This is a genomic window from Bacteroidia bacterium (assembly GCA_016218155.1).
Classification (GTDB): Bacteria; Bacteroidota; Bacteroidia; order Bacteroidales; family GWA2-32-17; genus GWA2-32-17.
Genome location: JACREQ010000034.1, coordinates 1 through 57,671 on the forward strand (window position 1 = coordinate 1; position 57,671 = coordinate 57,671).

Here is a 57,671-nt window from a genome sequence, read left to right on the forward strand (position 1 = left end):
AGAAATTAACCTCACAAAAACTGTTGTTGATGCCAGTGATGCACTGGTGAATGGAATGTTAATAGTATTAGCAAATGTGGAGTTGTTTAATGAAACTTCATAATTTGTGGAAGCTGTTATAACAATGTTTGATGGATATCCAGTTAAATAACTTCCGCTGATATTATAAGATTGTGATGTTGATGGACCTGAACCGAAAATGTATGTAAAACCAGATAAAGTTATTGGATTGACATTAAGTATGGGCGTTGGTACTGCCGAGACACTGCCACTTAGCGAAACGTCAATTTGTGGTGCACCACCTCCAGTTATTGAAACAAGTTCTAAGTTATAATTATTAACAGATAAACCAGATTTTAAACGAGTATAAATAGGTGTCGAAGAAATTGTTGTGCCAGAATAAGGTAAACTAATAGTAGGTAAAAATGTAATGTTATCTAATGATACTTCATAATTTGAAGGAGCAGAGATTAAAATATTTCCGGGTGATCCGGTTAAATTACTACCTGTTAAATTAAAGCTTTGGGAAGCAGATGGACCTGATCCAACAATATAATTAAAGCCGGTTAGTTGTGTAGGATTTGCTAATAAAGCTGGACCAACTACGAAGTCAGTAAGTGTTATGTTATCTAATATTAAAAAACCAGTATTATTAATACTCAAAATTTTAATTCTAATATTATTGCTGGCATCATTAACATTTAAAGAATATAAACTATATGTTGTTCCACTGAAAGATTGTGTCCCGATAGTGGTAAAGGCACCACCATTTATTGATTTTTGTATAGTAATTGTTCCACCACCAGAGTTTAGCTCACGATAATAAAAGCTTACTGTTCCGACACTATTTACACTCGGTGTGATAAGAAACGATCCGGCTGTAATTAATTTATTTAATCGAGCTGCGCCACCTATAGCTCCGTATGAATTAGCAGAAATTTCGCCTTTAATATTATCATAATCCCAGCTTCCACTGGTTAATGTAATTGTTCCACTTGTATAGCTGGTTGTATTAAATGTTATATCATTAAATAATTCTGTAAAATGTGTTGCACTTTGTGCATTTAATACCATACAGAATAAACAAGAGAATAGCATTTTCCTTAGGATCATATTAAAAAATAATAAGTTGTTAATGGATAATTTCATATAAAAAATCTTTCAACGCTTTAAAGTCTTGAAAGAATGGCAAAGAAATTTATTAATAAATAATTAATTTTTGTGAGACAGATTCTGAATTATTATACAAATTCAGACTATAAATACCTGAACTAATTTGAGATTTATTTAGTTCCAACATGATATTATCATTTTCAGTATTTATTTTCTGGCTGTAAATTATTTTGCCGGACATATCTGTAATTTTCAAGTACAGTATATCTTTTGTAGGATTATTAAATATTACTGTAGTCCCATATTCATTAGTAAATAAATTAATTATAGCTAAATGTGGAGCTTCATTTATTAAAATATTTTTAATATCACTAAAAGTGTAATCTCCATTATAGTCAATTTGTTTTAATCTATAATATGAAAGACCTTTTATAGGGTTGTTGTCAATAAATGTATAATTCTGTATTGAAGAGGAATTACCGGCACCATTAATCTTTCCGATTTCTTCAAAATCATTGATATTATTAGCTCTTTCTATGCTAAAAAAATCATTATTATTTTCTGATGCTGTTGACCAGTCGAGAATCACAGTTTTATCATGAAGTTTAGCATTAAATGAGATAAGCTCAATTGGTAATGGACTTAATCCTTTAACTATAGCATGTTTGGAAAATGCGATATATCCGGTACGCTGTGCGTAACCATTACCACTGTTATATATTCTTCCTGCTGCACCTGTTCCTGGTATTGTAGTAGAACCTTCAAAATTACTCCATTCTGCATAATCTGTGGAAGCATCAGCTCTTTTTACAGCACAGAATTTATTGTCATCAGCTGCGCTTAGTTCAGCGTTATTTGCAACATATAATTTAACACCATACGAACCACTTGTATATGCCCAACTTGTCGGAACATTAGGATTAACAGTCCAAATTGAAGATGAAGCCAGATTTACCATAGGTGTAGCATTTTGAGTAATTGCTAATCTGGAATCTATATTATTGCCTGATTCTGTTAGAGAAGAAACATTAACATCTAAATTATTGAGACTTGCTAAATTGTTGTTAATGAAGTCAAAGCGTTTGTAATTTGCAGCAGTGTTTCCATTCCCAACCGGGAAGAAATATGTATTAGTATTTGTTGAAATAGCTCTGCGTAAATTACCGTTTATAAAGCTTGCACTGGTACCTCCAGAGATTCCAGTAGTAGAATTATTATTCGAAACAATAAATTTATTAGTTCCTGTTGTAATAATTCCATCTGTTAATGTTAATACATTTGATGAAGAGACATCTGTTGATAATGTAATTCCTCCCGAAGCTGCAGTATTTAAAACAGTTAAATTATAAAAAATTGGAGCAATTGTTCCACTTATTGTTTGTTCAGAATTTCCTTTAAAGCTTACAGTTCCATTAGAATGTGTAAAAGTTGAGTTATTTGTGAAATTACCAAATACATCAAGTTTACTAATAGTTTCATCTGTGCCAGCATTAGAATCGTCAGATCCAATTAAAAAATTAAAACCACTTAGGTTATTTGTTATATTATTACACGAAGCTTTAGTAAAATGTGTTCCTGTTGGATCACCTATTCTACAGTTATTTGTAACTCCAGTGTTTGGCAATAAAACATTTACAGTTGAATCAGGAACAATCATGTTATCCCAATTACTACATGTAAACCAATCATTACTACCACCTGCACCTGTCCATAAACCTGGTATTACACCAATTCCACCGGTTGCCAAAATAGATATAGAAGTGTCTGATGCAGTAAAATCATTAATTGCAGTATTATAATAATCATCACAATCTATAAAACCTTCCCAATTATCAGGATCTTTTATTAGTTCAATCCAGGTTCTTTGAGACATTGCTGCTGCAGTTGATAGATCAATATTGAACTTAATAAAATCTGTTGCTACACCTGGCATCATATTAAAACACTCAAGATCATGATATAATCCGGAATTCTGTGAAGCACCTGTTCCGGTTGAGCCTGATGGGTAGGTTGTGGAACTGCAAACACCAGGAACCCAATCATCGTTAGTGTTAAAACCGAACAATACAACTCCTCCTGTGTATGTTGCATTATTTCCGTTTGTTGTACCATTATTCCATGTTCCACCTGTCATGAAATAAATCTGATCTCCACTGGTATTTAATATTAATGAACCATATCTAATGTCAATTACCCATCCATCATCAGGATAAATACCTTCAAAATAAGGAGAATTATTTTTAAGTCTAAATGTGATTATTGTACCTTTTGGTATATTAGCGCCAGTTCTCCTAATTCTTAAATATCCTTCGGTATTTCCCCATTTACCAGTTGTACAACGCTCCCATCCATTATCTGTCATGTCTATCATACTTCCTGTAGTCAAATCATTAAAACATACTATACTTATTTCGTCATCACCTGCACTATAATTAGGTGGACTAAGGCAAGCATCAACATTAGAACAAACCCCGACGACAGCAATACTTCCAGGAACAAAGACAGATCCACCTGCAATTGGAGTCTGGCATGTTGAAACGCCTGTTGACCAACTAGTGCCAGATCTAATGAATACCTTAAAGCAATATTCAGTACCATTAGTTAAACCTGTAATATTTACAGAATTGGATGTTCCTTTATAAACAAAAAAACCACCATCAAATGCAGTTCCTGAAGAAAAAACAGTGTTTGCTGTATATGCTGTACCATCGCCAGAAGGAGATGCAGTAACTGCAGTTGTTTGCTTTGCGATTACAATAACCTCGTCAAAACAAGCTGAAAGAGGATTTGCCCAACTTACTTGTACTTCGGCATCTAAAGGTGATGAAGACAATGAACTTACATTAGGGATTCCAAGTGAGGTAATAGATGTAGTAGGAGTAGAGGCGGACCAAGTCGTAGAGTTTTTATAAGTATATGCCATAATTTTGTAGGATTGACCTGTGGTTAATCCGGTTACTGTTACTGAAGTTCCAGTACCTTTATATACAACAAAACTATAAGGTGTAGTTAATCCGTATTGGTAACCTGAGCCAAAGTTTGTGTTAGAAGTATATGTGTTTTCGTTGTCAGAAGAGCCAATTGAATGACAATCAAGAGTTGAGTTTCTCATACCAATTACTACTCCATCATAGGTTCCTTCGGGAGCAATCCATGAAATGGTAGCTGTATTACTAGTTTGACAGGATACATTTAATCCTGTTACAGGACTAATATAAGTTGAGGACATTCCGGCTAAAATAGTTCCTCCTGAATAATAATTTTCACTTCCGGTAGCACAACTAAATTCAAAAACCTTGAAGTAATACACTGTTCCAGGTGTTAAACCTGTAATAGTTCCTGTGGATCCTGTTCCAATATAAACTGCCCTGTTTCCGGAATAATCTGTTGATGCATAAAAATCATTTGCAGTATAAGTAGTGCCGTCTATAGGAGTATAATCAACAGCGCTTGCTTCTTTTGCAAAAAGAATACGTTTATTCCCATTACCAACAGTTCCAATTGTAAAGTCTATAGTAGTATTGGTGATATTTGAAAAAGTTAATGTCGTAGGATTTGTAGTAGGTTCTGTACAAGCACCACATGTTACAGTAACATTATCTAATCTCCATGGAGAAGTTGTTGAAGAAGCTTTTCTGAATTTAATGTATACAGTTGAAGAATTATAGGCTGACAAATCAACAGTACAATTTGTTGTACCTCCTGAGGTAGTATTTGTATGGGTATAAGTTGCGATTGTATTATAAGTTCCACCTTGTGTTGTTGTTGAAACCTCAATATACATTGTTTTTGAAGTTGTATTAGTTGTTCTTGTTAAATCAAAAGTGAGAGTAGTTGGATTTGTTACAGCTAGGGTTGCTAATTCTCCATTCATTGCTGCGAATTCAGCATAATTTGAAGTAAATGTTACGCTTGTTTGAATCCATCCTGCAGGAAGTGCATTTGTTGCCCAAGATTCGTCGACACAAGGACCTGCTAAAGTTGTGCAATTTGTTTGAGGTTCAGTAGCAGTTGTTTTATAATTAATATTAGTTCCGGCATTAGTATATGTCCATATTTTAAAATAATAAGTAGTGTTTTGATTTAGATTAGGAACAGTATAAGAGTTTGTTCCATAAGCAATATTTTTAGAACCAGACCCAACAGTTATTATATCATCTGCAATAGCTGTTCCATCAACAGGGTTACTAATAGCTGCATAGCTAGTAGAGCTCCATTTAATCAGATAATAATCAGGAGCCTGTGTTCCTGCAGTTGCAGCTGTCCAGCTTAAAGGAATAGTTGCACTAGTTGTTGTTCCGCACGAAAAGGCAGTAGGGTAATTGGTTGGTTCTGGTTTTACAACATTTGCTTCGATAACAACATTGTCTAAGCTACAATTATCACCAAAACTTGAATGAAATTTGAAAGAAACGTAAATAGTTGGCTGATTTCCTGCTCCAGCAGGTAAGGTAAGGGTTTTTAAATTCCATTGACTTGTTCCTGCAGTTAAAGCACCATCGTGTCTTGCATAAAATGTTCCGGCATCCCAAGTTGAACCATCAGTTGAATATTGAACCAATACACCTTCGTTAAGATAAGCTCCTGTGCTATATGATGCATTATTTTCATTAAGCCAATAAAATTTAACATCAACTAATGAAGCACCTGTTGTTACAATGGCTGGTGATATTAATCTAGTTTCATTACCAGAAGTAAAACTATAAGAATTCCAATAAACATAATCAGCACCTTCTTGAGGAGTTGTGGTTGGATTTGATGAACTGGCAACGTATTGAATGGCTGAAGCACCAACAACAGTTTGAGTTGACCAACATGCTGGAATAGAAGTAGTGTTGAACCCTTGTGAGTAAGGTAAGGCAACGTTTGTACAAGATGTTATACCATTTGCAACAACAGATGAAGAGTATGAATTGGTTGAATTTGAATTACTAGCATCAACAACAACATAAATAAGAATATGATATGTAGTGCTTGCGTTTAATCCTGTAATTGAAACATTTGTGCCGTCTCCATTATAAACACAGTAAGCCGACGCATCTCCCTGATAAGCAGTACCAGCAGAAAATGTGGTATTTGCAGTATATGTGGAAGGGGCATTTGTAGGAACTCCTGCATTTACAGCACTTGTGGCTTTAACAAATACCATTGTGCTATGGTTTGGTGCACTATAGCCAGAAGCCGCTGTCCATGTAATGTTAGCTGTAGTAGGGCCGGTTGCAGTAAAAGAACCTGCTGTAACAGCATTTGGTAAAGTTGCATGATTTAATGCAGGCGGTGAAGTTAGAAGAAAGTTAATATTTGCACCAGAATTTGTATAAGAATAAATCTTATAATTATACATTGTACCGGCAACCATACTTGTAAAACTTGTAGCAGAACTTGCTGAACCCGGAGTAACTTTTTTGTTAGCAACTCCACCGGTAACTGCTGTAATATCTGCAGGATCCGTAGCATCAATAGGATCAACTACAGCACCGGTATTTAATTTTATTAAATAACCGTCCGGAGCCTGAGTACCCGCAACTGCAGCTGTCCAGGTTAAAGGGATTGCAGAGGTAGTTACAGTTCCAACTGCAAAAGCAGTTGGTTGATTTGTTGGTTGGGGTTTAACTGCAGTTGCTGTAACTGTTCCGTTTATAACGATATCATTACCAGTGCCATCACCTATACCGCCCGATCCGGTAGTTGCTTCAGCATAACTATACAAACGATATGTTACAGCACTTGTTGAATTAGCCTGAGCAAATGTGAATGTGAAATTTACAGTTGTTGTTACATCTGCAATTGTTTTAATGGCGTCTATATCAGTTGCATATCCATCTAATGAACTTCTTAAAGCAAAACCATAATTTCCTGTTGCCGATCTTTGGAATTGGAAATATATTGAACTAACACTAAACTGATATCCTGAATTTGGGGTAATTGTGAACTCCATGTAGTTATTACCACTAACAGCATTTGCTATTGATGTTATTGCCCAGTTAGTAGCATTAAAACGTCCACCATTAGCCGAAGCAGTTAAACCGGCTCCACGAGAGATTGTGGAAGGTGATAAATTAGCATCGTTTGTATTTGAAGCTGCAGTTGCTTCACCACCAGCCAATGCAGAAAATTCAAATGTTAAAATTTGCCCCCACCCATTAAAGCACAGGGTTATCAGATAAAGTAGTGAGAGAATTTTAATAAACCGTTTCATCGCAAAATTATTATTCATTAATAACTTATACGAAGCCGGCTTCAGCTATGCTGCAGAGGAGTATGCAACATACATCAAGGTACTCAACTTCAAATTGTCTTTTTATTTGACGAGTAAAATCCTAAAAGGTTGTTTTACCTATGTAAATATACGAAGTATATATAAAAAAAGTTATGTTTTTAAAAGAATTTTTACGAACATAAAAAAACCCTCGGTTTACCAAAGGTTTTTGAGTATAAATGGAATTAATTTTTTCTATAAACTAATACAATTCTGCAACTTGTTTATCGTAACGCACCTGAAGTGTTATTTCGCCTTTTTCGCCATACCATTTCCAGGTTCCGTCGCGCATACCCATATCATAGTAACCCATTGTGCGAAGTTGACCGTTTTTAAACCAATCTTTATATTCGCCATGTTTTATGCCATTTAAATATTGTTGCATAAATTGAGCCTGACCGTTGTCGTAGTAAGAAATCTGCTTGTCGTTCGGTTGAGCTTCGGCTGTTTGTAAATCAGCGGTATCGTTATTTGAGCCATCGGTAGCATTTTCTTGATTATTGCAGGACATTACAAATGCTAAGGGTAAACAAAGTAATAATGAGTATAATTTTCTCATGGCAGACTTGGTTTAAATTGTTTGTCAAATATATCTGAATCGATTAAGTAAACCAAATATTTTTGAAAATATTTTTAAAAACGATTAATAAAACCAAAATGTACCCTGGCTGTTTTAAATTGTATGCTATTTCCTAGTTGATGGCCAATAGCATAGCTCAAAGTAAATATTCCTGCTTTAGTCTGAAATTCTATTCCTGCTCCAAAACCAGAAGGGTTATCGTTGTTAATATCTATACTTTTATAATACCCCTGATCGTAAAAAGCGAAGAAAGCTGAATTTTCTTCAAACAGAAATCTTAATTCCGAGCTTCCAATAAAAAATTCTGATGCGTAAATACTTTCTTCGTCGAATCCACGTAAAGTTGAAAGTCCGCCAATTCGAAAAAGTTCATTTTTAAAAAGTTTTTTTGTGTTGATGTAACCAGATTGCAATCTAAGTTTTATAACCCATTTTTTGTATAAGTTAGTATATTTTGAAATGTCTGCATATAGTTCGTTTCTAAAAGAAGTCATTTGTATATCGTTATATACAATCGGATTGATTTCTGGATGCCTTTCAATTGTTTTTTTTCCATAACCTGCCTGAACTTTTATGTCAAACCCATTTAATGGATTATATTTATTATTAAGTGAAGAGTAGCTAATTAAAATTCCAAAAATATTTGAATAATAGCTTGATAATGTAGGGAGTGTTGTTAAAGTTGATAATCCAGATGACGAAAGTAATGTGGAAGAAGAATTTTCGTAATAAAGTCCGATATTATTTGAACCCGATAGGTAAAATGGAATACCAAGATGGGATGTTACAGTTAAAAACGTACTGTCTTTTTTGAATAATTTTATTGAAGCACTACTACCAACCGGTTTGTTAAACAAATATGGTAATTGAACAGAAGCAAAAAGATTTTGTGAAGATGTTTCCAGTTTTTTCCACGAGAATTCTATTCTGTCACTTCTTCGAAATGTATTTAAAAGATTAAGGGAGATGTCACCAGTTAATAGAAATTTGCCAGCTGTTTTTTGATCGGGCAAAATACCAAGTATTCCATTAAACTGATTTGCTTTTTTTTGTTTTAGATATAATCTAATTTTTGCTTTATTGCCAATAAAATATATTTCTTCAGGTTTATCAATTGAAATAAAGTTCAGTTCTTTTATTAATCTATTTATTTGAGCAACTTTTTTTTCGTTATAATTGTTTCCCGAAATAATTCCCAGATAATGTGTTAAAAAGCTATTTGAAATTTTTGCATTACCAATAATTTCAATGCTGTCAAAACTTATTAATTGACCACTTTTTATTAAATGTTTTATTGAAATTGTACCCGGTTTAATTTCAATACTATCAGATTTAATATTTGCAAATGGATACCCGTTGTTTTCAAAATCAACAATAATTTTATTTTTGATCTTATTGATTGTTTCCATTGAAACAGTGATGCCATTCAGCTTTTTTAATTTATAATTGTTTGTAAAATCGGATTTGTCATTAATAAAAGTAACTTCTCCCCAATAATATTTTATGCCTGTGTAAATATATATCGAAATGGTATCATTTTTAATTATAGCAGAATCTAATGAGGCTGAGCTAAAGCCTTTTGAAATAAGGCAATTAATTATGTCGTTTGAAATCAGATTAATCTGACTTTCTTGTATAGCCTTTGGTAAACGATTAAAGCATTTTTTACAATTTACAGAAGTACCGGTTAATATTATAGAAATAGGCTTTTGTGCAACTGTATATATAATTGCAGAAATTACAAAAGTGAATAATAATAAAATTTTCTTCAGTTATTTTATTTTTTACTGGTTATTTAAGAAACCTTGTTTCTCAAGAACATTCAATAACGATTTTGAGAATGCAATATTGTCTTTTTTTGTATAACGTTTATCTGTAAAAATCTGAGCTAAAGTTTCTTTTTCGTTAATTTTCAAAAGTTCTAAAGTTTGAGCAAGTGCTTCCTTTTCAGAATATGCCTTATTAATATCTTCTTTAGTGTAATCTTTATATGATTCGAAATGAATTACTGATTCTAAAGGAAGTCTGTCAGTTAATTGTGGGTTTTCATCAGGATAACCCAATGTAATCGCCGCTACAGGAACCACAAACTTTGGAAGTTTAAGAATATCAATAAATTTATCAGCCATATATGTTGTTGTTCCTAGGTAACAAATACCTAAACCTTCTTCTTCGGCAGCAATGCAAACATTTTGCGCAACTAAAAGTGCATCAATTGCAGCTGTAAAAAATGAAAGAAAATTATCGTAACCGGGAACAGCGTTTCTTTGTTCGCACCATTTGTTAAATCTATTAAAATCAGCACAAAATGTTAGTATAACAGGAGCCTGTAATATCATATTTTGTTTAAAGTGAGCTTCCCAAAGTTTTTCTTTTGCCTGTTCATCACGACTAACGATAATGCTGTATACTTGCATATTGCCAGTAGTAGATGCCCTTGTACCTGCAGTCAGAATTTTATTAAGTAATTCATCGCTTATTTTATCCGACTTATATTTTCTTATCGATTTATGTTGTAAAAGAGAATCAATCATAATTTAGAAGTTTTTTATACAAAGATGAGCATTTTTAGTAGTCAAAAAAATGATTTTATCGAACTATTTTATAAGTGAATTGTATCTATATCGGTTTAGAAAAAACCAGATTATATATAACTAAAATTTGCTATAACTCATGTATTTAATTACATGCATAAGTATATAATATTTATTGCAAATAAATTGAAAGAAAAATAGTTGTTAGGCATAATGTATTTTTTTTCTCTAAAAAAATAGTTATATATTTGCCAAAGAATTTAAAGAAAATTAAGGACAAATGAAAAAAATTGCAACTGTTTTTATAGCTACTTTAGTGCTTGCGCTTGTATTAAATGCCTGCAAAAGTAGCGAACATTGCCCTGCATACGGTCAGGTAGATCCACCTAAAACAACGCAACACGGTTAATTCCGTTTTATTTTGCGTTATTTATATTGCTTTCACAAGTTTATTTCGATAAATTTGTGAAATTTTTTTTATGTATCGTTATCCTTTTATCTTCATACTTATTATATTTTCATTAACTGCTTTTTCTCAAGGAGAGCTTAATGATGAAGCACGAGTAGTATCAGGAAACGAAAAATCATATGCCGTATTATTAAATTCCAATGGATGGGGAATAAATTACAGAAGAGGTAAGCGACTAGATGGATTCAGAAAACGGTTATTAGATTTTGATTTTGCCTATATTAAACATCCAAAAGAAATAAAAACCCAGAATCCTTATTTTGAAAATCAAAAAAGATTTGTTTTTGGAAAATTAAATTCTTTGGTAACATTAAGAACCGGAATAGGAATTCAAAAAGAAATTTATAGCAAATTTGATAAAGGAGGAATTGCAATAAAATATTTTTATGAAGCTGGAATTTCATTGGCTTTATTAAAACCGGTATATTATCAGGTTGTTGATAGCGAAAAAGTAAGTAACAATAAAAGGGTTTTATATTTAAGCGATCAATTGTTTAATCACAATATTCATCAGGTAAGTGATATATATAGCCGATCTTCATTTTTTAAAGGTATTGATGAAACTAAAATTAAGCCAGGGTTATTTGTTAAATTTGGTTTGTCTTTTGTTTACAGCAATTTATATGAGGCAATAAATGCACTTGAAACAGGTGTAATGTTTGATGTTTATGCATCAAAGATTCCAATAATGGCAACAGATAAAAATGATCCATATATTATTTCATTATTTGTAAGCTACAGATTTGGAAGAGTTGGTATTAAAAACCGTAAAAGTTTTACTCCGGATAATTAATTTTTTTAATGTTCCCAAAACATAAAATTGATTCAAATAAACCTAAGGTAAAACTTCCTTCCGGGAAGTCCTATTTGTCTGTTAAGAAGGTTGTGGAAGAAGGAAAACTTCATACGATCTGCCAGAGTGGAAACTGTCCGAATTTATCGGAATGCTGGGGTGCCGGAACTGCTACGTTTATGATACTTGGAAATATTTGTACCCGATCATGTCGTTTTTGTTCAGTTGAAACCGGAAAGCCACTTGCTCTTGATTTAGATGAGCCAAAACGAATTGCCGACTCTGTTAAGCAAATGAAATTAAAACATTGTGTAATAACAAGTGTTGACAGAGATGATTTAACAGATGGGGGAGCTTTACATTGGGCAAAAACTGTGAACGCTGTTAAAACCGAAACTCCTTTAACCACTATTGAAATTCTTATACCCGATTTTAAGTTTGATAAAAATAGTCTGAACATTGTTATCGCTTCAAAACCAAATATTATTTCACATAATTTAGAAACAGTTGAACGATTAACCAAGCAGATAAGAGTTCAGGCGAAATATAGAAGAAGCTTAGATGTTTTGAAATATTTGCATGAAAATGGTGTTATTACAAAAAGCGGTATAATGCTTGGCTTGGGCGAAACACTGGACGAGGTTTATTCTACAATGGATGATTTATTGGAAGCAGGTTGTAATATTGTTACAATTGGTCAGTATTTACAGCCAACTACAGATAATGTAAAAGTCGAAAAATACTATTCCGAAGAAGAGTTTAACAATTTGAAGATAATAGCAATTCAAAAAGGTTTTAAAGTTGCAGAATGTGGTAGTTTAGTACGCTCATCCTATCATGCCGAAAAGCATCTGATTTAATTTAAAAGGACGATATATTTTTCCATCCCTTTTGATTTCCACACTTTAAGCGTTCCTTTTTCGTCAGAATAAATAAAATAGGCTTCTAAAAATTTATGTTTTTCTACAAATTCTTTACCCTTTTCAAAACCCATTACCATAATTGGGGTGTCATACCCGTCGGCAATTGTAGCACAATCGGCAACAATAGTCACACTTAATAGGTTGTGATGAGTAGGATATCCTGTTTTTGGATTAATAGTATGCGAGTATTTTACACCATTTTCTTCAAAAAATTTACGATAACTTCCGCTTGTTGTTACAGATTTTCCAGATAAGGCAAGTATAGTTTGAAGTCCCCTGTTTTCTTCACTTCCTTCAGGATTATCTATACCAACTTTCCATGGTTCGCCTTTATCGTTAAGACCTTTTGTTCTAACTTCACCGCCAATTTCTACCATATAGTCTGTAATATTTTTTGATTCAAGAAATATAGCCACATAGTCAACAGAAAAACCCTGTGCAATTGAATTTAAGTCTAGTTGAATTCGAGGATCCTCCTTAATTATTTGGTTGTTCACTAATTTAATTTTATTCATTCCAATAAATTCTTTAAGGCTATCAACTTTTGCTTGATCTAACTTTACCTTTGCAGAAGGTAAGAATCCCCATGCTTTAACAAGTGGTGCAACTGTTATGTCAAAATACCCATCAGTTTGCTCAAAAACTTTTATACTTGCTTTATATACGGAATTAAATAAATCATCAGTTTTTACATTAACATCATTTTTGTTTATTCTTGATATAATAGAACTATCAACATATTCTGACATTGAATTGTCTATATTGTTAAATAAAGCGGTGAATTCAGGTAATTTAATGCTATCAGTATTTATTTTATATTTAATACTAAATGTTGTGCCTTGAGTATTTCCTGTAAAATGAACATATTGACCTTTTAATGGGTAAATTGTTATTGTTTCAGTATGGTTATTTGAGCAGGCAAATGAAATGCCTGTTAAAAAAAGAAGAAGTGTTAAGTATTTCATAATGTTATTTTAAAATAAAGAATCAATTAATTTCTCGTCAGCATTATTCGGAATGGTAACTTTTAAATTAGGTTCTTTTTCCATAGCACGTTTAATAGCAAAAACAGCTTCGTTATTTCTTGCCCAGCTTCGTCTGGAAATGCCATTGTTTACATCCCAGAATAACATTCTTTGCAAACGAATGTCAGCTTCAGGACTGCCATCGAGCACCATTCCAAAACCACCGTTAATTACTTCACCCCAGCCAACACCGCCACCATTATGTATAGAAACCCATGTTGCACCGCGAAATGAATCACCTATAACATTATGTATTGCCATGTCAGCAGTGAATTGCGAACCATCATAAATATTTGAAGTTTCGCGGAAAGGAGAATCTGTTCCCGAAACGTCATGATGATCGCGACCCAAAACAATTGGAGCAGAAATTTTACCTTCTTTTACTGCTTTGTTAAATGCTTTTGCGATTTCTATTCTTCCTTCTGCATCAGCATATAAGATTCTTGCCTGTGAGCCAACAACAAGTTTATTTTTCTTTGCTTCATTAATCCATTTTACATTATCAAGCATTTGTTGTTTAATTTCTTTTGGAGCCTCTAAGCTAAGTTTTTCTAAAACATTAGCAGCTAACTGGTCAGTAAAATCCAGATCTTCCGGCTTTGATGAGGTGCAAACCCAACGGAAAGGACCAAACCCATAATCGAAACACATTGGTCCCATTATATCTTGTACATATGAAGGATATTTGAAATTGCCATCTGCTTTCATCATATCTGCCCCTGCGCGACTTGATTCTAAAAGAAAGGCATTCCCATAATCAAAAAAGTACATTCCTTTGGAAGTAAGTGTATTTATTGCTGCTACATGTCTGCGAAGCGATTCGTATACTTTTTCTTTGAATTTTTCAGGCTCTTTTGCCATCATTTCATTTGACTCCTCAAAGCTTATACCTGCAGGATAATAACCACCTGCAAATGGGTTATGAAGTGAAGTCTGATCACTTCCCATTTCTACGTGAATTTTTTCTTTTACAAACTTTTCCCACAAATCAACAATATTTCCCTGATAAGCAATAGATACAGATTCTTTATTTGCTTTAGCATTTTTAACTCTTTCGGCAAGTTTATCCAAATCAGAATAAACTTCATCAACCCAACCCTGAGAGTGACGGGTATGTGTTGCTTTGGGATTTATTTCTGCAATAACACCTATAGCTCCTGCAATTACTGCTGCTTTTGGCTGAGCTCCAGACATGCCGCCTAATCCGCTCGACACAAAAAGTTTACCTGCAAGGCTATCATTATTTTTTGAAATTAACCTTCCTGCATTAAGTATTGTTATGGTAGTTCCGTGTACAATTCCCTGTGGCCCGATATACATAAATGAACCGGCTGTCATCTGTCCGTATTGCGATACTCCCAAAGCATTAAATTTTTCGTAATGGTCTTTTCCGGAATAATTTGGTATTACCATGCCATTTGTTACAACAACACGCGGTGCTTCTTTATGCGATGGAAAAAGTCCCATTGGATGACCCGAATACATGACAAGTGTTTGCTCATCGGTCATTTCGCTCAGGTATTTCATTGTTAAAAGATACTGAGCCCAATTTTGAAATACAGCTCCATTACCGCCATATGTAATTAATTCGTGAGGGTGCTGAGCAACTGCATGATCTAAATTATTGCTTAGCATTAGCATTATAGCTCCAGCCTGAACAGATTTATATGGAAATTCGTTTATACTTCTTGCATAAATTTTATAATCGGGACGGAAACGATGCATGTAAATTCTTCCGTAAGTGTTTAGTTCATGCAGGAATTCTTTTGCAAGAATTGCATGCTGTGATTCAGGAAAATATCTTAGTGCATTTTTTAAAGCCAGCTTTTTTTCTGTTAAATTAAGAATGTCTTTTCTTTTTGGAGCATGATTTACACTCGATTCAAATTCTTTTGGTTTTGGTAATACTTCCGGTATTCCTTGTTTAACTGCATTTTGAAAATCCTGAACTGTCATAGTTAATAATATTATTATTCCGTAAAGTTAAAATTTGGAATTAAAAAGTTAAAAGAAATATGTCATATATTAAGCATTAATATGAACCTGGCATATTTTCAGGAATACAAATTATAAAATCAGCCGATTTAATAGCATCTTTTGATAATTCTGAAAGAGTTTTCTGAGATTCTGTGTTTATTGTAATAACCTTATATTTCTTTTTTTCGGGTTTTAAATATAAAAGAATGCCTTCCTTGTTATTACTATGATAACTTCCATTAAGGTGAAAAAAAATCTGATCTTTTTTGTAATTCTGTAAAATAAAATGTGCCATAGTAGCATCTTTAATTGCCTGTGCTTTTGGCAAGTGTTTGCTATAGTGGGAATCGGTACTATCCATATCTTCAAGCATAGATTTATAGCATTTTATGTTTTCATCGTACTCTATTGGCAGAGGTGCTATAAATTTTTTTGCATCATTTGAGAGGCTGTCTAATTCGGCAAATCCACCCTTTGAAACCATTGCTGCATAACGATGTGGAATGTTAGTTGCAATAAATGTGATATTATTTTTTTTACAAAATTGAACTATTGGTTTGTAATCTGTTTTATAATTAGGCCATATTCTGGCTTCGGTTTCAAGATCTTTATTTTTTATTCTTCCGTTTAAATACTCGTTAATAATTAGCTGAACATCAGCTTCGAACATTTCGGCTCCAATTACTAAATCTTTTTCTCTGAGTTTAAATAAATCTGCAGTAAGTTCAATTTGAAGCCAATGAGCTATTGAGCTGCTATGGTCTTCACCAAAAAAAACGAAATCTGCATCTTTGCATGCATTTAATAATGAGTCGTAAGAAGAAATATTTCCATCTGAATTAAAGATTTTGTATGCTTCTTTATTCTGTGCTGTAATGCCTATAGAATAGAACATTATAAATATTAAAACAATATTTTTCATTTGTAAAAGTTTAAATAGAAAGTGATTTGAAAGCAAAGGAAGCATTTTTTTCGCTAATTTGCGAAGTATTTTATGCGAATGAATCTTAAAAAAATATCTGTAATTGTAATTGGATTATTTATTTCAATAAATTCAATAGCTCAATCTACATTTTCGCTTGAGATTATGACTATTGGCGTACATCCATTTGATCGTCCCAACCTTCAGGTTTATGAAAATGCATTGGATATTGATGGACTGTTTTGTGCAGAGCCTGGTCTGTTACTTTCTTATGAAACTTTTGTACACGATAATGTAGCTTCTTTGCAGTTCTCTCAAGCTTTTTTTGCTGATGCTGCTGGTCAGTTAGCTGCGTTTACAGAAATATCTTTCAGGCGAGTTTTATTTCATAAATGGAGAAGTACTATTTATATTGGTACCGGACCTACCTTGACATACAGGAAATCGTGGGCATTACTCGAGAGATATGTGCCTGAAGGTGGTTATACAACTTATGGAACATGGCAGGTAAAACCTTGGTTTATTGCTAAAATTGAATATGACCTTTTGATTTGGAAAAGAAGTGACATAATGTTAGGAATAATTTATGGTCATGAGTATAATACTTTTACCGCAACTTTAGGCTACAGGCATTGGATTTCAACAAAAGTAAAGCATACAAGAAGATGTAATTGCGGAGCAGATAAATACAGAAAAAAATTTCTTGGCATTTGGTAATAAATGTAGTTTTAGCATAAAGTAAACTTTATATTTCTTAATTATTTTTGTTCTCATTATTTTATTCACTAACAAATCATTTTATGTTATTTGACATATTAATTTTGGTGGTTTTTGAAAAATCTTGTAGTTTTGCATTTTGAAAATAAGCCTATTATCAAAATGGAAGTCACTCGCACTTTTGACCTTATAGATCATATTAATAATAAATATCCTAAATCTGATATTCTTGCCGGAAAGGTCAATGGTGAGTGGAAAAAATACAGTACACAGGATTATCGCTGTTACTCCAATTATATTAGTTATGCTTTACTTGAACTTGGTTTTAAAAAGGACGACAAAATAATAACTGTTACTCACAATCAACCCGAATGGAACTTTATAGATTTTGGTATGGCTCAGATTGGTGTGGTGCATGTGCCTGTTTATCCAAACATTAGCGAGGAGGATTATACTCATATATTTAATCATTGCGATGCCACTGCTGTTTTTGTTAGCGATAAAGTTTTATTAAATCGTATAGAGAATTCTATTAATGCTGCACCAAAAATTAAAAATGTTTTTTGTATTGCGGAATGCGAAGGATTAATGTCATTTTCAGAATTAATAGAAATTGGTAAACAAAATGCCGAAAAACATAAAAAGAAACTTGAAAGTATTCGTGATAACATTAAAGAAAATGATCTTGTAACAATAATTTATACATCAGGAACAACAGGTTTATCAAAAGGTGTAATGTTATCACATAAGAATCTGGTTGTAAATGCCATTTCAAGTTCAAAAATTCAACCCTTAAATCATAATCATCGTTTTTTAAGTTTTTTGCCTTTATGCCATGTTTATGAGCGAATGATAAATTACCATTACCAGTATCTTGGAATTAGTATTTATTATGCTGAAAATCTCGGAACAATTGCAATAAACCTTAGAGAAATTAATGCACATGGTATGTGTTCTGTACCCCGTGTTTTGGAAAACATATTTGACAAACTTAACACAGTTGGAAAAGACCTTACGGGTATAAAAAAGAAAATATTTTTCTGGGCATTAAAACTTGCGCTTAAATATGAAGTTGATGGTAAAAATGGTTGGTTATATTCTCAGAAATTAAAAATCGCAGATAAGTTAGTTTATAATAAATGGAGAGCATCACTGGGAGGTAATTTGCAATTAATTATTTCTGGTGGATCTGCAATTCAGATAAGACTTTTAAGATTATTCTGGGCAATTGGTATTCAGGCTATTGAGGGTTATGGACTAACCGAAACATCGCCTGTTCTTTCTTGTAATCTTCCACGTAAAGGTGGGGTTAAGTTTGGAACTGTAGGGCAAATACTTGAAAAAATTGAAGTAAAAATTGCAGATGATGGTGAGATTATTTCCAGAGGTCCTTGTATAATGTTAGGATATTATAAAGATGAAGAAGCAACTAAAAGTGTAATTGACGAAGATGGCTGGTTTCATACAGGAGATATAGGAAATATTGACGATGAAGGCTTCCTGAAAATTACTGATAGAAAAAAAGAAATTTTTAAGAATAGCGGAGGAAAATATGTAGCTCCTCAGTTAATTGAAAATAAATGCAAGGAGTCTAATTTTATTGAACAGGTTTTTATTGTTGGCGAAAACGAGAAATATACAGCAGCAGTTATTTCACCAAATTTTAATCATTTGCATTTTTGGGCAACAAAGCACAAACAGCATTTTCGCGATAATCAGGATTTAATTTTAAACACTAAGGTTCTTGATAGGATTCACAAGGAAATTGTTTGTGTTAACCAGAAACTTAGTCCGCACGAACAAATTAAAAAATTCAGGCTCACTGCCGATGAATGGACACCTCAGACAGGTGAACTTAGCCCAACTCTAAAACTCAGACGTAAAGTTCTTTTTAAGAAATACGACCATTACGTTAAAGAAATGTTTCTTTAAAAAGCGAAACTGATTTCTCTGTTATATTCTGTTATCATCCATTCTATATTTGTATATAAAATGTATGAAGAAATTAATGCAGCAAAAATAATTGCAGGAATTTTTAACCCTTTACTTTTTATTGATAGTGCTATAAATATTGGTATTGCAGCATAAATTAAATTAGTTCCCATCTGGAAATACTTAAATGGACTATCATACCAGTTATTTACTAGTACTCTGATAATTACATTTAAAAAATCCATTACAAACCAATAGGTAATTGAAATAAATAACAAAATATCGAAGATTTTGTTTTTGCTGTTTTTGTTTGGTTTACCGGTGTTTAAATTTGTTCCGCATTTTTTGCAAAACAGCGCATCGTTATCGTTTTCTGTAAAGCATTTTGGGCAAATCATAGTAATAATTATTTAGGTTGTTATAATTTGTTATATATAATCTTTAAGTAATCCTGTTTTGTTTGCTCTTACTCCTTTTTCGGTATTATGCACAGTACAGCATTCATTAATATTGTCATGTTCAAAAAATAAAATATAATTATTTAATACAGCCTCTTTTAAAAATTCTTCTTTTTCGGCTAAGGTAATAAGTGGGCTGGTGTCATAACTAATAATAAAAGGTAAGGGAATATGTGCAGTTGTTGGGATAAAATCAGCCATATAAACTAAAGTATTGCCTTTATAATTTATAAATGGAATTACTTGTCCTGCAGTGTGCCCGTTGTAAATTCTTGCCGAAATTCCAGAAATAATTTCGGTATTATTCTCGATAAATATTACTTTACCTGCTTCCATTAACGGAATAAAATTCTCGTTTAAATAAGATGCGTTTTCCCTTTTGTTAGGGTTATTGGCTAAATCCCATTGCTGTTTACCAATCCAGTATTTTGCATTTTTAAATGTTGGCTCAAAACCGGATTTGTCTGCACTGTGTTGTACGGCTCCTCCACAATGATCAAAATGCAGATGGGTTAAGATAACATCTGTTATTTCGTTGGGTGTAACTCCAGTATGTGAAAGAGATTTTTCAAAACCTTCATTTCCGGTGATGTGATAGTGACCAAGAAATTTTTCGCTTTGTTTATTTCCAATACCGCAATCAATAAGAATTTTTCGGTTTTCGGTTTCAATTAGCAGACATCTTAATGCCCATGTACATAAATTATTTTCGTCGGCAGGATAAACTTTTTGCCACATTACTTTAGGAACAACGCCAAACATTGCACCACCATCAAGTTTAAAGGTTCCTGTATTTATGGAAGAGAGTTTCATTTAATATTAATTGTTTTTATACCGAGATTTAATCCCTAACGGGATTAGGGATTAAACTTATTTTTCACAATAATAATGATAAAACCATGGAATTGTTTCGATTCCTTTGAAAAGATTAAATAACGGGAAATTTTCGTTTGGAGAGTGAATAGCATCAGACTCAAGTCCAAATCCCATTAGAATTGATTTAGCACCTAACACTTTTTCAAACATCGCAATAACCGGAATACTGCCTCCGCTTCTTGTTGGTACTGGTTTTTTGCCAAATGTTTTTTCGTAAGCCATGCTTGCTGCTTTGTAAGCATGAGTATTTGTTGGTGCAACGTATGCCGCTCCGCCGTGAAGGTCTTTAACAGTAATTCTTACACCTTCTGGAACGATAGATTTTAGATGTTTTTCAAATAATGTACTAATTGTATGACTATCTTGATTTGGAACTAAACGCATTGATATTTTTGCTGTAGCTTTTGCCGGCAATACTGTTTTTGCACCTTCACCTGTATATCCACTCCATATTCCGTTTACATCAAGTGATGGGCGAATTCCTGTCCGCTCTGTTGTGGTATAACCCTTTTCACCGCAAATATCAACTAAGTCCAAAGATTCTTTATATTTTGTTAAATCGAATGGAGCTCTTGCAAGATCTGCTCTTTCATCTGCGGTTAATTCAATTACATCATCATAAAAGCCGGGTATAGTAATTTTGTTATTTTCATCAGTAAGACCGGCAATTATTTTTGCTAACATATTTGCAGGATTTGCAACAGCACCACCAAAAATACCTGAATGTAAATCGCGGTTTGGCCCTGTTAACTCTACTTCCATATAAGCTAAACCACGCAATCCAACAGTTACAGATGGAATATCCTGAGCAATCATGCCGGTATCGGAAACTAAAATAACATCACACTTTAATAAATCTTTATTTTCATTGCAAAACTTTTCAAGACTTGGTGAACCAATTTCTTCTTCGCCTTCAATCATAAATTTTATGTTGCACGGAAGTTGTTTTGTTGACACCATAAACTCAAATGCTTTTGCGTGCATAAAAGCCTGTCCTTTATCATCATCGGCACCACGGGCATATATTTTGCCATTTTTAATAACAGGTTCAAAAGGTGGAGATTCCCATAATTCCAATGGGTCAACCGGCATTACATCGTAGTGCCCATATACTAATACAGTAGGAAGTGTAGGGTTAATTATTTTTTCGCCATAAACTACAGGGTTGCCCTCTGATTGCATTACTACTGCCCTGTCTGCCCCTGCTTTAAAAATCATATCTTTCCAATATTCTGCAGCACGAACCATATCGGGTTTGTTTTCGGTTAATGAGCTTATAGAAGGAATCTGTATCAATCCAAAAAGTTCATCTAAAAATCTTTGACGGTTGTTGTCGATAAATTCATTAATTTTTTCCATAATTATTTTTGTTATTTTATTTCTCCTTTAAATGCTCCAGAAAAATAGAAGTGTGCCTGAAGTCCGATTACACTGTAACTTTTGTTAGCACTTCCATATAATGATAATCCGAATCCTAAATCGTAATAAAGTTTAAAAGTATAGTCTATACTCCCGTATATTCCCAAATCATTAAATCCTCTGTACCATTTTTGTTGTACTCCTCCAGTATCAGTTACATGGTCAAGTGTGCCACCATAAGCATAACTTGGGCCTATAAATGCAGTAATGTTAGCATTATTTGTTTCTTTGCGCCAGCCTGTAGCAATATAAAAATCGTTTAATTTTTGATAAGAATGTTTAGTAAAAAATTTGTCGCATGACACATGATAACCACCCTGAAGGTAAACGTTTTTAATTCTTACTGTATATGAAATTAATGTATTTAATTCAAATTGATCTAGTGAATAATGATATCCATAACCTTCTCCGATTTTTAACCAGCTGCTTCCGGGTTTATAAATTTTATCTTTAATAATTATTTCTTCATATTTATCATCCTGACTAAAAGCTGAAAACACTGAGAAAACAAATAACAATGTAGCAAGGGTTGTAATTGTGAAAATTGTTTTCATTATTTAATATTGTTTTTTGTTACAAATTCTGCTGCAATGCAAAGTTGGTTATACCAATCTTCGCCATACTTTCTAATTAATGCAGTTTTTGCAAATTTATATAATGGAACTCCCTCTTTTTCTCCTTTTGTTAAAGCCTGTTTACAAATATCCCAATTATCATAATTAACTGCTGAAAAAGTTGAATATTTTTTAATTCTTATCGGATAAAGGTGGCACGAAACAGGTTTTTGAAGTTTGCAGGTTCCTTTTTCCCAGCTTTTTTCTATAGCACAGTTTGCAATGCCATTTATAAAAATAGTAAAAGCACATTCTTTACCATTATTGAGAGGTGTTGTAAGATCTCCTTCAGAATCAAGTATTGCCACGCCATTTTTTTCAACATTTGTTATTGATTTTTCTGGCATAAAACAATATATAGAGGTTAATGCTTCTTCAATAGCAAGTATTTCATCAGGCTCGAGCGGAGCACCAGAATCGCCTGCAACGCAACAAGCACCTTTGCATGCCGTAACATCGCACATAAAATATTTTTCAAAAATATCCAGACTTACTATTTTATCTTCAATTTGAATCATATTTATTTCACAAGAATTTTTCCAGTCATTTCTTTTGGAATCATTATCCCCATAATATTTAAAATAGTAGGGGCAACATCTGCAAGAATGCCATTTTCAATTTTTTTAAATCTGTTTGAAATTAGAATACAAGGAACAGGGTTTAACGAATGAGCTGTATTAGGTGAGCCGTCAGGATTTACTGCGTAATCGGCATTTCCATGATCGGCAATTATCATTAACTCATAATTGTTTGCAATAGCAGCTTTTACTACTTCTCCAATACAGGAATCTATAGTTTCCACTGCTTTAATAATTGAATCGTAAAAACCTGTATGTCCAACCATATCGCCGTTTGCAAAATTCAAACAAATAAAATCATGTAAGTTTTTATTAATTTCGGCAATTACTGCTTCTTTAACAAAGGGAGCAGACATCTCGGGTTGTAAATCATATGTGGCAACTTTTGGCGAAGGAATCATAACACGTTGCTCGTTGTTAAAGATGTCTTCTCTGCCTCCAGAAAAGAAAAATGTAACATGGGGATATTTTTCTGTTTCTGCAATTCTTAACTGGTGCAAGCCAAGTTTTGAGATTGTTTCGCCAATAGTGTTTTCTACATTATCTGTATCAAATAATATGTGAATGTTTTTAAAAGATTCGTCGTAACGTGTAATTGTGAAATATTCAAGAGGAATAGTTTGCATTCCATTTTCTGGCATGTCTTTTTGGGTTAAAGCAATTGTAATTTCACGTAGTCTGTCGGTTCTGAAATTGAAACATAAAAATACATCCCCTGGTTTTACAATACCTATAGGTTCGTGTATTTCGTTAACCATAACAATTGGCTTAATAAACTCATCGGTTATACCTTCCTTGTATGATTCTTCAATTGCAGTTAAAATATTTGTAGTTTTTTTACCAATTCCTTTTACCAATAAATCGTATCCAACTTTTACTCTTTCCCAACGCTTATCACGATCCATGGTATAGTAACGACCAATTAAACTTGCAATTTTTGCTGTTGTGTTTGCAGTTTTTTCCTGCACTTCTTTTACAAATTCTAATCCGCTGCGTGGGTCTGTATCACGTCCATCTGTTAATGCATGTATAAAAACATTATTTACATTGTTTTTTGATGCAAGTTCGCATATTCTTATAAGATGATTTGAATGAGAATGAACTCCACCGTCGCCAATGAGTCCTATTAAATGAAGGTTTACATTTTTTTCTTTTGCAATTCGAAATGCATCCAGTAAAACTTTATTTGTGTCGAGTGTTTTTTCACGAATGGCTTTATTTATTCTTACCAGTTCCTGATAGACAATTCTACCGGCTCCTATATTTAAATGTCCAACTTCTGAATTTCCCATCTGACCATCAGGCAAACCAACATTTTCTCCACATGTTAAAAGTTGAGAATGTGGATATTTTGAAGTTAGACTATCAAGATTTGGTGTTTTTGCGTTAAAAATAGCATCGGAGTGAGATTTATCGCCAATTCCCCAACCGTCTAATATCATTAACATGAATTTATTAGTAGACATAAATAATGTTTTAAAAGAAAACAAAGGTAATCATTATGCTACATACAAAAAAAGCCGTTTCGAAAATCGAAACGGCTTTAATTTAAAAATGTTTTTTACTTGGTAAACTCGAAAGATTCGATAAATCCGGTAATGTCTTCCTGACTTGGATAACTGCCATCACGAAGCATTAAAATCTGGAAAAGACGATTACCTTTTAAGAAAATTTTATAACACATATGATAACTGTCTTTTTTAGCTTTGAAGAAATATCCTGGATTTCCATCAAGTGTGATTTTTTCTTCTGATTCTAAAGTTGCGCCCTGACTGCTTAATGCACCTTCTTTAGCACCTTGTAGTAAACTGTCTGGTGAGCTAGCTGCAACAAGTTCAGATGGGTAATCACTTAATGCCACCATATAGGCTTCTGTTACACTTTTTTCATAGGTAAATGATTTCATCTCAATATTTCCAACTTCAGTTGGAACATTTTCAGAAGCAACTGTTGGATTACCTGGAAAGTTTATTTTAAAAGAACCATCCGGACTTGTGTACTTTGTTGTCTCTAGGGTTTTACTTAACGAATCAAGTGCACTTAATGCGTCTAATGAGCTTTGGTTACCACCACATGATACCAAAACAGCTGCGATTAAAAATAATGGTAAAAATTTCATAATAAAATTTATTTTAGGTTAAGGATACAAACCTACAAAAATTTAATTAATAATAAAACAGATAGCTTAAATCTACTTTTTAATATCTAAGTTTATTATTCGAACAAGTTCATCTACAGCTTCGTTCTCTGGTATATTTTGTAAAACCTGTTCTTTGCCCTTGTAAATATTTACTTTCCCTTTTCCGGCACCAACGTATCCGTAATCAGCATCAGCCATTTCTCCGGGACCGTTAACTACACAACCCATGACTGCAATTTTTAAACCTTTAAATTGTTTGGTTGCTGCCATAACATCGTTCACTGCTTTTTCAATGTCAAACAGGGTTCTCCCGCAGGACGGACATGAAATATACTCTGTTTTTGTGATTCTTGCTCTGCTAGCCTGAAGTATAGAATATGCAATTGAAATAATATTTTCTTTATTTTCTTTATTTGTCCCGTATATCCATAAACCGTCAATTCTACCATCTGCAAATAATCCACCTGCAATTATTGAGAGTTTATAAAGAATGTCTTCATCCGAAAGATTTTTAACATTAAATTTTAATACAACAGGCTTAAAGTTCTTGTTTTTATCAAAATCGACAATTGTTTTGCGAATAGAATATAGATTACTATTCTCAATAAGATTAATATTACATAAATCTATATCCTGAATATTGTTAATGTCTGGTTTGGTTATGTTTTCATCAGTAAAATCAGTATAAATAAATATGGGTGAGTTTTTACCGCCAATCTGATTTACAGCATTAGTATGTCTTTTGTTAAATTCGAATGGACTAAAATTCCAATTATGGTTTTCAGCATTTAAACTTTCTTTAATAATCTTATTTGTTTCGTTTACTATAGCTTTTGCAACTGGAATCTCTTTTTCAGGTGCTTCTGTTAAAGATACTCTAACAGTATCGCCAATTCCTTCTGCTAAAAGTAATCCAATACCGATAGATGATTTAATTCTTCCATTCTCACCAAGTCCTGCTTCGGTAACTCCTAAGTGAACAGGATAATTAAGACCTGTTTCATTCATTTTATGAACCAGAAGTCGGTTTGTATGAATCATGGTAAGCGGATTACTCGCTTTCATTGAAAGAACTAAATTGTGAAAATTCTCGGCATTACAAATCTCAATAAATTCCATAGCAGAAGCAACCATTCCTTCTGGAGTATTTCCGTATCTGCTTATCATTCTCCACGATAAAGACCCATGATTTATTCCAATTCTTATTACGGTATTATTTTCTTTGCAGATTTTGAGAAGTGGTAAAAGCTTTTCGTGAATTTTTTCTTTTTCAAATAAAAATTCTTTTTCGGTAAAATCAATTTTTTTTGCAGACTTTGAAATGTCTGTATAATTGCCTGGGTTTATTCTAACTTTTGAAATAATTTGTGCTGCAATTTCTGCTACTTTTGGATTGTAATGAACATCGGCAATAAGTGGAATCTCAATATTTTTATTTTTTAATTCTTTAATAATGTTGGGAAGATTTTCTGCTTCTTTAATTCCCTGAACGGTTAATCTAACATAGTCTGAACCTGCAGTATAAATTCTCGAAATTTGTTCAACTGTAGTTTTGGTATCAAGAGTGTTTGTGTTTGTCATTGTTTGAAAGCGAATAGGGAACTCACCTCCTAAAGGAATTCCACCAACATTTACAACTCTGGTTTTAAAGCGCGAATATGAATTATATGGTTGAGAAAAATCAAACATTTTATAAAAATAAAGAAACAAAGGTATATCTAAAAGTTAAAAGTTCATAAGCGGCTATTTGTAAAGTTTGATGATTTATTGCTTAGTTGTTGATTTATATCAGATTTATTCAAATTATTAATCATTTTGCAATAACCTTTCTCAATTGTATCTTTACACTTTAAATTTTAATTGATGGAAACTAATTCTTTAGATTATTTTGCTCATGAAACTGCTGTTATTGATGATGGTTGTAGCATTGGTAAGGGTACAAAAATCTGGCATTTTAGTCATATTATGTCAAACTGTAAGATTGGCGAAAAATGTAATATTGGTCAGAATGTAGTTGTTTCACCTGAAGTTATTCTCGGAAATAACGTTAAAATTCAGAATAATGTAAGCATTTATACAGGTGTAATTTGCGAAGACGATGTTTTTCTTGGCCCATCTATGGTTTTTACCAATGTAATTAATCCAAGAAGTGCTGTAATTCGTAAAGATGAATACAAAAAGACTCATGTAAAAAAGGGTGCAAGTATTGGAGCTAATTCAACAATTGTATGTGGAGTTACTCTGGGAGAGTTTTGTTTTATTGGAGCTGGCGCGGTTGTTATAAAAGATGTTAAGCCATTTTCTTTGGTTGTTGGAAATCCTTCGCGTCATGTTGGCTGGATGAGTGAATTCGGACATCGTTTAATTTTTAACGAGGAAGGAATTGCCATTTGCCCTGAAAGTAAAGCAAAATACCGCTTGATAAATAATGAAGTAAATAAAATTGCAGAATAATGAGTCAGCCTAAAAATTTCTCTTTAATTGGTGTTGCCGGATACATTGCCGCCCGTCATGTTGGCGCTATAAAAGAAACGGGAAACAGACTGGTTGCAACTTTAGATAAATTTGACAGTGTTGGTTTTTTAGATAATTATTTTCCGGAAGCTGATTTTTTTACAGAGTTTGAACGCTTTGACAGACATACCGAGAAACTTAAAAGAGCAGGAACCAAAATAGATTTTGTTAGTATTTGTTCTCCTAATTTTTTACATGATTCTCATATTCGTTTTGCTTTGAGAAGTGGTTCCGATGCAATATGTGAAAAGCCACTGGTACTAAATCCATGGAATATTGATGCTTTAACCGAGTTAGAAAAAGAAACAGGAAATAAGGTAAATACTATATTGCAATTACGTCTTCATCCATCAATTATTGCATTGAAAAAACAAATTGAAGATTCTCCAAAAGACAAAATATTTGATGTTGATTTAAGCTATATAACCAGTCGTGGAAACTGGTACGATTTTTCGTGGAAAGGCGATATTCAGAAGTCAGGTGGAATAGCAACCAATATTGGGATACACTTTTTTGATATGCTTACCTGGATTTTTGGTCCGGTAAAAGATAACAAATTGCACATTTCGCAGAAAGATAAAGCTGCCGGATTTTTACAGTTAGAAAAAGCAAGAGTTAGATGGTTTTTAAGTATTGATTATAATGATATTCCTGCTGAAGTAAAAGCAAAAAACCAAAGAACATTTCGATCAATAACTGTTGAAGGAAAAGAGATTGAATTTAGTGGAGGGTTTACCGACTTACATACTTTAAGTTATCAGTCAATTATTGAGAATAATGGTTTTGGACTTTCCGATGCCAGAACTTCTGTTGAAACAGCATATAATATCAGAAATGCATCTCCAATTGGACTTGTTGGAGATTATCATCCAATTTGTAAAAACATTTAACAAAATATATTAGCAATGTATAAGAAAATTGTTGACAAAAAAACTAAGATTTCCATTATTGGATTAGGTTATGTAGGATTACCAATTGCATTAGAGTTTGCAAAAAAAGTTTCTGTGATTGGCTTTGATATTCGCGAAGATAGAGTTAAGCTTATGAAAAAAGGAATAGATCCAAGTAACGAACTTCCTTCGTCTGCATTTAAAGGATGCGACATAAGTTTTACCAGTAATCCTAATGATTTAAAAGGAGCTTCTTTTCATATTGTTGCGGTTCCTACTCCAATAGATAATCATAATTTACCAGATTTAACTCCTGTAATTAGCGCAACAACTGCAGTTGGCAAAATTCTAAAAAAAGGAGATTATGTGGTTTACGAATCTACAGTATATCCTGGTTGTACAGAAGAGGATTGTGTTCCGGTATTAGAAAAAATGTCGGGATTAAAATTCATGAAAGATTTTAAAGTTGGATATTCTCCCGAAAGAATTAATCCCGGAGATAAAGATCATACTTTAACATCAATCAAAAAAGTTGTTTCGGGATGCGATAAAGAATCTGCTGAGACTGTTGCCAAAGTTTATGAACTGGTCGTAAAAGCAGGTGTTCACCGAGCATCAACAATTAAAGTTGCAGAAGCTGCAAAAATTATAGAAAATACTCAGCGCGATGTTAACATTGCTTTAATGAATGAGCTTTCAATTATTTTTAACCGAATGGGAATTAATACATATGAAGTACTTGAAGCAGCCGGAACAAAATGGAATTTCCTGAAATTTTATCCAGGTTTGGTTGGTGGACATTGTATAGGTGTTGATCCTTATTACTTAACTTATAAAGCAAAGGAATTCCGTTATCACTCAAAGGTGATTGATGCCGGTAGATTTGTAAATGATTCAATGGGTTTTTATATTGCAAAACAAACTGTAAAAAAACTTATTGCAACTGGCAAAAATGTTTTAAATGCTAAGGTTCTTGTAATGGGAATAACATTTAAGGAAGATGTTAGCGATTTAAGAAACTCAAGAGTTGCAGACGTTGTTACAGAACTTGTATCGTATGGTGTAAAAGTTGATGTTGTCGATCCACATGCAGATAGCGATGAGTTAAAACATGAATATGGATTTGGTCTTGCTAAAAAAACACGAACAGATTATGATGCAGTAATTGTAGCTGTTTCGCATAAAGAATATATTAAATTATCAGAATCTTATTTTAAAGGAATTACCACAGGCAAGGATGCAATACTTGTAGATGTAAAAGGCATTTATCGTGGTAAAATGAAAGGATTTAATTACTGGAGTTTGTAAAAATGGCAAAAAAAATATTAGTTACCGGAGGTACCGGATACATTGGCTCGCACACAGTAGTTGAACTTCTTCAGAAAGATTATGAAGTGTTTATTGTTGATAATCTTTCAAATTCACATATGTCGGTATTGGAAGGGATTGAAAAAATAACAGGAAAAAAACCCCATTTTACAAAACTTGATTTAACTGATAAATTTGCAACTGAAAAATATTTTAACAACCATCACGATTTGGATGCTGTTATACATTTTGCTGCGCTTAAATCAGTAAACGAATCTGTTGCAGATCCTTTAAGATATTACAAAAATAATCTAGAGTCACTTGTAAATTTATTGCATAGCATGATTGAAAAGGAAATTCCTTCTTTGGTTTTTTCTTCATCGTGTACTGTATACGGGCAACCTGATAAGCTACCTGTGAACGAACAGGCGCCATTAAAAAAACCTGCTTCGCCATATGGGAAAACAAAACAAATTGCAGAAGAAATCCTGCAAGATACTATTCAAGCTGCTGACTTTTTAAAAGTAATTGCACTTAGGTATTTTAATCCAATTGGTTCGCATCAATCAGCTTTTATCGGAGAGTTGCCTATAGGTGTTCCTAATAATCTGGTTCCTTTTATTACTCAGACTGCTGCTGGAATTAGAGAACAGCTTAAGGTTTTTGGTGATGATTATAACACTCAGGATGGGACTTGTATTAGAGATTACATAAATGTTGTTGACCTTGCTAAAGCACATGTAGTTTCTGTTGACAGATTAATTAATAATAAATCGAAAGAGCATTTTGAGATATTTAATTTAGGCACAGGTAAAGGATATTCAGTATTAGATACAATAAAATCTTTCGAAAAAGTATCTGGTAAAAAGCTTAATTATGTTATTGTTGATCGTCGCCCCGGAGATATAGAACAGGTTTGGGCTGACGTTACCAAGGCGAATGAGATATTAGGGTGGAAAACAGAAAAAAATCTTGATGAAACTATGCTTTCAGCATGGAATTGGGAAAAAAAATACCGTGGAATTAAAGAATAAATAAGGATGAAAAAAAACATTTTAATAACTGGTGGTGCCGGATTTATTGGCTCTCATGTGATAAGAAATTTTGTAAATAAATATCCTGATTACAATATTGTTAACTTTGATTTGTTAACTTATGCAGGTAATCTGGAAAATCTTACAGATGTTGATAGTAAAGAAAACTATACTTTTGTTAAAGGCGACATTTGTGACGATACACTTTTAACAACATTATTTGATAAATATAAATTTGATGGAGTTATTCATCTAGCAGCAGAATCACATGTTGATCGTTCTATTACTGACCCTATGTCATTTATCAGAACAAATATTGTAGGAACCGTAACATTATTGAATGTGGCTCGAAATGCGTGGAAAGATAACTGGGAAGGACATCGTTTTTATCATATTAGTACTGATGAGGTATATGGTTCTCTTGGTAGTGAAGGATTTTTCTATGAAGATACACCTTACGATCCTCGTAGTCCGTATTCAGCATCAAAAGCAAGTAGCGATCATCTTGTAAGAGCATATAATCATACCTATGGTATGCCTGTTGTTATTTCAAATTGTTCAAATAATTACGGGCCAAATCAATTTCCCGAAAAATTACTACCACTGATTATTAATAATATTAAAAATAATAAACCTCTTCCTGTTTATGGAAAAGGAGAAAACATTCGAGACTGGCTTTATGTTGAAGATCATGCCCGTGCAATTGATTTAATTTTTCATCAGGGTAAAACAGGTGAGACATATAATATTGGTGGTGGTAACGAATGGACAAATATTAAATTGGTTAATAAGTTATGTGAAATAATGGATGGTAAATTACACAGAGAAGCCGGTACATCTGCTAAACTTATTACTTATGTAAAAGATCGTGCTGGTCATGATTTGCGTTATGCAATAGATTGTAAGAAACTAGAATCAGAATTAGGCTGGACTCCTACAGTTACTTTTGACGAGGGGTTAGAAAAAACTGTAAACTGGTATTTGGAAAATATTAACTGGATGCAAAATGTTTTATCTGGTGATTATGAAAAGTATTACCATAATCAATATCAAAAAAGATAGAGTAAATGATAAAAGGAGTTAAATACATTGTATTATTAATATTGTTATCGACATTTACAAAGCAAGTAAGTGCCGAGAGTATTTCTCCTTCTGATACTATATGGGTTGTTGTTCCTGATTCTATGCAGTGTGTTTCGATAGAGGATATTAAAGAATGGCCGCAATATGTAAAAATCGGAAAAAAGAATATTAAAAACCCGGTGTACGTTGTTGCTGAAGATGTTGTCGGTAAAGATAAAGCAACAGCAATAGTGTTAACATTACTTACAGGTCCCCTGGGTGGGCATAGACTTTATTTGGGAACAACTCCTATTGTGCCAGTTGTTTATGCCTGTACGCTTGGCGGTGGAATTGGGGTATTGCCATTTATTGATTTAGTTGTTATTTGTTTTTCAAAAGATATCAGTCGTTTTGAAAATAACGATAAAATATTTATGTGGGCAAAATAGACTCAATTAAGTTCTTGTTACAAAAAGTGTAATTGTAATAATTCAAAAAAAGTTTCGGACACATTATGCCCGAAACTTTAAAAAATATCTTTACTCTGTTTTTATAAACTTTAAAAATGAAGTATTGTTTTTACTGATTAGTTTTACAAAATAAACTCCTGGCGTATAGTTTCTCATATCAATTAATTGAAGGCTATTTCCAATAGTTAATGAGAGGTCTTTATTAAAAACAAGTTCACCAATGTTATTGTAAATATTAATAGAGATGTCGTTGTTATTATATGTTGTTATAGATAAATTGAAATTATCCTTTACCGGATTAGGAAATAAACTTAAATTAAAATCCGATTTTGAATTGTAAATGCCAGTATTTAATAATACTTCTACAGTGTCGATTATTGTACATCCATTTGCGTCTGTTGCTGTTACATGATATAGTCCGGCAACTAAATTTATTGCTGTAGCAGTAATCTGTGTTAATGGATCATCCCATATATAAGTATATGTTGGGATTCCTCCGGATACTACTATTGTTGCTGTTCCATTTCCTGTTCCGTTATCGTCATTTGAAGAAATTGTACTTATTAGTTGAGGAGGTTCATTAATTGTAACAAAAGTAACGGTATAACATGAATTAGCATCTGTAATAGTTACAATACAGCTTCCTGCACAAAGATTTGTTGAATTAGCCGTTATTTCGCCATTGCACCATAGATACGTATATGCGGGAGTTCCACCGGTTGCGTTCAGAGTTGCAGTGCCGTCGCAAAATCCATTGCAAGATACATTTGTTGTAACAACGTTTACAAATAATTGGGATGGCTGAGTAATGGTAACGCAGCCTGTGGCAGTACAAAAATTAGCGTCAGTAACTGTATAGCAATATACTCCTGCACATAATCCTGTCAATGGATTACTATTGGCAACATTACTCCATAAATACATATATGGTGCAGTACCTCCGGTTACATTCAGTGTTGCAGTTCCGTCACAAAGACCAAAACAGGAGACATTTGTTGATGTTACTGAAACATTAAGAGCTGCAGGTTGTGTAATTGTAACTGATGTTACTGCAGTGCATGCATTAGCATCAGTTATGGTAGCAAAATAATTGCCAGCACATAATCCGTTTATAGTACTTGTACTTAAATTAACATTATTAAAAGAGACGCCATTGCTCCAATTAATTGAATAAGGAGTTGTTCCGCCTATCATTGTAATTGTTGCTGTTCCATTACATGCTCCATTACACGTTACAGGTGTTTGTGATGTTACAGAAACAGTAAGTGCTGCGGGTTGTGTGATAATAACAGATGTAGTTGCTGTTGCTCCGTTAGCGTCAGTAACTGTTAATCCATAAGTTCCTGCACACATAGCAGATGGATTTGTTCCAACAGGACTCCAATTGTATAAATATGCCGGTACACCACCTGATGGTGTTACTGTTGCAGTTCCGTTACATAACCCGTTACATGTTACATTTGTATGTGTTGTGCTAATTGTTAGTAGTAATGGTTGTGAAATAACTGCACAGCCAGTTGCAGTACATCCTTGCGAGTCAGTAACTGTTACACAATATGTGCCTGCACATAAATTGGTTATTGTACTAGTTACAGCACCTATACTCCATAATAATGTATAGCCAGGAGTGCCACCTGATAGTGAGACAGTAGCTGTACCGGTACATTGTCCATTAATCAGAACATTTGTATGAGAAACGGAAACAGTAATTGCAGCTGGTTGAGAAATTGTTACTGAACCCGTGGCAGAACATCCGTTTGCATCAATTACAGTCGGACTATAGGTTCCAGGGCATAAATTTGTTATTGTTGGAGTGGTTGATAAATTACTCCACAAGTATGTTAAAGGCACAGTGCCTCCTGAAGCAGAAACAGTGGCAGTGCCATTACAAGCTCCATTACAAGTGATATTTGTACTGGAAATAGTTATGGTTGGATTTGCGTTAACCACTAAAGCAATAATACCTGAGGTAGCAGTACCGAATGTGTTTGTAACAACACATGTATAATTTCCGGTATTCGAAACTTGTGCAGAAGGAATAGTATAGGAACTTGAATTTGCACCTGTAATGTCAACTCCATTATATTTCCATTGATACAATAAAGTTGGGTCGCCTGTTGCTGTAATTGATAAAATCACAGTACTTCCCTGACAAACCGGAGAAATCGGTGATAGCGGTTGTATAGTTGGAGGAATTCCATAGTCAATGACTAACTGAGGAGGTGCATTAACCCATTCTCTGGGTCTGAAAACTATATTATCGTTAAAAATATTTCCAATCATCATACTGTCATTATCGTTAATGCTGACACCAGACATATTTGGAGCCATTGTTGGATCGTCAACATCTTTTAACATAACTGAGAAGAAAGTATGTGGTGCCTGAAAATCAACATTCAAATATGGTTTAATATCTATGGTCTCTGCCCATCCGGCGGTGGTTCCAAAACCGGATAACTGAACTGTTGTATCTGCCAGATATATCAATTGCCATAAAACTTTATTACTGTCTCCCTCAAGCCATGTTTGATTTGTATAATGTACAATTCTTAAATCGCCATCCCAGGATGGTGAAGTATTTGTTACAAATGCGCGAAGCTTAGTTGAAGTTATAACCGCATCGCTTGGAATAGATGTTATATTGAATTTAAGAAAAGAGTTTTTCCCCATTCCTCCGCCATAGGTTACAACATAACAATCTGAAACAGGATTTAATACAAGGGTATGTTGGGAATAACCCATTAGGGAAATTGTGATAACATACAGAAAGAGTAAGATTTTTTTCATAATTATTATAGTTAAGTTAGTTATATTGATACTCGTTGTTACTTTTATAAAATTGATTAGTATAAATAAAAAATATTTTATATAAAACAGTAAAATATTTTCGATCTCAGGTAAAAGACGAAAAGAATAAAATAGGGTTGCTATTTATAAATGTTTTTTGATGAAAGTACTTTTCTTGTTAAAGGAGAAATTACTTTATTCGCTAGCTGTGAAAAGAGAATATTATCGATGAACTATTTATTATCATCCGCATTCCATTCTGCGTAAGAAGTAGCTGTTTCGTATAATTTAATACTATATAATTTAATCTTTTCAGGGAGTAATTTTTTAATTCTTTCTGCAAAGTCAATTACCATATTTTCGCATGTTGGTTGGTATGGCATCAAAAAATGACGTTCAAACATTTGTCCGGTCTCAAGTAAAGGCTTATAGTTTGATTTTTCGCTAACCACTAATGAGTGATCCATATCAGTAACTATTACAGAATTAACAATCTTTTTTAAATCGCCAAAGTCCATTACCATGCCATATTTTACATCGTTTTCGTTAGAATTTGGTTCGCCAATAATTGTTACATATAAAATATAACTATGTCCGTGAATATTTTTACAAAGCCCATCATAATTCCAAAGAGCGTGAGCCATTTCAAACTTAAATTCTTTTGTAACTCTAACTAATGCCATGACAATGTTTTTTAATGAATAAAAACTAATTTTGACAAATTTTTATAAAGATATGAAATAAGCAATAAAAAATAGTCACATGAAAAAATTTAAATTATTGTTTTTAATTCTTGTTTTGTTTAATTCTATTACCCTTTTTTCTCAGCAACTCAATGTTGATTCAACCATTGCAAAACCACAAATTAAACAAAAATTGTTTGGAAATATTTTTACAGGATTTTATTATGGATTAAATGAAAATCTGTTACCTCGTCAGGCATTTGAAATTAGTACTGCTCTTTTAGGCTATCAGGTAGAAATTGATAATAAAGTAAAAGCTACATTAATTTATGATGTAACAAAAACTACAAGTGATATTTCAGTTAAAGATACTTCAAATAATTCTTTAGAAGTTAACTACTTTAAAGGAAGTGACTACACAGCATTTCTAAAACAGGCACAAATTGACTGGGCTTTTGCAAAAAACTTTGAATTTTCTGTAGGTCAGTTGTTAAATCAGCAATATTTAACATTGCAGGATAAGTTCTGGGGTTACAGGTATGTTGCTTATACTTTTCAGGAAAAATATAAATTTGGTTCTCCTGCTGATTTTGGTGCAAGAGTAACCTGGAGAAAACCAGATAAGCTTAATGTTAGTATTGGTGCGGTAAATGGTGACGGGGCGTTTTATAAACAAGATTCAAAGGGACTTCTGTTATATAATGTTAATGTGGAGTTTTTTCCTGTTAAAAATTTAACGTTAAAGTTTTTTTATGATATAAGTCCTGATGGGTATTTACCGGCAAGAATGGTATACTCTGGTTTTGTAGGTTATAAAACTGAAAAGTGGAGAGTAGGAGCTGAATATAATCAGCTTATTCATCCAAATTATTTAATGGATAAATATTATAGTGGAATGTCTGTTTATAGCGGTGTTAAAATTTATCAAAAACTTGAAGTTATTGCAAGATATGATTTTATTGAAAGATCGGCATTGTTAAAGGATAACAGCCAGTTTGCAATTTTAGGTTTACAGTACGAACCTGCAAAAAACTTTTTTATATCAGTAAATGGCAGAATGCTTAATCCTGCAGAGATTTATCAGATATACGTAAATTTTGGAATCAAATTTTAATTGATTGTGCACTTTGAAATACACTCAATAATTTCTGATAATCTATCGTGTTTTAAAAAATAGAAAGTGTTTTTTCCTTTTCGTTTTGAAGTAAGTACACCTTTACTTTTTAATATACCTAAATGATGAGATGTTGTAGATTGTTCTATGCTTAATAACTCATGTATCTCAGTTACGGTTAAAAGTTTTCCATCCTCTAATAATCCAAGTATTGCAATTCTCATTGGGTGTGCAATTGCTTTAAGCATTTCAGAAGCAGAGTTAAGTTGCTCAACGTTAAGGTATTTAACTTTAGTAGTCATATTGATTATATTATATTAGTAAGAATCCAATTATATAAATATGTATTACCTATAAATATGATAATTATCATACGCATAACTTGTTTTTCAGCACTTTTATGCTATTTTACTTATATGTTAACATATTTATAAAACTCGATATGTAAAGTTGAAACAAAATTTCATTAAAAAATAATTTTTAGCCAACGATTTTAAAGAAATAACTATATTTGATGAAGAACTTTTATGGTATCATTAAATCAAATTAAGGCTCCTGTAAAGGACGAGTTAGGTGAGTTTGAAAGCTACTTCCGTAATTACGTGAAAAGTAATGTTGCGTTATTAAACATTATTACACGTTATGTTTTAAAAAGTAAGGGCAAACAAATGCGACCATTACTTGTTTTTTTAACAGCAAAACTTATCGGAAAAGTTAATCCTTCAACATTTCATGCAGCTTCATTAATCGAATTAATGCATACTGCAACACTTATTCACGATGATGTTGTTGATGAATCTTATCAGAGAAGAGGATTTTTATCTGTAAATGCTCTTTGGAGAAATAAAATATCAGTACTAATTGGCGATTATTTGCTCGCAAAAGGACTTTTGTTAGCTGTTGATAATTCAGAATTTGAATTGCTTAGAACTGTTTCTGATGCTGTAAAAGAAATGAGTGAGGGAGAATTATTGCAGATTGAAAAAGCAAGAAAGCTTGATATAAATGAAGATTTATATTTTGAAATAATCAGAAAGAAAACCGCAATGCTTATTTCTGCAAGTTCTGTTGGAGGGGCACAATCGGCAGGAGCTTCCAAAGAAGATGCAATGAAAATGAAAACTTTTGGCGAATATTTAGGTATTGCTTTTCAGATTAAAGACGATCTTTTTGATTATTCAGCAGGAAATAAAACCGGGAAACCAGCAGGAAATGATATCAGAGAAAAGAAAGTAACCTTACCACTTATATTTGCTTTAAGACAATCATCAAGCAGCGAGAAAAGAAAAATTTTAAAAATAGTTGCATCAAAAGAACCCGGAAATTCAGGATTAAATACTGTTGTGGAATTTGTTAAAATTAATGGTGGTTTCGACTATGCAGTAAGTAAAATGGAAGAGTATAAAAATAAAGCGATTGATATTTTAAATACTTTTCCTGAAAATGACGCCAGAACCGCTTTACAGGAATTTGTTATTTACGCAACAAATAGAGATAAATAATTAAAATAAACTCCTTCAATAAAAGTTCTTTATATTAAAATTTTAATATGAAAATAAATAAATATTCTCTTGCAGTATTAATTCTGTTGCTTTCATATAATTTAAGTTTTTCGCAACAATTAACACCAACAGAAACTAAAGCACTTTTAGAAGTTTCTGTAACAAATTTCTCGGGCAAGCCACTGCCAAAAGAAATAATTGATTTTGTTGGTAAAAAAAATAAAACACCTTTAACCGTAACAACAGATAAAGATGGTAAAGCCAAAGTTCTCTTGCCGGAGGGTGATATTTATGATGTAAAATACCGTGATTTTATGGAACAGGTAAACTATACGCAGGTTGACATTCCTACAGAATTAGGGGCATTAACATACCAGTTAGATATAAAATTTGAACCTGAAAAAGTATTTACTCTTAAAGATGTTCATTTTGAAACTGCAAAAGCAACATTAACTTCAAATTCTTTTGCATCATTAAATGATCTTGTTGGTGCTTTAAAAGCCAATCCAACAATGGTAATTGAGATTGCAGGACATACTGATAATGTTGGTACTGACGAAACAAATAATACCCTTTCTCAGGAAAGAGCAAATTCTGTAATGAAATATCTGATATCAAAAGGTATAGCCGCAAACAGAGTTAGTGCAAAGGGTTATGGCTCATCGCAATCAGTTGCTTCAAATAAAGATGAAGCCGGCAGGCAACAAAATAGAAGGACAGAAGTAAGGATAATAAAGGAATAACTTATATCCACTAATATAACAGAATAAATACAACTTAATATTATTAATAAATCTGTACTAATATTGTTCTTTTTTCAATAAAATGATACATTTGTGAAAATTCTTTTAATTTTTAAAAGACTTAATGATTTCAGGAAAAAAAATTATTGTTGTAATGCCTGCATATAATGCAGAGAAAACTCTGGAAACTACATTCAGAGAAATTCCTTTTGATATTGTTGATGATGTAATTGTTGTTGATGATGCAAGCAAAGACAATACTTTTGAGGTTGCAAAAAAAATAGGAATTAATCATGTAATTAAGCACGAAAAAAATAAAGGTTACGGAGGTAATCAAAAAACCTGTTACGACACTGCGTTAGATTTAGGTGCAGATATAGTAATTATGGTACACCCCGATTACCAGTACACACCTAAGCTTATTCCATCTATGAGTTATTTGTTGTCTGATGGACTTTTTCACGTTGTGATGGGATCAAGAATTTTAGGGAAAGGTGCTTTAAAAGGAGGGATGCCATTATATAAATATTTTTTTAACAGAATTCTTACTTTTTCACAGAACTTTATTATCGGACAAAAGCTTTCCGAGTACCACACAGGTTACAGAGCATTTACCAAAGAGGTTTTGCAAAAAATAAATTATCATGCAAATTCTGACGATTTTGTTTTTGATAATCAGATGTTGGCTCAGATTTTTTATGCAGGATATGAAATTGCTGAAATAACCTGCCCAACAAAATATTTTACCGATGCTTCCTCAATAAATTTCAGTCGTAGTTTTAAATATGGCTTAGGTGTTTTGGGAACCTCATTTAAATACAGATTTCAAAAAATGGGGTTAGCAAATTATTCTATTTTCAAAAAAGTTTAAATGTCTGAAAACACTAATATTAAAAGCATTTGCGGATACTGTAAAAGTGTAGAGAGTGAAGTTCAGTATAGCACTTTTGATATTTTTGATAACAAATTTACAATAAATAAATGCAAAGCTTGTAACGCTTATTATTTGGCTCCGCGCCCTACGCCAGAACAAATTGCACAGGCATATGATTCCTCATATTATGGTGAAAAGGAAGAAAAATTTTCTTCACCCATGGTTGAGAAAGTTCTTGATTATTTCAGGTCGGGAAGGGCGCGTAGGGTAAGTAAATATTTAAATAGCGGCGCAAAGATTCTTGATGTTGGTTGTGGCAATGGAAGGTTTTTAAAGTATTTGTTAAACTACGGTTCTTTTGAATTATATGGAACCGAAATGGAAGGAAATAGTGCAAAAAGAGCTTCAAGAATAAAAGAAATAAATCTTAAAACAGGAGCATTAAATTCTGATGATTTTCAGAATGACTTTTTTGATGCGATCTCATTATTTCATGTGTTTGAGCATCTTGCGGAGCCAAAAGAAACTTTGGAAACAATTAGCAAAATAGTTAAACCAGGTGGTGTGGCAGTATTTTCTTTTCCAAATATTGCAAGTTTTCAGGCAAAATATTTTAAGGGAAAGTGGTTGCATTTAGATCCACCACGTCATTTATTCTTTTTTAACCCTAAGGATTTTATTAAATTAATGAACAATTATGGGTTTTCAGTTATTTCAAAGCATAATGTTTCGTTTGAACAGAACCCTTTTGGAATGGTTCAAAGTTTATTGAATCTCACAACAAAAAAACGTGAAGTTTTATTTGAATCGCTAAAAGGAAATAAAAACTATATAAAAGAGTATTCAAAAATCAATATCCTTTTTCAGAAACTATTCTTTGCTTTTACTATGCCTTTTTTTGCATTTAGCGATCTTATTGCTGCAATGTTTGGAAAATCTGCAACTATCGAGATTAGTTTCAGAAAAAATCATAAAGTGTAATTTGTCATTCATTTTTGCTACATTTATTTTTTACTTTGTATTAAACATTATTGTATGAATAAAGGTAGAGATTCAAAGCCACATATTGGTATTTACGGCAGAAGAAATAACGGAAAAAGCTCATTAATAAATTGCCTTACCGGTCAGGATATTGCAATAGTATCTGATATTGCTGGAACTACAACCGACCCTGTAAAAAAGTCGTATGAAATTACAGATTTTGGTCCGGTTATATTAATTGATACCGCAGGTATTGACGATATTGGGCAAATAGGCGAAAAAAGAATTTCAAAAACTTTAGCCACAATAAAAACTATTGATCTGGCATTATTAATTGTAGCCGAAAATATATTTGATGATTTTGAATTAAAATTAATAGAAGAATTTAATAAATATGATATTCCGTACATTGTTATTTATAATAAAGTGGACGTTGTTAAACCAACAAAAGAATATCTTGGAAAATTACAGGAATTAACAAAACAAAGTGTAATAAAATTTTCTGCCAAAGACCCTGAAAATATAGATGAAATATTGAACCAGATAAGAATTGCTGTTCCCGAAAATGCTTTTAAAATAAAACCTTTATTCGAGGGACTTGTAAATCAGGGCGATTTTGTTTTATTAATTACTCCCGTTGATACAGAGGCACCAGAAGGAAGAATGATTTTACCTCAAATGCAGGCTGTAAGAGGGGTACTTGATAAATATGGAATTTGCATAGTACTTAAAGAAACGGAAGTAGAGTATTTTTTTAAAACAACAAAAATTCCGATAAAACTTGCTGTTACCGACAGTCAACTATTTGGTAAGATAGATAAAATTATCCCCGAAAACATTCCACTTACTGGTTTTAGCGTTTTATTGGCAAGAAATAAAGGCGATTTTGATTCCTACATGCAGGGAACTCCTGAAATAAGCAATCTTAAAGATGGCGACAGAGTTTTAATTCTTGAGTCGTGCTCACATCATGTTACTTGCGATGATATTGGAAGGTTCAAAATCCCAAATTGGTTAAAAAAATTCACTAATAAAAAACTGGAATTTGAAGTTGTTAGCGGTTTAGCCAGTTTCCCCCGCCCGATTAATGAATATGCTTTAGTTGTTCAGTGTGGTGCATGTATGATTACAAATAAGCAACTTAAGAGCAGGTTACAGCAGTTTAAAGATTTGAATATTCCGGTTACAAATTATGGAATGGCGATTGCTTATACAAATGGAATTTATAATAGGGCAATTGAACCCTTTATTAGTTAATAAGTATAAAGCTCAAAGTATAAAGTTAAAAGTATAGAGTTGTTTAGGTGGAGCTCAATTTTTATTAATTTTGTATTTATTCTTATTTCCTATAAGTTTGTCAATAATTTTAAGGAATAAACGTTAAATCATTATGCAAAGAATAGCAATTTTTCCCGGCTCGTTTGATCCAATAACTAAAGGTCATGAATCTGTTGTGAAAAGAGCATTGCCTCTTTTTGATAAAATTATAATAGCAATAGGTGTAAATGCCGAAAAAAAAGATTCGTTTTTTTCACTTGAGAAAAGGATAGAGTGGATTAAACAGACATTTAAAAATGAACCTAATGTTGAGGTAATGGAGTATTCGGGTCTTACTGTCGATTTTTGTAAAAAAATGAATGCAAGATTTATTTTACGTGGATTAAGAACTTCTGCCGATTTTGAATTTGAACGTGCTATTGCACAAACAAATCGCTTTTTAGCAAATAATATTGAAACTATATTTCTTTTGACAACTCCCGAACATACACCAATAAACAGCACAATTGTAAGAGAAGTTTATAAAAATGGAGGAGATGCCAGCTTATTTGTGCCCGATGGAATAATTTTAAAACAGTAAAATGCCACTTACAAAATACATTTTTAGTATATTTTGTTTTTTGTTTGCTGTACAAATATTTGCGCAAAACACATCAGTTTATTTTAATCATAAATCTTATGCCGGTGATAGTATTTATATTGTTACTAAAGCAGATTATATTTCAAATAGTCCGGATACAATTTCTCGTGGAAAGGTAAGCCCCGAAGGTGTTTTTAGTTGTTCTTTAAATTTAAAAAACACTATTTTTGTTAATGTCCCTTTAGATTATTTTAATCTTACATTTTATATAGAGCCTGGAAAAACTTATAATATTCAGTTTCCACCTAAAAAGAAGCTCTCTGTTGCTGATGAACTTAATCCATATTTTGAGCCTGTTGATATTATTCCGGGTATTGAAAATGCAGATTCTTCAGAAATTAATAATGTCATCAGTTTATTTGATGAAGAATATAATAAGTTTCTAGCCAATAGCTTTGTAAAGGCATACTATACAGCAAAAAAATCTTTTGCCGATTCGGCAATTGCATCAATAGAAAAAAAGTTTAAATGGAGTAATAATTTGTTCTTCAATTCATATAAGGAGTATAAGCTAAATTTGTTGAGGTTTATGGCTTATGAGCGTGAAAGCGACTATATTATAAAAGAAACTTTTAATAAAAACCCGTTGTATTTAACAAATACAGCATATATGGAAGCATTTAATCGTGTTTTTGCACATTATTTTTCAGTAGCAGCAACAAAAACATGGGGAGCTAATTTATTTGAAGATATTGCAAAAGCTAAGAGTCCATTTGATATTAAACAAACATTAAGAAAAAATCCGGCTATAACAAATGATACATTAATGGACTTGATTATTCTGAAGGGATTGCATGATGCTTTTTATGACAATATGACTACAGAATACAAGGCATTTCCAAGAAAGCAACTATTAATGACTTTAGATTCTATGGCAATTACTGCTAAGACTGCAGACCTAAAGAAAATTGCAGTTAACATTAAGCAGAAAGTCTTTTATTTAATTTCCGGCTCCGATGCTCCTTCTTTTGCATTATTAACTCAGGATAGCGTAAGAATTAACCTTTCCGAATTAAGAGGAAAGTATCTTTATGTTAATTTTACTGATTTAAGAAGCTATTCAAATGCAAACGAGATGAGCCTTCTGAAAAATATTCTGGCTAAATATTCAAAGAATCTCGATTTGGTAACAATATGTTGTAATGGATCTGTTGCAAAAACAAGAGAGTATTGCAAAACCAATGGATATAGCTGGTATTTTTTAACCCCGGAAAACACAAAAAAGATAAAAAGCCTTTATAACGTTAAGGCTACACCATCATATTTTTTAATTGATCCGTACGGAAAAATAGTTTTGTCGCCTGCACCTGCACCTGATGCAAATTTCGATGGTGTTTTTAATTCTATATTGAGAGGAAGAAACTAATTTAATAAATAGAAGAATAAATTAGTTGCAAACAATGATTGGCAGTATGGCTAGTTTTATAAATATTTTACTTACATTCTAACAATTATGTAAGTGCTATCAATGTAATTATAAATCCACTGACAAATCAAATAATTGAACTAAAACAATAGTGCTTTTATTCTTTTTTATGATAGAAAACTCATAATTATCAAATGTTATTTTTTCCTTAATATTTGGAATTTTACCAAATTTTAAAATTAAATACCCTGCCAATGTTTCATATTGATCATCCTTTGTTATAGGGTGAGGCAATAATTCGTTAATGTCATCAATTGTTGCTGAAGCTAATACGTAAAAAGTATGTTCTGCAATTTTCTCAACAAATGGAATTTCGTTATCATATTCATCTTGAATTTCTCCTACTAATTCCTCTAAAATATCTTCCATTGTAATAATGCCTTCAGTGCCCCCATATTCATTTACAACCAATGCCATCTGTTGATGTTTCATTTGAAATTCATTGAGAAGTTTTCCGATATTTTTTGATTCGGGGATAATAAGAATTTGGCGCATAATACTTCTAATATTTATAGGCTCATTTTTTCGCGTTGCTATTAAAATATCTTTTAAATAAACAACACCTATAACATTATCCAAATTGTCTTCATAGCAAGGAATTCTTGAATAGCTTTCATTAATAATTTTATTAAGTAAAGTTTCGTTAAATTCATTTATATCCAATGCAAATACATTAAGCCTTGGAACCATTATTTGTTTGGCTGTTTGTTCAGAAAAATCGAAAGCATTCTTAATTATTTTGTATTCGGCTTGATCAATCTTGCCATTTTCTTGTCCCTGTTTAACTAAATATTTTAATTCTTCGCTACTGTGAACGTCAGAACCATGTACAGCAGATATTCCAATGATTTTTAGAATTAAATTGGCGATATTGTTTAAAATCCATATTACCGGTTTAAACAAATAAAAGAATATTTGTAATGGGTATGCAATAGCTAGAGTTGTTTTTTCTGAACGCTGAATAGCCAATGACTTTGGAGCAAGTTCTCCAAAAACAATGTGTAAAACAGTAATAATGGCAAACGCAACTGGTAATGCTATGTCATGTGCTAATTCGGGATTGGCAGCAAGACCAAATAAATGCATTATTTTAATGATTATTTTTGATACTACAGGTTCTCCTATCCAACCTAATCCCAAACTGGCAATTGTTATTCCAAGTTGAGTAGCGGCAAGGTAACCATCGAGATGTGTAACAATGTGTTTTGAAAGTACAGCAGTACGATTACCCTTCTTGGCTTTTATTTCTAGTTGTGAAGTACGAACTTTAACAATTGCAAATTCAGCGGCAACAAAAAAACCATTAAGAAATACAAGTAAAAAAGTAATAAGAATATCTAAAATCATTTTTTTCTGCTATAAATACAGTACAAAGTTAATCTAAAAAATAATTTAATGTAGAAAATGTTTAAAGGGGTGGTAGTAAAGCTCGTGCATGGCTTAATTTTTTAGTTAGAATAGTCTTTAAAAAGTTTCTTTAATCAGATTACAAAAAATCTCCCTTTTTTCTTTCTAATACTTCTGTATTTCTTCACAGATGCAATAACATCTTTGAGTTAATTTTAAAATATATTCTACTTTGTAATTTTTTTCGTTTATTATTGTTGGATAGAACTTTATTTTATCAGAATAGGATATTGTCCAAGAATTGTCATCTTTACATTTGTTTGACACATCTTTTAAAATTTTAATCGATAAAATTTTGCGTTTTCGTCTATAAGAAATGAAAATACTGAAGTTTCATTTTCTGATTGAAATTTTGGTGATTTAATGTTTTCATGAAAATATTTAATTAAAAGTTCTCCATTAATATTTTTGTCATTCTTATCTAATTCAAATCCAACAAAAATTGTTGTATCTACAGTATATATAACACTATCGAGATATAATTGCCCCTTCACAGTCGAAGAATCTGCAATTTTTATAATTTTATATGGTTTGCTGTAAATATCAAGAATTACAAGATTACCTTTTGCTTTTTGTTCAAAATATTCACTGAAACTTAAAGTTGATGCAATTTGATTCTGGCTAGTAACAATAAAATTAATGGCAATTAATTGAAATAATATAAGAAATAATCTATTCATAAATAAGCTGAACGGTTGAAGCTACGAAACGACGTGCATTTACTTGCAGTTGTGCTTGCCCCTTCGGGGTCAAACAGCTAATAATATTATTTAATGTTAAAGTTGTAAAGTTGCACATAGCTGCATAATGTTATAGTAGGTGGTGTTATATGCGGTTTTTTATTTGTCGCACGAAAAACTAGAATTTAATAGATAGTTGCAATTGTCCACCTAAGCCGAGTTCAATTATTCTTTTGAGAGTAGAAAAGCGAACTTCTTTAATGTTATTTTCAATTTTAGAAATGTAAGATTTAGTTGTTCCGATTTTTTCGGCAAGTTGTTCTTGAGTCAATCCTTTTTCAAGTCTGGCTTCATGAATTAATGCACCAAGTCTAAAATCTTCGTAACCTTCTTCAAGTTCGTCACGTTTTTTTGTGCCAGGTTTACCATAATGTAAGTCCTTGAACTGGTCAAGAGTCATTATTTTATTTTTTTTCGCTTTCATATTCCTTTTTTATTTTAAGTGCTTTTTCAATTTCTTGTTTAGGCGTTTTTTGAGTTTTCTTTTGAAAACCATTTGCCAAAACTACCAGTTGACCATGATCAAAAAAACAGAAAATCCGAAAAATATTGTTACCTTGTTGCACCCGAATTTCAAAGAGTCCATCTGTATTCTCAATGTGTTTGAGATAAGTCTCAGGAACTCTATGAAGTTCTTCTATCAATTCAAAGGTCCAGATTATTTTATCTTTCACCTTGTCTCGCTGTGTCACAAAGAACTCTTGAAAATATTCCTTGTAAAAAATGATAGTTCGATGTTTCTGTTTTTTGCTCACAATACAAAGTTACGAAATGTTGTCCTTAAGTGCAACTATTTTTTGAATTATTTTAAGATTGTCTAAAGATTGTCGACAAGGCTAGTTTTTTTTATAAAATCGCACATAACACTTCGCTACAACTAATTCTAGTTATTTATAGTCGGTTATAATTGGTTATAAATAATTATAACCAAATATAAAAAATTTATTTACAACAACAAAGTAATTAACTCATTAAAACTGAAAATAAATAAATGGCTGCACGTTGTTTATGTATACCTTCCTCAGAGTCTCTTTAAACAGACTGCAGAATAACGCATGAGTATTTAGAAAGGACTCTGAGAATAAATTTACTTGTAAAATTTACTTATGGTAGTTCTTGCCCAGAGTCCCTTTCAGGAGACTCTGTGGGACAAAGAAAATACGAATTGTCAAGTTCCCCATCCGCCGCGGCGGACAGCCTGCTAAATATTAACAGTGTGTTACCAAACGTATTTATTTTTTTATTACTTTTCTAATAATTATTTCTTTATCAGTATATATTTTGATAACGTATATGCCATTTTTAATGCCACTCATATCTATTTCGTGTTTATTACTATATAATATAATGGATTTGTAATTTACTCCCAAAAAGTTTTGAATTTCAATTTTTTTAATATTTTCTTTTTCGATAGTCAAAATATTATCAACAGGATTTGGAAATATAACAACATCATTATTGTCGTTTATTTTGCTGTTTTCATTAACTGATACTATGTCTGAACACATCGTAAATACAGTTTCTCCCTTTTGTGATAAAATATTGATAACGGTGTCTCGTAATACTCCTGCTGTAATTTGAAGAAAAATAATCGTATCTTTAATATTATTTGGACTACTTATTAAAGTACTTGTATTATATTCATTACATCCGCTATTACCATTAGAATCTGTTTTTATAAGATACAGATCTGAGAAACCACTTGAAAAACTACTAGAAAATGAGGATATTAAATATCCGCCTTCATTTGCCTGAACAATATTTCCCTCAAATTCATCTATAGGTCCTCCATAAGTTTTTGTCCATAATATATCTCCTATGGAATTAGTCTTAATAATATAATTATCTATTCCGCCTGCACCAAAACTATTCGTTGTACCACATATTATATAACCACCGTCAGATGTTTGTTGAACTTCCCAACCATTATCCGCTCCATTACCACCATAAGTTTTACTCCATTGAAATATTCCATCAGCACTTGTTTTAATCAAATAAATATCTGAATAACCTAATCCAAAACTACAGGTAAATCCAGAAATAATATAACCACCATCTGATGTCTGTTTTGCTGAATACGGGTGATCCTCTAAAGTTCCACCATATGCGTATGACCATAGTATACTACCTAAAGAATCTATTTTCATCATAAAAATATCGCCATCATTATTATAAATATCTTTATATACTTTGCCAATAACAATATATCCATTATAAGATGCCGGCAAAATGACAGAAGCACCTTCACTAGCTATTGTACCATATGAATTTGCCCAAACAACATTTCCTAATGAATCTGTTTTTACAACAAAAATGTCAGAAACGCCTACTCCAAAACTCTGAGTTCCTCCTGCAAAAATATATCCGTTATCATTTGTTTGTAAAATTGAATTTGCAACATCCGATTCTGAACCGCCATACGCATATGATAACTTAATATTGCCAATATTATCTGTCTTAATTAGATAAGCGCTTGTCCAATTTGGAGCACTTGGACCAAAACTTGAAGTACTGCCAATAAAAACAAATCCACTATCTGAGGTTTGTTGAATATCATTAATTCTATCAAAGAAATACCCTCCATATACTTTTGTCCAATTCAAATTGCAATTTAACTTTGTATAAAGCAACATAACATCTTCAAATCCAATAGCACCAACAGTGCTGCATGTAATCAAATAACCGTTTTCTGTTTTTTTAATCATTGAATATTCACCATCTTGATTAGTTTGCCAGTTAATTCTTTTTTGAAATGTGTTTACCTGGGAAAATAAATTTGTAAAAAATAAGATTGTCATTAATGAGACTAATAATATTTTCATAATTATTGTGTTAATGTAAAATGCAATTTTTAATATGTTTGGTAACACTTCGCTACACCTAACTCTAGTTATTTATAGTCGGTTATAATAGGTTATAAATAATTATACCCAAATATAAAAAAGTTATTTACAACAACCAAGTATTTAAATAATTAAAACTGAAAATATATAAATGGCTGCACGTTGTTTATGTATACCTTCCTCATAGTCTCTTTAAATAGATTGAAGAAGAACGCATTAGTATTTAGAAAGGACTTTGAGAATAAATTTACTTGTAAAATTTACTTGTGGTAGTTCTTGCCCAGAGTCCCTTTCAGGAGACTCTGGGAGGCTTAAGGGCTAAGAAGAAAAATTATATTGAGTTATAGATTTAAATATTATAATTAGTTTTCTTCTTTTATTGTGAATAATTTATCGCTATTAAATATTGCTGCTGGTGAGATTACATTTTCTTCGTAAGGAATTTTGTTCCCATAGCGCTCATTCATTTTTTTCTGTACTATCGGGTGACTTAATTCAAAATTTTTCAATTTATCTAACTTGCCGATTTCAATATCTGTAATTCTTTTATATAATTTCCAAACTAATTCTGAGCAGTACATGTTTTCATCGCTCCATTCAAATGTAATATCATAGTTTTTTCCAAGAAAACTATTTCCTAATTCTTTCATTTTTGAAATAATTTCAGGAGTCAAAACTGTTTCTGCATTTTTAAGCCTTTTTACAACATAATGATTATTATCGCCTCTATCAATCCATTTTTCAAGATTTGTTAATTGAACAGGCTGTACTGCCTCTAATACTTTAATCTCATTGTTTTGAATATAAATAATCCCAACATGGCTATATTTTGATTTTGTTGCAATTTGAATTGCCTGACTTTGTCCAGAACTTGACGACTGAAAGATGATATCGCCATCTTTTAATTTACTTGAAATCTCTTGCTTTTCGGTCGATTTATTTATACCAACAATGTTTTCTGTTTTTTCTGTTGGGTTACTACAAGATATAAGTATTACCAGCAAACTGTATATTGCAAATTTAAAATATTTCATTTTCATATTCTATAATTTAAATTGTCTGTATAATGTTATATGGCGTTTTTGTTTTGGATTTTGCGATGCATCTTCAGGGTCAAACTTAATTAGCCATTTTTGTTTCTTATTTAGAGTTCAAGTCGACAATGTTTGCAAGGTGTTGTGGTAGATGGTGTTATGGCATGTTTTTATTTTTATTTTGTCCATGAATAAAGTGCTGTCCTTGAAGTATTCCGCATGGTCCAATTGTTTTATGCTTATTTTTAAATTCTTCTTTTGTCATTTTAATTCCTTTGCAGTCAAAGTAAACTGTTTCTATTTCTTGACCATTGTTAAATTCAGTTACTTTATAGTCCCCACCTGTAAAAAATTCTTTAGACGAACCATGTCTAACTATACTGTCCATCGGAATTGATGTTTTAAAAAGATTTCCAGTCAATCTGAAACGTGGAACTTTATGTATTACCGGATACAAATAAGCGTTACTTTCTTCTACAAGATCTTTGTTCTTATAAGTCTTGAAGTGAATTAAAATTTTGTCATTAAAAGTCTTTAAGGTATCAAATTCCGTCCGGTATTCTTGATTTTGTCCAAAAGCACTCATTTCGATAATTATTATTAATATGGTGAGTATGTATTTCATTTTTTAAAATATGCCCTAACACTTCGCTATACCTAACTCTAGTTATTTATAGTAGGTAAAATTGGTTATAAATAATTATAACCAAATATAAAGAATTTATTTACAACAACCAAGTATTTAAATAATTAAAACTGAAAATAAATAAATGGCTGCACGTTGCTTGATTTTGCCTGAAAGATAATAATTACAACTATTACTGTAATTAATACCTTTAACCATATTGGAGTTTTAATAAACACACCGCGATAAAATTCTTTAAAGGAGGATGGTAGCCAGTGAATAACAAAGCCTACAAATAAAATTGTAAAAACTATCCAGTATGAAGATAATATTTCGGGAATTAAAGCAAAACCAAATGATGTTCCAATCTGGTTTAGCATTTCGCCTACAGATTTCATATCAGGTGCACGGAAAAATATCCATGCAAAACATACAAGGTTAAATGTTACAAATACTCCTAACAATTTTATAAAGAAATTGCCTGTTTTAATTTTAGGAAATAATTCCATCCATAATTTATGTCCAGCCAAAGCTAATCCATGTATTGCTCCCCATATTATAAAACGGAAACTTGCACCGTGCCATAAGCCGCCAAGAACCATAGTAATTAAAAGGTTTAGGTATCTTCTGAATTTACTACACCGGTTTCCTCCAAGCGAAATATAAAGGTAATCGCGTAACCATGTTGAAAGTGAAATATGCCAGCGTCGCCAGAAATCAGTAATATTTGCTGCTTTGTATGGTGAGTTAAAATTTATAGGAAGTTTAAATCCTAACAATAAACCAACACCAATTGCAATATCTGTGTAGCCACTAAAATCGCAATAAATTTGCAGTGCATAACCATAAACGCCCATGAGGTTTTCGAATCCTGTATAAGTCATGGGATTATCAAAAACACGATCAACAAAATTCATAGAAATGTAATCGCTGATTATCATCTTTTTCATCAAGCCATTAAGGATGAGAAAAAGCGCATACCCAAATTCGTTTCTGGTAAGTTTGTAATCCTGATAAAGCTGAGGAATAAATTCAGTAGCTCTAACAATTGGACCGGCAACTAATTGTGGGAAGAATGTTACAAAAAATCCAAAATCGATAATGTTTTTTACGGGAGCTATTTTATTGCGATATACATCAATAGTATAGCTCATTGACTGGAAGGTGTAAAATGATATTCCAACGGGAAGAATAATAGAACTTATGTCAAAATGAGAACCCGACAGGGTATTTGTCCAATCTGCAAGTAAATTTACAACTTTAAAATCTGTTCCTAACAGGTTATTTGTTATATCAACAAAAAAGTAAGAATATTTAAAATATGCAAGAACTAAAAGATTGGCAAAAACGCTTACTAATATTAATAGTTTTCTTTTATTTTGTTTTTTTATTGCCCCCAGAGCAAGCCCTACAGAGTAGTCAACAACAGTTGTGAAAATAAGTAAAGAGAAAAAGTATCCACCCGATTTATAATAGAAAAATAAACTTAAAACAAAAAGGTATGCATTTCGCAACCAATGTTTTTTATAAAACATAGAATAACCAAGAAGTGTAACAGCAAAAAATCCCCAAAAAAACAATGAGGAAAATATCATTGGTTTATCTTCGTGATACAGAAATATTTCTTTAATCCATTCCATCAAAAAGGGTTCTTTTTATCAATATAATTATCGTAAGCTTTTATAAATGCAGTAAATAATAAATCTCCCTGCAAATAATAACCTGGTTTATCAAAATGTAATTTATCGCGTGCTGCCAGTCCTGATTTTAACCAGCTTCCCATACTTCCATATCCACCCATTATCTGATATAAATTCCACACGGAACAATTATTTTCTTTTGCAACTTTTATAATAACATCAGACGCAACTGCAACATCGGGGTTATGGTAACGGCGACGACGGTAATTGTCGGCTGGTGTTGTGAAAAGAATTGGAACTTTTGGTTGTGCTGTTCTGATTTTTGTAATAAGATCTAAAAGATTTTTTTCAAATGCAGGCATATTGCATTTTGCAGAATAACAATCATTGGTTCCTAAAGATATAATTATCCAATCGGGTGTAAGTTTTGAAAGCTGATAAGTTAACAATGAACAACGTAAAAATGATTCTACGTCGGCACCATTTACTCCAATTGAATGGTAAATAATTCCGGGGTCTTCATTTTCGAGATTTATTCCATAAAGTGTAAATGATTTTTGTATTGTATCGGTTTTTGAAATATAGAAAGTAAGAGAGTCTGAGTATCCGTTCATTACAAAAAGAGTGTAACCAAGCGAGTCGTTTTCTACAAATTCCTGTTTAAGAAGATAATTACTTGTTTCAATATCAAAACTTGTTGAATCCATATTATGAAAAACTTTAACTCTGTTAAAATCATAATAAGGATAATCTTTACTTCTTAAACGTATTGAGAAAGATGAAATACTATCTTTTGTTGTTGCAGATGCTCCGGCTAGACCTAAAGTGCAGGATTTGTTTTTTTCGATGTTACGGCAACCTGTCCATAATCCCGAAGAGGTAACAGCAAAATTAAATGCATTATTAGAATGAATTAATCTGAAAGGGAAAATAAAACCGCGTGATCCTTTGCCACCAAGAAAAAAAGTTTGTAACCGTTCTCTCATTCTCCCCGAAAAATAATCAGCTTGTATATGCGAATCGCCAATGTGCACTATGTTAATTTGTCCTTCACCTTTAGCAACAAGTGTATTCATTTTTATATAAAGGCTATCATAATTGCAGCTGTCAGGCGAAAAGATTATGTGGTTTAAATCATATCTTATAAATGGGTATTCTGGCAAATTGAAGATTGATGCCTGAGAAAAGCAAGTAAAGTTGAAAGATAAAAGTATAAAGTTGAAGGTTAAAAACCTAAAGAAAAAAGTTGAAAGTATAAATTTGATAAAGCCTGGATGCTGATAATATTTAATAGCCTGCTTCCTCAAAAACAATGTAATAATATTTAATATTTGTGTTTTGATATTGAAGTGTTATTTAGCTTTTGTAATTTGAGTTTTGTTATTTGTTGTTTCAGTGTGGCTGGTTTTAAAATGATTGTATTCAGAAACAAGTGCATTGTAAAGCATTTCGGCAATAATTTTCGAGCCGCGTGGACTAAGGTGTGTGTAATCTTTTGCTGCCATAGGAGGATTGGCATTAACCCAGCTTGGCATTGAGTTTTTTCCACCCATTGCTTCATAAAAATCCCAGAATGCACAATTTGCACGGAATGCAGCTTTTTTCTGAGCATTTCTTATTTTTTCTATATTGGGATATGATTCGTAACCGTTTTCAGTTTTTTGTGACATGTCTGAAAGTCCTATAACAATAATACCCATATCAGGATGAATTCTTTTTAAAGTAGAAAGCTGACCATAAATCCAGTTTTCATAAAAAGTGTAATCTTCCTGAACATTTGGAACAACGTTTACACCAAATTCGAAAATTAAAAGTTTAACATTAAGCTGTTCGTACATTTTCTTTAAAAGAGTTAAGTCGCCACGTGCAAAATCGGTTCCCGAGCTTCCGCGCAAAGGGATATTATCAAATGCCAAACCTTTATTACTGTCGAAAGCAATTCCATAAATATCCGGACTGTCTTTACCCGAAAATTTTAATGTTAATTCTTTTGGCACATAAGTTAGTTTCCATGTAGCAATATTAAAATCCTGACCAGCTAATAAGGTCTCAAATCCTAAAAGCTTATCACCATCATAAAGCTCTGCCATTACAGGTTTTTTATTATTTCCGTATAATAGTTTTATTTCACTAAAATTATAGCAGTTGCCATAAGCGGCAGAAGATTTTTTAATTTTAATCGAAGATTCGTATATTAATGTGTCATTTGGTATCGAATCGTTATATACAGGTGCAAATCTGCTAAAGCTTAACATTACACCATATTTTTTATGTTTAATAGTTTTATCAACTTTCCCAAACAATGTGTAGCGTTTCCATTCGCCAACACTTTCAATTGATATTGCACCACTTAAATTATTTACTTCAACTAATGGAACCATTCCGGCACCACTACCACCAAATCTGCCTTGAAAACGATTTCGGATAAATCCTGTAATCCTGTCACCTTCAATCTGACTGTCACCATAATGCAGTACTCTTATTAGTCCGTCATTTCGTTGAACATTCTTAAAGAAAGGCAAAAGAGCAGTTCTTGCACTATCAGGAAATTCAAGATGCTGAACAACGTTTACAAGACTATCTACATTAAGTGAATCGACTGATAACAACGAGTCATTTAATATTAGGCTATCTGTATTTAATTCATTTATTTTGATTATATCTGAAATATCAGCATATTTTACTGTACTATCGGCAAAAATACTTGACAGTGTTGGAAATTTTATTTTCCAGTCATTGAATATTGTTATACCTCCCTTAGGTGTTGCCCATGCAATAAGTGTTAATATTCCGAAAACAACAACTAGAAACAGAAGTGATTTTAATGGTTTCATGCTCCTCAATTGCAAAATTTATTTATTCTTTCTTCTTAATTTTTAATTTTTGCCCTATTTTAAGGCTTCTGGCATTTGTGATACCATTTATTTTCATTATCTCTTCGGCTGTAACTCCAGTGTATTTTTTTGAAATAGTATAAAAATTGTCTCCCGATTTTACTGTATAATATACGTAATCGCCCTTAACCACATTATCGGTGTTATTTGTTACAGTTTGAGTTTTATTTTCGGTTTTTGCTTTCTCGTTCTGATATTTTTTATATTTGTCGGCACTACCTTCGGGAACATAAATGCTTAATTTCTGACCGGCAATTAATCTGTTTTTTTTAATGTTATTCCATGATTTAATGTCGGCAGTAGTTACATGAAATTTATTTGCAATAACTCCAAAGCTGTCACCTGATTTTACTGTATAGGTTAATCTTACATCGCCATTAGAATTTGTTGATTTGTTATTATTGCCCTGAAAACCATACTGATTTGGTCTAACTGAGCTAAAGAAAACAGAATCTTTATAGGTAAAAATAGAATCTTTTAAAGTTATAAATTGTGTTATGTAATCAGAAGGTAACATTAAAGGAAATGTTTCAAAATTAGCAGGGATAATATCTTTTTTATACTGAGGATTTAACTGACGGATTTTTTCGATAGGTATTTGTAATACTTCTGAAACCTGTAATAAATGAAGCTCCTGGTTTATGTGTATAGTATCTGTAGCTGTTGGCATTTCAATTTTTCTTGGAACAAGTTTTAGTTCTCTATAATTACTCATTGTAAATGCAGCACCAATAAAAGCAGGAACATATCCTCTTGTTTCGCGTGGAAGTCTGTCATAAATTCCCCAGTAAGTTGTTTTTCCGGTTCTTTTAATAGCTTTGTTTACATTACCAGGACCGCAATTGTACGCTGCTATAACAAGTTGCCAATCGTGGTAAATGTCATACAAATCTTTAAGATATCTTGCTGCTGCATCAGAAGCCTTAGCAGGGTCTTGTCGTTCATCAACAAATGAACTGACATTTAATTTATAAATTTTTCCGGTTGTATACATAAACTGCCATAATCCTGATGCGCCTGCACGACTTATTGCTCTTGGATTTAATGCCGATTCGATAATTGGAAGAAATTTTAATTCCAATGGTAATCCGTATTTGTCTAATGCCTGTTCAAAGATTGGAAAATAATATTCAGAGAGACCTAACATTACTTCAACCTGTCTCCTTCTTTTAAGAGAGTAGAATTCGATATATTTTCTAACAGTTTCATTGTAGGTCATTTCAAAATAAGTGTTCATTCGGGCAAGACGTTCCATATACATTTCATCTGAATAATATGGAACAGTAACTGTGTCATTTGTTACATTAAAGTTATTGCCGTTACCAGTTGGGTTAATTGATCCCTGAACATACCATAAAGAAAGCATGCTGTCAAGGTTTCTTGAGAAATCCTGAAAGTCTAATTCAGGGCTAACAAATGTTGAGTCATCATTACCATTCTGTGCAAAAGACGAAAACGAAAATAAAAATACAAAGGAGATAAAATTTACAAGATACTTCATCTTTTATATATTGTTAATTAAATTTCAAATCAAAATCTTAAACTTATTCTAAACCCTGTTACCGGACCGGCAAAACCACCATCAATAGCCGATGGAACAACCCTCAGACTTATATCATCACTTATGTCAAAATCAAATAAATGTGCATCAACGTTTGCGTCAACTATATTCATTAGGTATAAACCTGCAGTAAAAATTACAAATAAATCGCGATAACGTCTGTAATAGTTTTTTCCTGATTCTAATCCATTAAGAGTATATTCAACATCATATAGATAAAGAGTGCTATCTCTGTTACCCGAGTTGTATAATGTGAGATATGAAGTTTTAAACTCTTTATATAATTTATTGT

At 32.2% G+C, this 57,671-nt stretch carries 49 protein-coding genes (1 of these 49 running past the window's edge); 18 read left to right on the top strand and 31 right to left on the bottom strand.

The genetic code is table 11. The features are described 5' to 3' along the window. The 5 genes from HY951_05780 to HY951_05800 form a co-directional block, all read right to left on the bottom strand. Positions 1-1,149, bottom strand: a 1,149-nt coding sequence (locus HY951_05780; GenBank protein ID MBI5539548.1) for a hypothetical protein, incomplete at its 3' end; no start/stop codon positions are given. A 52-nt stretch (positions 1,150-1,201) separates the two neighbouring features. Beyond that, positions 1,202-7,312: a T9SS type A sorting domain-containing protein gene (locus HY951_05785; GenBank protein ID MBI5539549.1), complete on the bottom strand. Its 6,111-nt coding sequence runs from the start codon at positions 7,310-7,312 to the stop codon at positions 1,202-1,204. Between the two features lie 262 nt (positions 7,313-7,574). Beyond that, entirely contained in the window at positions 7,575-7,931 is a 357-nt protein-coding gene (locus HY951_05790; protein MBI5539550.1) for a hypothetical protein, read from the bottom strand. A 74-nt stretch (positions 7,932-8,005) separates the two neighbouring features. Continuing rightward, positions 8,006-9,361, bottom strand: coding sequence for a BamA/TamA family outer membrane protein (locus HY951_05795; GenBank protein MBI5539551.1), 1,356 nt, complete (start codon positions 9,359-9,361; stop codon positions 8,006-8,008). Positions 9,362-9,736: 375 nt separating this feature from the next. Then, entirely contained in the window at positions 9,737-10,486 is a 750-nt protein-coding gene (locus tag HY951_05800; protein ID MBI5539552.1) for a nitroreductase family protein, read from the bottom strand. Between the two features lie 479 nt (positions 10,487-10,965). Here HY951_05800 and HY951_05805 point away from each other — a divergent pair, with 479 nt between their 5' ends. Continuing rightward, on the top strand, positions 10,966-11,748 hold the full coding sequence (locus HY951_05805; GenBank protein ID MBI5539553.1) for a hypothetical protein: 783 nt from the start codon (positions 10,966-10,968) through the stop codon (positions 11,746-11,748). An 8-nt stretch (positions 11,749-11,756) separates the two neighbouring features. Further along, entirely contained in the window at positions 11,757-12,608 is an 852-nt protein-coding gene (lipA, locus tag HY951_05810) for a lipoyl synthase (GenBank protein MBI5539554.1), read from the top strand. Here lipA and HY951_05815 read toward each other — a convergent pair. From HY951_05815 to HY951_05825, 3 genes are all read right to left on the bottom strand, one after another. Continuing rightward, positions 12,605-13,636, bottom strand: a complete 1,032-nt coding sequence (locus HY951_05815; protein ID MBI5539555.1) for an FAD:protein FMN transferase — start codon at positions 13,634-13,636, stop codon at positions 12,605-12,607. The two genes, lipA and HY951_05815, sit on opposite strands and share 4 nt — an antisense overlap. Positions 13,637-13,645: 9 nt before the next feature. Further along, positions 13,646-15,652, bottom strand: coding sequence for a urocanate hydratase (locus tag HY951_05820; protein ID MBI5539556.1), 2,007 nt, complete (start codon positions 15,650-15,652; stop codon positions 13,646-13,648). 76 nt (positions 15,653-15,728) lie between these two features. After that, positions 15,729-16,595: a ChaN family lipoprotein gene (locus HY951_05825; GenBank protein ID MBI5539557.1), complete on the bottom strand. Its 867-nt coding sequence runs from the start codon at positions 16,593-16,595 to the stop codon at positions 15,729-15,731. Positions 16,596-16,673: 78 nt separating this feature from the next. On the opposite strand from HY951_05825, the gene HY951_05830 reads away from it, so the two are divergent. Next, on the top strand, positions 16,674-17,312 hold the full coding sequence (locus HY951_05830; protein ID MBI5539558.1) for a hypothetical protein: 639 nt from the start codon (positions 16,674-16,676) through the stop codon (positions 17,310-17,312). Positions 17,313-17,474: 162 nt separating this feature from the next. Further along, positions 17,475-19,244, top strand: coding sequence for a long-chain fatty acid--CoA ligase (locus HY951_05835; protein MBI5539559.1), 1,770 nt, complete (start codon positions 17,475-17,477; stop codon positions 19,242-19,244). On the opposite strand, the gene HY951_05840 is transcribed toward HY951_05835, so the two are convergent. The 8 genes from HY951_05840 to ispG all read right to left on the bottom strand — a co-directional run bounded on the left by HY951_05840 (position 19,241) and on the right by ispG (position 27,018). Beyond that, entirely contained in the window at positions 19,241-19,642 is a 402-nt protein-coding gene (locus HY951_05840; protein MBI5539560.1) for a zinc ribbon domain-containing protein, read from the bottom strand. The genes HY951_05835 and HY951_05840 overlap by 4 nt on opposite strands. Before the next feature lie 30 nt (positions 19,643-19,672). Then, the gene (locus HY951_05845) at positions 19,673-20,515 is read right to left on the bottom strand and encodes an MBL fold metallo-hydrolase (GenBank protein ID MBI5539561.1); all 843 of its coding nucleotides are present in this window, start codon (positions 20,513-20,515) and stop codon (positions 19,673-19,675) included. A gap of 57 nt (positions 20,516-20,572) precedes the next feature. After that, positions 20,573-21,937 (bottom strand): dipeptidase, encoded by a 1,365-nt coding sequence (locus tag HY951_05850; protein MBI5539562.1) that lies wholly within the window; start codon positions 21,935-21,937, stop codon positions 20,573-20,575. An 11-nt stretch (positions 21,938-21,948) separates the two neighbouring features. Continuing rightward, entirely contained in the window at positions 21,949-22,551 is a 603-nt protein-coding gene (locus HY951_05855; GenBank protein ID MBI5539563.1) for a hypothetical protein, read from the bottom strand. After that, complete coding sequence (locus tag HY951_05860) at positions 22,551-23,129, bottom strand: DUF3109 family protein (protein MBI5539564.1); 579 nt, start codon at positions 23,127-23,129, stop codon at positions 22,551-22,553. Before HY951_05860 ends, HY951_05855 begins: the two co-directional genes overlap by 1 nt. Positions 23,130-23,131: 2 nt before the next feature. Further along, on the bottom strand, positions 23,132-24,655 hold the full coding sequence (locus tag HY951_05865; GenBank protein MBI5539565.1) for a 2,3-bisphosphoglycerate-independent phosphoglycerate mutase: 1,524 nt from the start codon (positions 24,653-24,655) through the stop codon (positions 23,132-23,134). A 95-nt stretch (positions 24,656-24,750) separates the two neighbouring features. Continuing rightward, positions 24,751-25,308, bottom strand: coding sequence for a hypothetical protein (locus HY951_05870; GenBank protein MBI5539566.1), 558 nt, complete (start codon positions 25,306-25,308; stop codon positions 24,751-24,753). A gap of 72 nt (positions 25,309-25,380) precedes the next feature. Next, positions 25,381-27,018 (bottom strand): (E)-4-hydroxy-3-methylbut-2-enyl-diphosphate synthase, encoded by a 1,638-nt coding sequence (gene ispG / locus HY951_05875; GenBank protein MBI5539567.1) that lies wholly within the window; start codon positions 27,016-27,018, stop codon positions 25,381-25,383. 174 nt (positions 27,019-27,192) lie between these two features. On the opposite strand from ispG, the gene HY951_05880 reads away from it, so the two are divergent. The 6 genes from HY951_05880 to HY951_05905 are packed head-to-tail and all read left to right on the top strand — an operon-like array spanning position 27,193 to position 32,586. Next, entirely contained in the window at positions 27,193-27,783 is a 591-nt protein-coding gene (locus tag HY951_05880) for an N-acetyltransferase (protein ID MBI5539568.1), read from the top strand. Beyond that, positions 27,783-28,733 (top strand): Gfo/Idh/MocA family oxidoreductase, encoded by a 951-nt coding sequence (locus HY951_05885; protein ID MBI5539569.1) that lies wholly within the window; start codon positions 27,783-27,785, stop codon positions 28,731-28,733. Before HY951_05880 ends, HY951_05885 begins: the two co-directional genes overlap by 1 nt. A gap of 15 nt (positions 28,734-28,748) precedes the next feature. Continuing rightward, a complete protein-coding gene (locus tag HY951_05890; protein ID MBI5539570.1) occupies positions 28,749-30,041 on the top strand; it encodes a nucleotide sugar dehydrogenase in 1,293 nt (430 codons plus the stop codon). Between the two features lie 2 nt (positions 30,042-30,043). Further along, on the top strand, positions 30,044-31,075 hold the full coding sequence (galE, locus tag HY951_05895) for a UDP-glucose 4-epimerase GalE (GenBank protein MBI5539571.1): 1,032 nt from the start codon (positions 30,044-30,046) through the stop codon (positions 31,073-31,075). Positions 31,076-31,081: 6 nt separating this feature from the next. Beyond that, positions 31,082-32,137: a dTDP-glucose 4,6-dehydratase gene (gene rfbB, locus HY951_05900; GenBank protein ID MBI5539572.1), complete on the top strand. Its 1,056-nt coding sequence runs from the start codon at positions 31,082-31,084 to the stop codon at positions 32,135-32,137. Positions 32,138-32,142: 5 nt separating this feature from the next. Then, complete coding sequence (locus HY951_05905) at positions 32,143-32,586, top strand: TM2 domain-containing protein (protein MBI5539573.1); 444 nt, start codon at positions 32,143-32,145, stop codon at positions 32,584-32,586. A gap of 90 nt (positions 32,587-32,676) precedes the next feature. Here HY951_05905 and HY951_05910 read toward each other — a convergent pair whose 3' ends face one another. Both HY951_05910 and HY951_05915 read right to left on the bottom strand, forming a co-directional pair. Then, a complete protein-coding gene (locus tag HY951_05910; protein ID MBI5539574.1) occupies positions 32,677-35,394 on the bottom strand; it encodes a T9SS type A sorting domain-containing protein in 2,718 nt (905 codons plus the stop codon). Between the two features lie 233 nt (positions 35,395-35,627). Further along, complete coding sequence (locus HY951_05915) at positions 35,628-36,077, bottom strand: 6-carboxytetrahydropterin synthase (protein ID MBI5539575.1); 450 nt, start codon at positions 36,075-36,077, stop codon at positions 35,628-35,630. 79 nt (positions 36,078-36,156) lie between these two features. On the opposite strand from HY951_05915, the gene HY951_05920 reads away from it, so the two are divergent. Continuing rightward, the gene (locus HY951_05920) at positions 36,157-37,191 is read left to right on the top strand and encodes a hypothetical protein (GenBank protein ID MBI5539576.1); all 1,035 of its coding nucleotides are present in this window, start codon (positions 36,157-36,159) and stop codon (positions 37,189-37,191) included. Here HY951_05920 and HY951_05925 read toward each other — a convergent pair. Continuing rightward, the gene (locus HY951_05925) at positions 37,188-37,502 is read right to left on the bottom strand and encodes a helix-turn-helix transcriptional regulator (GenBank protein ID MBI5539577.1); all 315 of its coding nucleotides are present in this window, start codon (positions 37,500-37,502) and stop codon (positions 37,188-37,190) included. The two genes, HY951_05920 and HY951_05925, sit on opposite strands and share 4 nt — an antisense overlap. Positions 37,503-37,718: 216 nt before the next feature. On the opposite strand from HY951_05925, the gene HY951_05930 reads away from it, so the two are divergent. The 7 genes from HY951_05930 to HY951_05960 all read left to right on the top strand — a co-directional run bounded on the left by HY951_05930 (position 37,719) and on the right by HY951_05960 (position 44,575). Then, positions 37,719-38,693, top strand: coding sequence for a polyprenyl synthetase family protein (locus tag HY951_05930; protein MBI5539578.1), 975 nt, complete (start codon positions 37,719-37,721; stop codon positions 38,691-38,693). A 47-nt stretch (positions 38,694-38,740) separates the two neighbouring features. Further along, positions 38,741-39,436 carry an OmpA family protein gene (locus tag HY951_05935; protein MBI5539579.1) on the top strand — a complete coding sequence of 232 codons (696 nt, stop codon included), beginning with the start codon at positions 38,741-38,743 and terminating at the stop codon, positions 39,434-39,436. Positions 39,437-39,560: 124 nt separating this feature from the next. Then, positions 39,561-40,307: a glycosyltransferase family 2 protein gene (locus HY951_05940; protein ID MBI5539580.1), complete on the top strand. Its 747-nt coding sequence runs from the start codon at positions 39,561-39,563 to the stop codon at positions 40,305-40,307. Then, positions 40,308-41,291 carry a class I SAM-dependent methyltransferase gene (locus tag HY951_05945; protein MBI5539581.1) on the top strand — a complete coding sequence of 328 codons (984 nt, stop codon included), beginning with the start codon at positions 40,308-40,310 and terminating at the stop codon, positions 41,289-41,291. It abuts the gene before it with no gap. Between the two features lie 54 nt (positions 41,292-41,345). Beyond that, positions 41,346-42,548 carry a [FeFe] hydrogenase H-cluster maturation GTPase HydF gene (gene hydF / locus HY951_05950; protein MBI5539582.1) on the top strand — a complete coding sequence of 401 codons (1,203 nt, stop codon included), beginning with the start codon at positions 41,346-41,348 and terminating at the stop codon, positions 42,546-42,548. Positions 42,549-42,681: 133 nt separating this feature from the next. After that, positions 42,682-43,149, top strand: coding sequence for a pantetheine-phosphate adenylyltransferase (coaD, locus tag HY951_05955; GenBank protein ID MBI5539583.1), 468 nt, complete (start codon positions 42,682-42,684; stop codon positions 43,147-43,149). Between the two features lies 1 nt (position 43,150). Then, the gene (locus HY951_05960) at positions 43,151-44,575 is read left to right on the top strand and encodes a redoxin domain-containing protein (protein ID MBI5539584.1); all 1,425 of its coding nucleotides are present in this window, start codon (positions 43,151-43,153) and stop codon (positions 44,573-44,575) included. Between the two features lie 108 nt (positions 44,576-44,683). Here the strand turns inward: HY951_05960 and HY951_05965 are convergent, their stop codons facing one another. From HY951_05965 to HY951_06020, 12 genes are all read right to left on the bottom strand, one after another. Continuing rightward, positions 44,684-45,982: an HlyC/CorC family transporter gene (locus HY951_05965; GenBank protein ID MBI5539585.1), complete on the bottom strand. Its 1,299-nt coding sequence runs from the start codon at positions 45,980-45,982 to the stop codon at positions 44,684-44,686. 332 nt (positions 45,983-46,314) lie between these two features. Beyond that, positions 46,315-46,722, bottom strand: coding sequence for a hypothetical protein (locus tag HY951_05970; protein ID MBI5539586.1), 408 nt, complete (start codon positions 46,720-46,722; stop codon positions 46,315-46,317). Between the two features lie 178 nt (positions 46,723-46,900). Continuing rightward, on the bottom strand, positions 46,901-47,206 hold the full coding sequence (locus HY951_05975; GenBank protein ID MBI5539587.1) for a helix-turn-helix transcriptional regulator: 306 nt from the start codon (positions 47,204-47,206) through the stop codon (positions 46,901-46,903). Further along, a complete protein-coding gene (locus HY951_05980; GenBank protein ID MBI5539588.1) occupies positions 47,187-47,537 on the bottom strand; it encodes a type II toxin-antitoxin system RelE/ParE family toxin in 351 nt (116 codons plus the stop codon). Before HY951_05980 ends, HY951_05975 begins: the two co-directional genes overlap by 20 nt. Before the next feature lie 477 nt (positions 47,538-48,014). Then, positions 48,015-49,604 carry a T9SS type A sorting domain-containing protein gene (locus HY951_05985; GenBank protein MBI5539589.1) on the bottom strand — a complete coding sequence of 530 codons (1,590 nt, stop codon included), beginning with the start codon at positions 49,602-49,604 and terminating at the stop codon, positions 48,015-48,017. Positions 49,605-49,987: 383 nt separating this feature from the next. Then, entirely contained in the window at positions 49,988-50,659 is a 672-nt protein-coding gene (locus HY951_05990) for a YiiX family permuted papain-like enzyme (GenBank protein ID MBI5539590.1), read from the bottom strand. 157 nt (positions 50,660-50,816) lie between these two features. Further along, on the bottom strand, positions 50,817-51,284 hold the full coding sequence (locus HY951_05995) for a hypothetical protein (GenBank protein ID MBI5539591.1): 468 nt from the start codon (positions 51,282-51,284) through the stop codon (positions 50,817-50,819). 125 nt (positions 51,285-51,409) lie between these two features. Next, entirely contained in the window at positions 51,410-52,924 is a 1,515-nt protein-coding gene (locus HY951_06000) for an MBOAT family protein (GenBank protein MBI5539592.1), read from the bottom strand. Further along, positions 52,924-54,000 (bottom strand): hypothetical protein, encoded by a 1,077-nt coding sequence (locus tag HY951_06005; GenBank protein MBI5539593.1) that lies wholly within the window; start codon positions 53,998-54,000, stop codon positions 52,924-52,926. Before HY951_06005 ends, HY951_06000 begins: the two co-directional genes overlap by 1 nt. A gap of 276 nt (positions 54,001-54,276) precedes the next feature. Further along, a complete protein-coding gene (locus tag HY951_06010; GenBank protein ID MBI5539594.1) occupies positions 54,277-55,758 on the bottom strand; it encodes a hypothetical protein in 1,482 nt (493 codons plus the stop codon). Between the two features lie 22 nt (positions 55,759-55,780). After that, entirely contained in the window at positions 55,781-57,319 is a 1,539-nt protein-coding gene (locus HY951_06015) for a transglycosylase SLT domain-containing protein (GenBank protein MBI5539595.1), read from the bottom strand. A gap of 29 nt (positions 57,320-57,348) precedes the next feature. After that, positions 57,349-57,671 carry the 3' portion of a hypothetical protein gene (locus HY951_06020; protein ID MBI5539596.1) on the bottom strand. The gene runs 283 nt beyond the window's last position, so only the last 323 of its 606 coding nucleotides appear in the window; its start codon lies off the right edge, out of view; its stop codon occupies positions 57,349-57,351.

Excerpts from the sequence above, each read along its gene's own strand:
- HY951_05815 (MBI5539555.1), bottom strand. The coding sequence starts at position 13,636 with ATGAAATACTTAACACTTCTTCTTTTTTTAACAGGCATTTCATTTGCC.
- HY951_05985 (MBI5539589.1), bottom strand. The coding sequence starts at position 49,604 with ATGAAAATATTATTAGTCTCATTAATGACAATCTTATTTTTTACAAAT.
- HY951_05825 (MBI5539557.1), bottom strand. The coding sequence starts at position 16,595 with ATGAAAAATATTGTTTTAATATTTATAATGTTCTATTCTATAGGCATT.
- HY951_05835 (MBI5539559.1), top strand. The coding sequence starts at position 17,475 with ATGGAAGTCACTCGCACTTTTGACCTTATAGATCATATTAATAATAAA.
- HY951_05885 (MBI5539569.1), top strand. The coding sequence starts at position 27,783 with ATGAGTCAGCCTAAAAATTTCTCTTTAATTGGTGTTGCCGGATACATT.
- HY951_05830 (MBI5539558.1), top strand. The coding sequence starts at position 16,674 with ATGAATCTTAAAAAAATATCTGTAATTGTAATTGGATTATTTATTTCA.
- hydF (MBI5539582.1), top strand. The coding sequence starts at position 41,346 with ATGAATAAAGGTAGAGATTCAAAGCCACATATTGGTATTTACGGCAGA.
- HY951_06010 (MBI5539594.1), bottom strand. The coding sequence starts at position 55,758 with ATGAAACCATTAAAATCACTTCTGTTTCTAGTTGTTGTTTTCGGAATA.
- HY951_05790 (MBI5539550.1), bottom strand. The coding sequence starts at position 7,931 with ATGAGAAAATTATACTCATTATTACTTTGTTTACCCTTAGCATTTGTA.
- HY951_05910 (MBI5539574.1), bottom strand. The coding sequence starts at position 35,394 with ATGAAAAAAATCTTACTCTTTCTGTATGTTATCACAATTTCCCTAATG.
- HY951_05820 (MBI5539556.1), bottom strand. The coding sequence starts at position 15,652 with ATGACAGTTCAGGATTTTCAAAATGCAGTTAAACAAGGAATACCGGAA.
- HY951_05930 (MBI5539578.1), top strand. The coding sequence starts at position 37,719 with ATGGTATCATTAAATCAAATTAAGGCTCCTGTAAAGGACGAGTTAGGT.
- HY951_05845 (MBI5539561.1), bottom strand. The coding sequence starts at position 20,515 with ATGAAACTCTCTTCCATAAATACAGGAACCTTTAAACTTGATGGTGGT.
- HY951_05785 (MBI5539549.1), bottom strand. The coding sequence starts at position 7,312 with ATGAAACGGTTTATTAAAATTCTCTCACTACTTTATCTGATAACCCTG.
- HY951_05990 (MBI5539590.1), bottom strand. The coding sequence starts at position 50,659 with ATGAAATATTTTAAATTTGCAATATACAGTTTGCTGGTAATACTTATA.
- coaD (MBI5539583.1), top strand. The coding sequence starts at position 42,682 with ATGCAAAGAATAGCAATTTTTCCCGGCTCGTTTGATCCAATAACTAAA.
- HY951_05795 (MBI5539551.1), bottom strand. The coding sequence starts at position 9,361 with ATGGAAACAATCAATAAGATCAAAAATAAAATTATTGTTGATTTTGAA.
- galE (MBI5539571.1), top strand. The coding sequence starts at position 30,044 with ATGGCAAAAAAAATATTAGTTACCGGAGGTACCGGATACATTGGCTCG.
- HY951_05920 (MBI5539576.1), top strand. The coding sequence starts at position 36,157 with ATGAAAAAATTTAAATTATTGTTTTTAATTCTTGTTTTGTTTAATTCT.
- HY951_05975 (MBI5539587.1), bottom strand. The coding sequence starts at position 47,206 with ATGAAAGCGAAAAAAAATAAAATAATGACTCTTGACCAGTTCAAGGAC.
- HY951_05850 (MBI5539562.1), bottom strand. The coding sequence starts at position 21,937 with ATGGAAAAAATTAATGAATTTATCGACAACAACCGTCAAAGATTTTTA.
- HY951_05940 (MBI5539580.1), top strand. The coding sequence starts at position 39,561 with ATGATTTCAGGAAAAAAAATTATTGTTGTAATGCCTGCATATAATGCA.
- HY951_06000 (MBI5539592.1), bottom strand. The coding sequence starts at position 52,924 with ATGGAATGGATTAAAGAAATATTTCTGTATCACGAAGATAAACCAATG.
- HY951_05855 (MBI5539563.1), bottom strand. The coding sequence starts at position 22,551 with ATGAAAACAATTTTCACAATTACAACCCTTGCTACATTGTTATTTGTT.
- HY951_05870 (MBI5539566.1), bottom strand. The coding sequence starts at position 25,308 with ATGAAATTTTTACCATTATTTTTAATCGCAGCTGTTTTGGTATCATGT.
- HY951_05935 (MBI5539579.1), top strand. The coding sequence starts at position 38,741 with ATGAAAATAAATAAATATTCTCTTGCAGTATTAATTCTGTTGCTTTCA.
- HY951_06005 (MBI5539593.1), bottom strand. The coding sequence starts at position 54,000 with ATGAATACACTTGTTGCTAAAGGTGAAGGACAAATTAACATAGTGCAC.
- HY951_05890 (MBI5539570.1), top strand. The coding sequence starts at position 28,749 with ATGTATAAGAAAATTGTTGACAAAAAAACTAAGATTTCCATTATTGGA.
- HY951_05805 (MBI5539553.1), top strand. The coding sequence starts at position 10,966 with ATGTATCGTTATCCTTTTATCTTCATACTTATTATATTTTCATTAACT.
- rfbB (MBI5539572.1), top strand. The coding sequence starts at position 31,082 with ATGAAAAAAAACATTTTAATAACTGGTGGTGCCGGATTTATTGGCTCT.
- HY951_05800 (MBI5539552.1), bottom strand. The coding sequence starts at position 10,486 with ATGATTGATTCTCTTTTACAACATAAATCGATAAGAAAATATAAGTCG.
- lipA (MBI5539554.1), top strand. The coding sequence starts at position 11,757 with ATGTTCCCAAAACATAAAATTGATTCAAATAAACCTAAGGTAAAACTT.
- HY951_05960 (MBI5539584.1), top strand. The coding sequence starts at position 43,151 with ATGCCACTTACAAAATACATTTTTAGTATATTTTGTTTTTTGTTTGCT.
- HY951_05905 (MBI5539573.1), top strand. The coding sequence starts at position 32,143 with ATGATAAAAGGAGTTAAATACATTGTATTATTAATATTGTTATCGACA.
- HY951_05865 (MBI5539565.1), bottom strand. The coding sequence starts at position 24,655 with ATGTCTACTAATAAATTCATGTTAATGATATTAGACGGTTGGGGAATT.
- ispG (MBI5539567.1), bottom strand. The coding sequence starts at position 27,018 with ATGTTTGATTTTTCTCAACCATATAATTCATATTCGCGCTTTAAAACC.
- HY951_05915 (MBI5539575.1), bottom strand. The coding sequence starts at position 36,077 with ATGGCATTAGTTAGAGTTACAAAAGAATTTAAGTTTGAAATGGCTCAC.
- HY951_05995 (MBI5539591.1), bottom strand. The coding sequence starts at position 51,284 with ATGAAATACATACTCACCATATTAATAATAATTATCGAAATGAGTGCT.
- HY951_05945 (MBI5539581.1), top strand. The coding sequence starts at position 40,308 with ATGTCTGAAAACACTAATATTAAAAGCATTTGCGGATACTGTAAAAGT.
- HY951_06015 (MBI5539595.1), bottom strand. The coding sequence starts at position 57,319 with ATGAAGTATCTTGTAAATTTTATCTCCTTTGTATTTTTATTTTCGTTT.
- HY951_05860 (MBI5539564.1), bottom strand. The coding sequence starts at position 23,129 with ATGATTCAAATTGAAGATAAAATAGTAAGTCTGGATATTTTTGAAAAA.
- HY951_05880 (MBI5539568.1), top strand. The coding sequence starts at position 27,193 with ATGGAAACTAATTCTTTAGATTATTTTGCTCATGAAACTGCTGTTATT.
- HY951_05965 (MBI5539585.1), bottom strand. The coding sequence starts at position 45,982 with ATGATTTTAGATATTCTTATTACTTTTTTACTTGTATTTCTTAATGGT.
- HY951_05840 (MBI5539560.1), bottom strand. The coding sequence starts at position 19,642 with ATGATTTGCCCAAAATGCTTTACAGAAAACGATAACGATGCGCTGTTT.
- HY951_05970 (MBI5539586.1), bottom strand. The coding sequence starts at position 46,722 with ATGAATAGATTATTTCTTATATTATTTCAATTAATTGCCATTAATTTT.